The organism is Liquorilactobacillus ghanensis DSM 18630 (assembly GCF_001435235.1).
In the GTDB taxonomy this organism is placed as follows: domain Bacteria; phylum Bacillota; class Bacilli; order Lactobacillales; family Lactobacillaceae; genus Liquorilactobacillus; species Liquorilactobacillus ghanensis.
This window is the reverse complement of record NZ_AZGB01000018.1, coordinates 100038-157708: the sequence shown is the minus strand read 5'-3', so window position 1 is coordinate 157708 and position 57671 is coordinate 100038. Positions and strand designations below refer to the sequence as shown.

56 protein-coding genes (2 of these 56 cut by a window edge) are annotated in these 57671 nt (G+C 36.9%); 32 read left to right on the top strand and 24 right to left on the bottom strand.

Going from position 1 to position 57671, the window contains the following annotated elements:
- The 5 genes from FC89_RS08200 to FC89_RS08180 form a co-directional block, all read left to right on the top strand.
- Positions 1–975, top strand: partial view of an LLM class flavin-dependent oxidoreductase gene (locus tag FC89_RS08200; protein ID WP_057872075.1) — the 3' portion only. The gene continues 81 nt to the left of window position 1, outside the view; 975 of the gene's 1056 nt are visible here — the last part of the coding sequence; its start codon lies off the left edge, out of view; it ends in the stop codon at positions 973–975.
- Between the two features lies 1 nt (position 976).
- Positions 977–1639 carry an NADPH-dependent F420 reductase gene (locus FC89_RS08195; protein WP_057872074.1) on the top strand — a complete coding sequence of 221 codons (663 nt, stop codon included), beginning with the start codon at positions 977–979 and terminating at the stop codon, positions 1637–1639.
- A 259-nt stretch (positions 1640–1898) separates the two neighbouring features.
- Positions 1899–2579: a VIT1/CCC1 transporter family protein gene (locus FC89_RS08190; RefSeq protein ID WP_057872073.1), complete on the top strand. Its 681-nt coding sequence runs from the start codon at positions 1899–1901 to the stop codon at positions 2577–2579.
- Between the two features lie 41 nt (positions 2580–2620).
- Positions 2621–3301, top strand: coding sequence for a VIT1/CCC1 transporter family protein (locus FC89_RS08185; RefSeq protein ID WP_157060701.1), 681 nt, complete (start codon positions 2621–2623; stop codon positions 3299–3301).
- Between the two features lie 89 nt (positions 3302–3390).
- The gene (locus tag FC89_RS08180) at positions 3391–3996 is read left to right on the top strand and encodes a nitroreductase family protein (protein ID WP_157060691.1); all 606 of its coding nucleotides are present in this window, start codon (positions 3391–3393) and stop codon (positions 3994–3996) included.
- A gap of 167 nt (positions 3997–4163) precedes the next feature.
- Here the strand turns inward: FC89_RS08180 and FC89_RS08175 are convergent, their stop codons facing one another.
- Positions 4164–4922 carry a tyrosine-protein phosphatase gene (locus tag FC89_RS08175; RefSeq protein ID WP_057872070.1) on the bottom strand — a complete coding sequence of 253 codons (759 nt, stop codon included), beginning with the start codon at positions 4920–4922 and terminating at the stop codon, positions 4164–4166.
- Between the two features lie 123 nt (positions 4923–5045).
- On the opposite strand from FC89_RS08175, the gene FC89_RS08170 reads away from it, so the two are divergent.
- Positions 5046–5615 carry a TetR/AcrR family transcriptional regulator gene (locus FC89_RS08170; RefSeq protein WP_057872069.1) on the top strand — a complete coding sequence of 190 codons (570 nt, stop codon included), beginning with the start codon at positions 5046–5048 and terminating at the stop codon, positions 5613–5615.
- A 7-nt stretch (positions 5616–5622) separates the two neighbouring features.
- Here the strand turns inward: FC89_RS08170 and FC89_RS08165 are convergent, their stop codons facing one another.
- Entirely contained in the window at positions 5623–6312 is a 690-nt protein-coding gene (locus FC89_RS08165; RefSeq protein ID WP_057872068.1) for an aspartate/glutamate racemase family protein, read from the bottom strand.
- A 197-nt stretch (positions 6313–6509) separates the two neighbouring features.
- Here FC89_RS08165 and tpx point away from each other — a divergent pair, with 197 nt between their 5' ends.
- Positions 6510–7004 carry a thiol peroxidase gene (tpx, locus tag FC89_RS08160; RefSeq protein ID WP_083485449.1) on the top strand — a complete coding sequence of 165 codons (495 nt, stop codon included), beginning with the start codon at positions 6510–6512 and terminating at the stop codon, positions 7002–7004.
- A gap of 82 nt (positions 7005–7086) precedes the next feature.
- Here tpx and FC89_RS08155 read toward each other — a convergent pair whose 3' ends face one another.
- The gene (locus FC89_RS08155; RefSeq protein ID WP_057872067.1) at positions 7087–7980 is read right to left on the bottom strand and encodes a cation diffusion facilitator family transporter; all 894 of its coding nucleotides are present in this window, start codon (positions 7978–7980) and stop codon (positions 7087–7089) included.
- 183 nt (positions 7981–8163) lie between these two features.
- On the opposite strand from FC89_RS08155, the gene FC89_RS08150 reads away from it, so the two are divergent.
- The 5 genes from FC89_RS08150 (at position 8164) to FC89_RS08130 (ending at position 14956) form a co-directional block, all read left to right on the top strand.
- Entirely contained in the window at positions 8164–9828 is a 1665-nt protein-coding gene (locus FC89_RS08150) for an acetolactate synthase large subunit (protein WP_057872066.1), read from the top strand.
- A 317-nt stretch (positions 9829–10145) separates the two neighbouring features.
- A complete protein-coding gene (locus tag FC89_RS08145) occupies positions 10146–11531 on the top strand; it encodes an amino acid permease (RefSeq protein WP_057872065.1) in 1386 nt (461 codons plus the stop codon).
- A gap of 19 nt (positions 11532–11550) precedes the next feature.
- Positions 11551–12477: a homocysteine S-methyltransferase gene (gene mmuM / locus FC89_RS08140; RefSeq protein WP_057872064.1), complete on the top strand. Its 927-nt coding sequence runs from the start codon at positions 11551–11553 to the stop codon at positions 12475–12477.
- A gap of 266 nt (positions 12478–12743) precedes the next feature.
- Entirely contained in the window at positions 12744–14636 is a 1893-nt protein-coding gene (locus FC89_RS08135; protein ID WP_057872063.1) for a heavy metal translocating P-type ATPase, read from the top strand.
- A gap of 53 nt (positions 14637–14689) precedes the next feature.
- On the top strand, positions 14690–14956 hold the full coding sequence (locus tag FC89_RS08130) for a DUF3781 domain-containing protein (RefSeq protein ID WP_057872062.1): 267 nt from the start codon (positions 14690–14692) through the stop codon (positions 14954–14956).
- Positions 14957–15190: 234 nt separating this feature from the next.
- Here FC89_RS08130 and FC89_RS08125 read toward each other — a convergent pair whose 3' ends face one another.
- From FC89_RS08125 to FC89_RS08105, 5 genes are all read right to left on the bottom strand, one after another.
- Entirely contained in the window at positions 15191–15403 is a 213-nt protein-coding gene (locus FC89_RS08125; protein ID WP_057872061.1) for a hypothetical protein, read from the bottom strand.
- Positions 15400–15891: a hypothetical protein gene (locus FC89_RS08120; RefSeq protein WP_057872060.1), complete on the bottom strand. Its 492-nt coding sequence runs from the start codon at positions 15889–15891 to the stop codon at positions 15400–15402. The genes FC89_RS08125 and FC89_RS08120 overlap by 4 nt, the downstream gene beginning before the upstream one ends.
- Positions 15892–16414: 523 nt before the next feature.
- Positions 16415–16834, bottom strand: coding sequence for a hypothetical protein (locus FC89_RS08115; RefSeq protein WP_057872059.1), 420 nt, complete (start codon positions 16832–16834; stop codon positions 16415–16417).
- Between the two features lie 104 nt (positions 16835–16938).
- Positions 16939–17286: a type II toxin-antitoxin system PemK/MazF family toxin gene (locus FC89_RS08110; protein ID WP_057872058.1), complete on the bottom strand. Its 348-nt coding sequence runs from the start codon at positions 17284–17286 to the stop codon at positions 16939–16941.
- Entirely contained in the window at positions 17286–17549 is a 264-nt protein-coding gene (locus tag FC89_RS08105) for a type II toxin-antitoxin system PrlF family antitoxin (protein WP_057872057.1), read from the bottom strand. Before FC89_RS08105 ends, FC89_RS08110 begins: the two co-directional genes overlap by 1 nt.
- Positions 17550–18108: 559 nt before the next feature.
- On the opposite strand from FC89_RS08105, the gene FC89_RS08100 reads away from it, so the two are divergent.
- Positions 18109–19098 carry a LacI family DNA-binding transcriptional regulator gene (locus tag FC89_RS08100; RefSeq protein ID WP_057872056.1) on the top strand — a complete coding sequence of 330 codons (990 nt, stop codon included), beginning with the start codon at positions 18109–18111 and terminating at the stop codon, positions 19096–19098.
- Positions 19099–19200: 102 nt separating this feature from the next.
- Here the strand turns inward: FC89_RS08100 and FC89_RS08095 are convergent, their stop codons facing one another.
- Together FC89_RS08095 and FC89_RS08090 are read right to left on the bottom strand one after the other, a co-directional pair.
- Positions 19201–20496, bottom strand: a complete 1296-nt coding sequence (locus FC89_RS08095) for an oligosaccharide MFS transporter (RefSeq protein ID WP_057872055.1) — start codon at positions 20494–20496, stop codon at positions 19201–19203.
- A 59-nt stretch (positions 20497–20555) separates the two neighbouring features.
- Positions 20556–21974 carry a glycoside hydrolase family 32 protein gene (locus FC89_RS08090; protein ID WP_057872054.1) on the bottom strand — a complete coding sequence of 473 codons (1419 nt, stop codon included), beginning with the start codon at positions 21972–21974 and terminating at the stop codon, positions 20556–20558.
- Positions 21975–22812: 838 nt separating this feature from the next.
- On the opposite strand from FC89_RS08090, the gene scrK reads away from it, so the two are divergent.
- Entirely contained in the window at positions 22813–23685 is an 873-nt protein-coding gene (gene scrK, locus FC89_RS08085; protein ID WP_057872053.1) for a fructokinase ScrK, read from the top strand.
- A gap of 120 nt (positions 23686–23805) precedes the next feature.
- On the opposite strand, the gene FC89_RS08080 is transcribed toward scrK, so the two are convergent.
- The 5 genes from FC89_RS08080 to FC89_RS08060 form a co-directional block, all read right to left on the bottom strand.
- Positions 23806–24549, bottom strand: coding sequence for a sulfite exporter TauE/SafE family protein (locus FC89_RS08080; protein ID WP_057872052.1), 744 nt, complete (start codon positions 24547–24549; stop codon positions 23806–23808).
- 19 nt (positions 24550–24568) lie between these two features.
- A complete protein-coding gene (locus FC89_RS08075) occupies positions 24569–25222 on the bottom strand; it encodes an NAD(P)-dependent oxidoreductase (RefSeq protein WP_057872051.1) in 654 nt (217 codons plus the stop codon).
- 587 nt (positions 25223–25809) lie between these two features.
- Positions 25810–26736, bottom strand: a complete 927-nt coding sequence (locus tag FC89_RS08070; RefSeq protein WP_057872050.1) for an AEC family transporter — start codon at positions 26734–26736, stop codon at positions 25810–25812.
- A gap of 492 nt (positions 26737–27228) precedes the next feature.
- Entirely contained in the window at positions 27229–27672 is a 444-nt protein-coding gene (locus FC89_RS08065; protein ID WP_057872049.1) for a MarR family winged helix-turn-helix transcriptional regulator, read from the bottom strand.
- A gap of 377 nt (positions 27673–28049) precedes the next feature.
- Positions 28050–29051 (bottom strand): ketopantoate reductase family protein, encoded by a 1002-nt coding sequence (locus FC89_RS08060; protein ID WP_057872048.1) that lies wholly within the window; start codon positions 29049–29051, stop codon positions 28050–28052.
- 816 nt (positions 29052–29867) lie between these two features.
- Between FC89_RS08060 and FC89_RS08055 the strand changes: the two genes are divergently transcribed.
- Together FC89_RS08055 and FC89_RS08050 are read left to right on the top strand one after the other, a co-directional pair.
- The gene (locus FC89_RS08055; protein WP_057872047.1) at positions 29868–30824 is read left to right on the top strand and encodes a ketopantoate reductase family protein; all 957 of its coding nucleotides are present in this window, start codon (positions 29868–29870) and stop codon (positions 30822–30824) included.
- An 83-nt stretch (positions 30825–30907) separates the two neighbouring features.
- Positions 30908–31531 (top strand): NADPH-dependent F420 reductase, encoded by a 624-nt coding sequence (locus tag FC89_RS08050; RefSeq protein ID WP_057872046.1) that lies wholly within the window; start codon positions 30908–30910, stop codon positions 31529–31531.
- A 97-nt stretch (positions 31532–31628) separates the two neighbouring features.
- Here the strand turns inward: FC89_RS08050 and FC89_RS08045 are convergent, their stop codons facing one another.
- From FC89_RS08045 to FC89_RS08025, 5 genes are all read right to left on the bottom strand, one after another.
- Positions 31629–32408, bottom strand: a complete 780-nt coding sequence (locus tag FC89_RS08045) for an ABC transporter ATP-binding protein (protein WP_057872045.1) — start codon at positions 32406–32408, stop codon at positions 31629–31631.
- Positions 32395–33300 carry an ABC transporter permease gene (locus FC89_RS08040; protein WP_057872044.1) on the bottom strand — a complete coding sequence of 302 codons (906 nt, stop codon included), beginning with the start codon at positions 33298–33300 and terminating at the stop codon, positions 32395–32397. The genes FC89_RS08045 and FC89_RS08040 overlap by 14 nt, the downstream gene beginning before the upstream one ends.
- Positions 33297–34298, bottom strand: coding sequence for a tryptophan ABC transporter substrate-binding protein (gene trpX / locus FC89_RS08035; RefSeq protein WP_057872043.1), 1002 nt, complete (start codon positions 34296–34298; stop codon positions 33297–33299). The genes FC89_RS08040 and trpX overlap by 4 nt, the downstream gene beginning before the upstream one ends.
- A 344-nt stretch (positions 34299–34642) precedes the next feature.
- The gene (locus FC89_RS08030) at positions 34643–35086 is read right to left on the bottom strand and encodes an Rrf2 family transcriptional regulator (protein WP_057872042.1); all 444 of its coding nucleotides are present in this window, start codon (positions 35084–35086) and stop codon (positions 34643–34645) included.
- A 93-nt stretch (positions 35087–35179) separates the two neighbouring features.
- A complete protein-coding gene (locus FC89_RS08025; protein ID WP_057872041.1) occupies positions 35180–35875 on the bottom strand; it encodes a glycerophosphodiester phosphodiesterase in 696 nt (231 codons plus the stop codon).
- Positions 35876–36130: 255 nt separating this feature from the next.
- On the opposite strand from FC89_RS08025, the gene FC89_RS08020 reads away from it, so the two are divergent.
- Complete coding sequence (locus tag FC89_RS08020; protein ID WP_057872040.1) at positions 36131–37240, top strand: NADH-dependent flavin oxidoreductase; 1110 nt, start codon at positions 36131–36133, stop codon at positions 37238–37240.
- Here FC89_RS08020 and FC89_RS08015 read toward each other — a convergent pair.
- On the bottom strand, positions 37233–38675 hold the full coding sequence (locus tag FC89_RS08015) for an MFS transporter (RefSeq protein ID WP_057872039.1): 1443 nt from the start codon (positions 38673–38675) through the stop codon (positions 37233–37235). The two genes, FC89_RS08020 and FC89_RS08015, sit on opposite strands and share 8 nt — an antisense overlap.
- A 395-nt stretch (positions 38676–39070) precedes the next feature.
- Between FC89_RS08015 and FC89_RS08010 the strand changes: the two genes are divergently transcribed.
- Positions 39071–39319 (top strand): GlsB/YeaQ/YmgE family stress response membrane protein, encoded by a 249-nt coding sequence (locus FC89_RS08010; RefSeq protein WP_057872038.1) that lies wholly within the window; start codon positions 39071–39073, stop codon positions 39317–39319.
- Between the two features lie 55 nt (positions 39320–39374).
- Here FC89_RS08010 and FC89_RS08005 read toward each other — a convergent pair whose 3' ends face one another.
- A complete protein-coding gene (locus FC89_RS08005) occupies positions 39375–39827 on the bottom strand; it encodes a universal stress protein (protein ID WP_057872037.1) in 453 nt (150 codons plus the stop codon).
- 35 nt (positions 39828–39862) lie between these two features.
- Positions 39863–41431 carry an Nramp family divalent metal transporter gene (locus FC89_RS08000; protein ID WP_057872036.1) on the bottom strand — a complete coding sequence of 523 codons (1569 nt, stop codon included), beginning with the start codon at positions 41429–41431 and terminating at the stop codon, positions 39863–39865.
- A 291-nt stretch (positions 41432–41722) separates the two neighbouring features.
- Here FC89_RS08000 and FC89_RS07995 point away from each other — a divergent pair, with 291 nt between their 5' ends.
- The 4 genes from FC89_RS07995 to FC89_RS07980 all read left to right on the top strand — a co-directional run bounded on the left by FC89_RS07995 (position 41723) and on the right by FC89_RS07980 (position 44854).
- Positions 41723–42637 (top strand): aldo/keto reductase, encoded by a 915-nt coding sequence (locus tag FC89_RS07995; protein WP_057872035.1) that lies wholly within the window; start codon positions 41723–41725, stop codon positions 42635–42637.
- 327 nt (positions 42638–42964) lie between these two features.
- On the top strand, positions 42965–43282 hold the full coding sequence (locus FC89_RS07990) for a PadR family transcriptional regulator (protein WP_057872034.1): 318 nt from the start codon (positions 42965–42967) through the stop codon (positions 43280–43282).
- A complete protein-coding gene (locus tag FC89_RS07985; protein WP_057872033.1) occupies positions 43275–43913 on the top strand; it encodes a DUF1700 domain-containing protein in 639 nt (212 codons plus the stop codon). Before FC89_RS07990 ends, FC89_RS07985 begins: the two co-directional genes overlap by 8 nt.
- A gap of 2 nt (positions 43914–43915) precedes the next feature.
- Complete coding sequence (locus FC89_RS07980) at positions 43916–44854, top strand: DUF4097 family beta strand repeat-containing protein (protein WP_057872032.1); 939 nt, start codon at positions 43916–43918, stop codon at positions 44852–44854.
- Between the two features lie 345 nt (positions 44855–45199).
- On the opposite strand, the gene FC89_RS07975 is transcribed toward FC89_RS07980, so the two are convergent.
- Positions 45200–47857 (bottom strand): cation-translocating P-type ATPase, encoded by a 2658-nt coding sequence (locus tag FC89_RS07975; protein ID WP_057872031.1) that lies wholly within the window; start codon positions 47855–47857, stop codon positions 45200–45202.
- A gap of 171 nt (positions 47858–48028) precedes the next feature.
- On the opposite strand from FC89_RS07975, the gene mscL reads away from it, so the two are divergent.
- The 10 genes from mscL to proB form a co-directional block, all read left to right on the top strand.
- The gene (gene mscL / locus FC89_RS07970) at positions 48029–48406 is read left to right on the top strand and encodes a large-conductance mechanosensitive channel protein MscL (protein WP_057872030.1); all 378 of its coding nucleotides are present in this window, start codon (positions 48029–48031) and stop codon (positions 48404–48406) included.
- Positions 48407–48837: 431 nt separating this feature from the next.
- On the top strand, positions 48838–49737 hold the full coding sequence (locus tag FC89_RS07965; RefSeq protein WP_057872029.1) for a helix-turn-helix domain-containing protein: 900 nt from the start codon (positions 48838–48840) through the stop codon (positions 49735–49737).
- A 91-nt stretch (positions 49738–49828) separates the two neighbouring features.
- On the top strand, positions 49829–49969 hold the full coding sequence (locus FC89_RS12755; RefSeq protein ID WP_169790216.1) for a hypothetical protein: 141 nt from the start codon (positions 49829–49831) through the stop codon (positions 49967–49969).
- A gap of 121 nt (positions 49970–50090) precedes the next feature.
- Positions 50091–51638, top strand: coding sequence for an ABC-F family ATP-binding cassette domain-containing protein (locus tag FC89_RS07960; protein WP_057872028.1), 1548 nt, complete (start codon positions 50091–50093; stop codon positions 51636–51638).
- 14 nt (positions 51639–51652) lie between these two features.
- Positions 51653–52288, top strand: a complete 636-nt coding sequence (locus FC89_RS07955; protein ID WP_057872027.1) for a L,D-transpeptidase — start codon at positions 51653–51655, stop codon at positions 52286–52288.
- A gap of 315 nt (positions 52289–52603) precedes the next feature.
- Positions 52604–54340 carry a pyruvate oxidase gene (locus FC89_RS07950; protein WP_057872026.1) on the top strand — a complete coding sequence of 579 codons (1737 nt, stop codon included), beginning with the start codon at positions 52604–52606 and terminating at the stop codon, positions 54338–54340.
- A gap of 199 nt (positions 54341–54539) precedes the next feature.
- Complete coding sequence (locus FC89_RS07945; RefSeq protein ID WP_057872025.1) at positions 54540–55181, top strand: NAD(P)H-binding protein; 642 nt, start codon at positions 54540–54542, stop codon at positions 55179–55181.
- 139 nt (positions 55182–55320) lie between these two features.
- Positions 55321–55785 carry a hypothetical protein gene (locus FC89_RS07940; protein ID WP_057872024.1) on the top strand — a complete coding sequence of 155 codons (465 nt, stop codon included), beginning with the start codon at positions 55321–55323 and terminating at the stop codon, positions 55783–55785.
- A gap of 286 nt (positions 55786–56071) precedes the next feature.
- Complete coding sequence (locus tag FC89_RS07935) at positions 56072–57421, top strand: hemolysin family protein (RefSeq protein WP_057872023.1); 1350 nt, start codon at positions 56072–56074, stop codon at positions 57419–57421.
- Between the two features lie 78 nt (positions 57422–57499).
- Positions 57500–57671, top strand: the beginning of a protein-coding gene (gene proB, locus FC89_RS07930) for a glutamate 5-kinase (protein ID WP_057872022.1). It continues 620 nt past the right edge of the window; the window shows 172 of its 792 coding nt (coding positions 1–172); it begins with the start codon at positions 57500–57502; its stop codon lies beyond the right edge, outside the window.

Sequence of the window (57671 nt, the reverse complement as noted above, 5' to 3'; positions counted from 1 at the left end):
CAATTACTGTCACAAGCAGCTGCAATTCGACAAGTAGTTGCTGAAGGTGTTTTAGCTGATGAATTGGGATTAAAGGTAATCGCTTTAGGTGAGCATCATCGTGCGGATTATGCAATTTCCAGTCCGGATGTGGTTTTGGCGGCGTTAGCAGCGCGGACCAAACAGATTACTTTGGCTTCAGGGGTCACCGTTTTAAGTTCGGATGATCCGGTGCGAGTATATGAACGATTTGCTACGTTAGCAGCATTATCAAACAGCCGTGCGGAAGTAGTGCTAGGCCGTGGTTCATTTTTAGAATCTTTCCCGTTATATGGTTATGACTTGCGTGACTATGATTTATTATTTGAGGACAAATTAAGTTTATTCGCAGAGTTGCTGAAAGAACGACCAGTAACTTGGAGCGGCAAAACTCGTTCATCTCTGAAACAAATGGATGTTTTTCCTAAAACGGAACAAGCTCTGCCGGTGCGAATAGCAGTGGGTGGTACACCGGCATCAGTTGTGCGAACTGCCAAGTATGGGTTTCCGCTAACGTTGGCGATTATCGGTGGGCGCGCGGAACGCTTTTTGCCGTATGTTCAGCTTTATCAACGTGCTGCTGACCAGTATCAACAGCCAATTCAACCTTTAGCAGTCCATTCTCATGGTTTAATTGCTGCTACGGACGATGAGGCTAAAGAATTGGCTTGGAAATATTTGCGCGAAAGTTTTGTCAAGGTAGGTCAAGAACGCGGTTGGGCTCCGATGGGTCAAGAACAATTTAATTTTGAGATTAATGAAGGTTCATTTTATGTAGGTTCACCGGAAACAGTTGCTCAGCGTTTAGCACGGACGATTAAACAACTTGGTGTCAGCCGGTTTGAATTAGCATACGGAGCTGGCGGTTTACCAGCTGCTCAGCGGATGAAATTGATTGAATTATACGCTCAGCAAGTGGTACCAAGAGTTCGTGAACTATTGGCAGAGGAGGAATAAAATGAAAATTGGGATTATCGGTGCCGGTAAACTAGGAACAGTTTTAGGTCAATTAGCCCAAAAAGCAGGTTATCAAGTTTTGATTTCCGGTTCAGGAGCTCCCAGCAAAATTGAATTGATTATTTCGGTGCTATTGCCGCAAGCTAAAGCTTTAACAACAGCAGCAGTTGCTCAACAAGCAAATTTGATAATTTTAGCTTTGCCACTTCATCAGTATCAAACATTGCAACCGGCAGATTTTGCCGGCAAGATCGTCATTGATGCAACTAATTATTGGGAACCGACTGACGGCCCAGCGACTGAATTACTGCTGCCGGGTATTTCCAGTAGTGAAATGATTCAACAACAGCTAAAAGATAGCCAAGTAATCAAGGCACTTAATCATATTGGTTATCATGACCTTGCTGATCAGGCTTTGCCAGCGGGAAGTGATAATCGTAAGGCAGTTGCCCTTGCTGGTGATCACGTGGCGGCTAAACAACAGGTAGCAGAAATTGTTAATGATTTTGGCTTTGATCCGGTTGATATTGGTCAACTGGCAGCTGGCAGCTTGCTTGAACCCGGCAGTCCGGTGTTTGGTGCCAGTGTTGCCCGAGAACAGCTGCAACAACTAATCCAAGATTATGCGGCGCTTAAAAAAATTGATAACAGTAAAAATGCTTAAATTGAAAAATTGTTAGGTGATGATTTTTTTGAAGCTTGTTATTAGATTCGAACAGAATTTTATTTTGAACAATATATACTAACTAAAAATATGAATTTTGAATACAAACTTATCCATAGACAGAACAAGACTGGGCAAAATTAATTTTGTCACAGTCTTTTTTTTCTAATTTTTAATCGCTGCTTGGTTTACTTTTTCATTTTACAAGAATATAATAATTACTAAATTATAATTATTCTAAACTAAGAGGGGGACGAACATGCAGCAAAAAAAATCTTTGGCTCAAAAGGTCAACGTCATGCGTGCTGCAGTTATGGGTGCAAATGACGGCATCTTGTCAGTTGCAGGAATTGTTATTGGAGTTGCCGGAGCTAACGCTAGCAGTTATGGTGTTTTCATTTCTGGTCTTGCCGGTATGCTGGCTGGAACTGTTTCAATGGCAATGGGAGAATATGTTTCTGTTAATACACAAAAAGATGCTCAAAAAAAAGCAGTTATTGAACAAAAATCCGCATTAAGTTTGGATTATCAAGGTGAATTTAATTACGTTAAACAGCGTTATCTTAAACAAGGAATCAAAGAAGAATTGGCTGAAAAAGCTACTCGAGAAATGATGGAACATGACCCGCTGGTAACAACCGTTCGGGAACATTATGGATTTAATCCACAGGAATTTACTAACCCGTATGCGGCTGCTTTAGCCTCAATGATTGCTTTTCCTTTAGGATCGATTTTACCGTTAGTAGCAATTTTGGTTTTTTCTTCAGAAACTAGAATTGCAGCAACTTTTCTAGCTGTGGTCTTGGCCTTGGTGATTACCGGCTACGGAGCAGCGGTTTTAGGAGGCTCAAATCCTAAGCGTGGGATACTGCGCAATGTTTTGTCAGGAATGTTGACAATGCTGGTTACGTACGGCATTGGTACATTAATTGGAAGGTGATAGTTATGGAATCGATACAAAAGACAGTTATTCCATTTATAATGAAAAAAAGATCGAAAGCAACTATGGAAGAAAAACTGAACACTTTACGTGCCGGTGTACTAGGATCAAATGATGGGATTTTAACGGTTGTTGGGGTTTTATTCAGTGTAGCAGTTGCAACTCCGAATCAGTTTACAATTTTCATTGCTGGAGTGGCTGATTTGTTGGCATGTGCATTTTCAATGGCCTCTGGCGAATACGCGTCAGTCAGCACACAAAAGGATACCGAAAAAGCGGCTGTCGCAACTGAACGGCAGCTACTAAAAACCGACTTCGAGCAAGAATTAGCAACTGTAGCAGCTTATTATGAAGGTAAAGGAGTTACTAAGGAAACAGCTGCTGAAATTGCCGCTGATCTAATGAGTAAGAAGCCACTGGAAACGATAATTAATGTTAAATATGGTTTACGGCTGAATAAGTACATGAACCCATGGAGTGCCGCTTTTTCATCATTATTTTCAGCAGCGATCGGTGGAATCTTTCCTTTAGCAGCTATGACCTTGGCACCAGTTGCCTTTCAATGGCCAGCAACAATTTTGGCAGTTTGCTTGTCAGTAGCCTTGACGGGTTATCTGAGTGCCAGATTAGGTAATGGATTGATCAAAGTAGCAATTTGTCGCAATTTGCTTGTGGGAATTGTCACGATGATTATTCACTATAGCGTAGGGATTTTGCTGTAATTTTATTTAGCGTTAGTTGACATACTTACAAAATATCTGTAAAATAGCCGCTATATTGTATAATGCTATTTGAAGGAGTGTTTTGGAAAGTGAGTCAATCATTTTTAGATTTATTAAAAAAGCGTCGGTCGATTTATAGCTTAGGCCGGAATGTTACGCAAAAGAAAGCTGAATTGACAGCAGTTATTGAAGAAGCTGTTCGTCAATCACCAACTGCCTTTAATAATCAGTCAACTCGGGCAATTATTTTATACGGAACAGCTTCAGAAAAAGTTTGGGATATTGTGGCTGACCGTTTGAAAAGTGAAGTGCCAGATGAAGCAGCTTATGCTAAAACTAAAGCTAAGATTGCTACTTTTAAAGCCGGTTTTGGGACAGTTTTATTGTTTACTGATCACCCGACGGTCAAAGCACATGAAGATAAATTTACATTATATGCTGATAACTTCCAAGATTGGTCAGAACAAGGTATTGGTGGAGCTCAACAGAATATTTGGTTGGCTTTGACAGCAGCCGGTTTGGGAGCTAGCCTGCAGCATTATAATCCATTAATTGATGACCAAGTCCGCCAAGCATTCGATGTTCCAGCTGGCTGGATTTTGCGTGCTGAAATGCCATTTGGTTCAATTGAAGCTCCGGCTGGAGAAAAACAGTTTTTGGCAGATGATCAGCGCTTTAAGGTTTTTGGTGAATAAATATAACCAAAGTCAGTTAAATTACCAGCTTTTAGTTGCAATTAACTAACTTTTTAAAGTATAGTAATTTACAAATAAAAAACGGAACTGGACAAAACATTATTTTGCCGCGGTTCCGTTTTTTTATTTGGAAAAATTATTTGCTGGTTCAAGCAATAATACCGTTTTTACTCGATAAATTGTTGCCGAAATTTAGTTACGTAATCAGGTGATAATTGCAAACCGGTAGTTAGGTAATTGTTGAAGCTGCCGTAATGCTGTTCGATCTCGGAAAAAGCATGCTGCAGATATTCTGCGCGAACATTTAAAGAAACTTTCAGTGCTGATAATTTTTTTGGACTGAGCCGGTCGGCAAATTCATTCAAAATTTCTTGATTAGCTTGCCGGCGAGCTTGATTGGTCGCTAGATAGTCGTTAAAAATATCATCTTTATTGACGCCGGCAATTTTTAACAATAAGGCGGCAGCAAATCCTGTCCGATCTTTACCAGCAAAGCAATGGAAGATCAAAGGTTGTTTTAATGTTAAAAGCTCGTTTAAAAACAATTGATAGCCATTGCGAGCAGAATCACTCAAAGCCAATTCAGAATAAACGGAAAACATATAATGATCCATGTGCGGGTTAATGACCATATTCCGTAAGCTCGGATTAGCTTGAGCAGGAATAGCTAATAAATTAATATTTTGATAAGCAGCAGTTGGAATGGAACTGTCAGGACGATTCTTGATTTCTGCTGGTCGGCGAAAATCAAAAATTTTCTTGATAGCTAACTGTTGGTGTAAAGCGGTGGTAGTTTCGGTAGGGAGTTGGTATAATTCACCGCTCCTGAAAAATACTCCAGCTTTTAACCGTCCCTCGGCAGCGGGATAGCCACCGATGTCACGGAGATTGGTAATTCCTAATTGTGATAATTTTTGCGAATTCAATTGATCAGCTCCTAATTAATTAGATGAAGATATTATCATAGGGAGTATCTAATGTTAAAATATAGATTAGAGTAATAGATGCTCTGAAGATAAATTTGGTTCAGAAATCGGTTGGTGGTAAAAGTGGAAGCAAAGCAAGCTTACGAGATCGTGTTACACTTAATTGAAGAAAAGGACTTGAATTTTACAATGGATGAGCTGGCTGAAAAGCTAAAAGTCAGCAAACGAACAATTTATCAACAATTTTCCAGCAAAGCTAATCTTTTAAAGCAAACAATTGATTATGTTTTCGATGATTTGCTGGATAACAGTCAAAGCAGTCCGATTTGTCAATTAGATAATCCCCATCCATCATCACTAGAAATTTTGCAACAAAGATTACAAGCCTTTCCTGATATTTACGATTTGGACAAATTATTGAGAAGTTCTGCAGCTTTTAGCAGTAATTATCCTGAACAGTGGGAGTACGTTAATCAACGATTGGATGAGCTCGGCAGTCGCGTTTTCGAGATACTGTTGGATAACCCGCAAGTCAGAATTTTAACGGTTACTGAAAAGAAAGTCTTGCTGATAACTTTGCAGCAAGCAATTCGTAAATTAGTTCAAGGAAATTTCTTGGATCAGCGCAAACTGGACTTCCACGATGCTATTTTAGCATTGAATAAGATCTTATTGGAAGGAATTTTATATTGATTTCCGACTAGTTAAACATTTGTTTCAATAGCTGATTGATATGCAGTTCAACCGTATCATAGATTGTTAACTGGCAATCAGCTTGTTTTAGGATCAGCGGCAATTCTGTACAGCCTAGAATGACACCTTCAATGTTATATTCTTGTGTTAAATTGGCAATAATTTTTAAGAGAGTTTGCTTACTTTCGGGTTTGACGATTCCTCTTTCCAACTCGGTAGCAATGATCTGCTGAATGACAGTAATTTGTTCCGATTGTGGAATAACAGCTTCAATTCCGGCAGCTGCTAATTTTTGCGAATAAAAGGGCAATTCCATCGTCATTTTGGTTCCCAAGAGAGCCACTTTTTTTTGTCCTTTTTGGTGGATGGCTTGACAAACCGGATCTAAGATACTGATCAAAGGGATTGGAGAAACAGCTGCTAACTCTGAAAAAATCATATGCGGAGTATTGGCAGTTAGAGCAGCATACTGTGCTCCGGCAGCCGCTAAGTTTGTCAGACTAGCTTGAAGGATTTTAATTAATTGTGTGCGTTGATTTGCTTCTTCAAGTTTTAATAATTTAAAAACATCTAAACTGTCAATAATAATTGGCGGACAAGCTACTGGATATTTTTTTTGAAAGCCGGCAACCAATCTCTGATAATAGTCAATGGTTGATACTGGCCCCATGCCACCAACTAAACCAAGTTTTTTCATCGCAATCCCACCTTGTTTAAAAAAGATTATAGTCTTCATTATATACTTATGATCACCTGAATTAAATTGTGCGCGATTAATGATTGTTTGCTTTTTCAGAAACGATAGCGCTTAGGCATGTGGCACCTTGAATAAGGAAAACTATTGTATAATTAAAACAGTTCCGAAAAACTATTGATTATTAGGAGTGTGGTTCTGTGGAATTTACGATGCATGAAAAAACGGTTGTCACTAATGGTCAGCCGCCGGTTGTTGGAACGGATTTTCCAGACTTTAAGCTTGCAGCCGAACCGGATGGAACTGTCAGCTTGGCTGATGTCAAGGGAAAGTACACTTTGATTAGTGTGGTTCCGGATATTGATACACGAGTTTGCAGTCTGTCGACTAAAAAATTTAATCAGCAAGTCGATAATTTTCCGGCAATTAATTTTTTGACTGTTTCGACTAATACACCTGAACAACAAAAAAATTGGTGCGCAGCTGAGGGAGTCAGCAAGATTAAATTGTTATCTGATCAGGAGCATCAATTTGGTTTGGCATTAGGACTTTATATTGAAACGGCGGGGATCGATGCCCGCAGTATTTGGTTGTTGGATAAAAATGGTACGATCATTTATCGTGAACTAGTTAAAGAAATGACACATGAACCAGATTATGAGCAAGTCTTGGCTAAGATTAAAACAGTTTTGTAAAAAATTGGTTTAATCATAGAAACAGGGACTGTGATAAAACAACTGTCTTGTCACAATCCCTGTTTTTGTGTAGTTAAATAAATTATTGATGATCAGCCTGTCCAGTCAAAAACAATTTTTCACCTTTTCCGCGATCGCACTCTGCTTGAATGGTAACATGCGCGATCTGGTACTTAGTTTTTAAGATTTTTTCAACTTGAGCGTAGATTTTTTCAGTCTGGCTTAATGGCAAGTCTTCCAAGTTCAAGTGTAAAGAAACTACGATTTGGTTCTCGTCGATCTGCCAAGCATGACAATGATGAACCCCTTTAACATGAGGGATCTGCAGTAGATCGTGTTCAACTTGCTTAAAGTCGATTTCAGGAGCACCTTCCATTAAAATAACAAAAGTTTGCCGGACGATCGGCAGTGATTCGTAAATAATATATCCTGACACTAATAAAGTCATCAATGGATCAATCCAGTTGGCCTTGAAGAAAAAGATTAAACTGGCACTGATAATAACACCGATGGATGCCAGAGCATCACTTAATAAATGCAGATAGGTCGCACGAATATTTAAATTGTGTTTTGAATCCCGATTAAGCAGCAGTGTTGCTAAGGTATTTGCTAAGAAACTGATAATTGCGACCCAAAACATAATTCCTCCAGCCACATTTTGCGGATGAATCAAGCGACGAATTGCCTCTACTAATAAAAAGATAGAAACAGCAATCAATAAAACTGAATTTAATAAAGCCGTCAAAATTTCAATTCGGCGATAGCCGTATGTATTAGCAGCATTCGGCGAACGTTTTCCAATTCGATTGGCGACATAACTCAAAATAACCGAAAAAGCATCCCCAAAGTTATGAAATGCATCAGAAAGCAAAGCTAAACTACCTGATAGTAAGCCGCCAATCAATTCAAACAAAGTAATAATAATGTTTAGTAAAGTAACAGTGAAAAAACGGCCGCCGCTTGTTTGATGATCCATAAAAATCCCTTCTTTCAATTCTAACATGAGCATATGTTCATATTTAAATATAGCATAAGCCTTTTTTTAGAAAAAAACAAGAATCTCCTACTAAAAATCATTAATTTATTCAGTCAAAAATGATAAGATTAAAAGTAAAATGACTGAGTTTCATTTTAAATTTGATTAAGTGAGGAATTAAAAGTGACGGAAAAAGAAACGACTGCACGTTTGTTGGTTGAATGTTTGGAAAATGAGAATGTAAAGTATGTATTCGGAATTCCGGGCGAAGAAAATATTAACTTGGTTAACGAATTGAATAAGTCGGAAAAAATCCATTTTGTATTAACTCGGCACGAGCAGGGAGCTTCTTTTATGGCTAGCACTTATGGTCGCTTAATGGGAATGCCCGGTGTTTGTATTGCTACTTTGGGACCGGGAGCAATTAATTTAATGCTGGGGGTAGCCGATGCTGAGAGTAATTCGACACCGCTGGTAGCTATCAGTGCTCAAGGTGGTTTGACGCGGCTGCATAAGGAGTCGCATCAAGTAATCGATTTAGTCAGCATGTTTAAACCAATCACGCAGTATGCAGATATGGTGTTAACACCGCGGGCTGTACCAGAAATGGTTCGAAAGGCTTTCTCAACTGCTAAACGTGATCGTCCGGGTGCTTCTTACCTTGCCTTGCCACAAGATATTGAAACACAATCAGTTGCTGAGGGGATTCATCCTTTGGCAATTGATCCGTTATCAATTACCCAACCGACAATTAGCGACATTGAAAAGGCGGTTGAATTGGTCGCGGCAGCTAAGCACCCGATTATCTTAGCCGGGGATGGCGTTTTATGGAAACATGCTGAACAAGAAGTTCGCGAATTGAGTGAATTACTGAATATTCCTGTTGTGACGACCTTTATGAGCAAAGGGGTCATTTCTGATCGTCACAAAAATGCTTTGGGTGTAGTTGGTTTTATGCGCAAGGACTATGAAAACTTTGCTATTGATCAAGCTGACTTGATTCTTTCAATTGGCTTTTCAATTCAGCAGTTTGATCCCCAAAAGATTAATCCTAAACGGAATAAAAAAATTATCCATATTAATATGTTTCGTCAAGATGTCGATAGTCACTATCCGGTTACAGTTAATATTATTGCTAATATCCGGGCTAGCTTGCAGGCACTGATACAAGCTTTACGGTTGCAAGATATTCACTTTTCTCACCAAATTTCTGGAATTCGGCAATTAATTCATGACGAATTGGTTAATGGTGCTAACAGCCATCAAGTTCCGCTTAAACCACAAACGGTTGTTTATCAAACTCGTAAACAATTACCGGATGATGCTGTTGTTTTAGTTGATACCGGAGCAGTCAAAATGTGGATGGCACGATTGTATCAGACATACTTATCTAACACTTGTTTAATTGATAATGGACTGTCAACAATGGCATGGACGTTGCCAGGAGCAATTGGTGCCAAATTAGCACGACCGGATAAAGTTGTTGTTGCAGTAATGGGGGATGGCAGTTTCTTGATGAATTCGCAAGAAATTGAAACAGCTGTCCGTGAAAAATTACATTTGATTATTGTAATTTGGGAAGATCATTCTTATGGTTTGATCAAATGGAAAATGGATATGGAAATTCAGCATCATAATGGAGTTGATTTTGATAATCCAGATTTTGTCAAATATGCTGAGAGTTTCGGGGCCCACGGATATCAAGTAACTCAGCCAGGAGAATATGCTAAGTTCTTGCAAGAAGCCGTTGCGGCTAAGACTGGTGTTCATGTAATTGCTGTACCAGTTGATTATCGGGAGAATATGAAATTAATTGCCAAACTGGGAAATACCACTGTGCGGATTTAACAGAATTAGGTTGACATTAGTTGCTTTATAATCTATGATTTTTGATAACTTAATATAAAAAATAGCTGAGAAGAGTAGCTTGATAATTTCAGATAAGCGAACGTTGATAGTGTAAGAACGGTTGAAAATATCAAGTGAAGATGAACTCAAATTTTTTTCTGGTAGTGCAAGCTGACAGAACGTAGGCCCGTTATCGCTAAGTATGTTAGTCTTTACAGTGAGGTCGCAGTATGCGATAAAACCGGGTGGTACCACGATAAATCGTCCCAAATTGGGGCGATTTTTTATTTAGCGAGAAAAACAAGGGATGATGAATAATGAAAGTTGAACATGAAACATTAAAACGTAAAATGGAAGCACGGCATTTATTAATGATCTCTTTAGGAGGAGTAATCGGAACTGGTCTTTTCTTAAGCTCAGGTTATACGATACATCAAGCTGGACCGGTTGGTACAATTTTAGCGTATGCAATTGGGGCGGTGATCGTTTATTTAGTGATGCTCTGTTTAGGGGAACTTTCAGTTGCTTTGCCGCAAACAGGATCTTTTCATGTTTATGCTGACCGATTTATTGGGCCAAGTACGGGATTTACAGTAGCAATTCTTTATTGGTTTACTTGGACGGTAGCTTTAGGCTCAGAATTTACCGCCGCGGGTTTGATTATGCGAAATTGGTTTCCCCATTCACCAACGTGGATCTGGAGTTTATTATTTATGATTGTAATTTTTGTTTCAAATGCTTTTTCTGTTAGGTTTTTTGCAGAAACAGAATTTTGGTTTGCCAGTATTAAAGTTTTAGCAATTGTTCTTTTTATTGGAATTGGTTTGCTGGCTATTTTTGGAGTCTTTCCAGTAACAGGATATACGCCACGACCGTTATTTCATAATTTGTATGCCGATGGATTATTCCCAACTGGTTTTAAAGGTGTTTTTACGACGATGTTGACAGTTAATTTTGCTTTTTCTGGAACAGAGCTGATTGGAGTCACTGCAGGAGAAGTAAAAGATCCAGCGACTACAATTCCTAAAGCAATTCGCACCACTCTTTGGAGACTAATTATTTTCTTTATTGGCAGTATTACAGTGATGGCAACTTTGATTCCTTGGAAGCAAGCAGGGGTTGTCCAAAGCCCATTTGTATTAGTATTTAAAAGTATTGGTTTGCCATTTGCTGGTGATCTAATGAATTTTGTAATTTTAACAGCTATTTTATCAGCAGCAAATTCTGGACTGTACGCATCAACTCGGATGCTTTGGTCATTAGCTCATGAAAAGATGATTAGTTCATTTTTTGGTCGGACAACTGCTAGCGGGGTCCCGCTATTTGCTTTGATAGCTAGTATGTTGGGAGGTCTTTTAGCACTTTTATCCAGCGTTATAGCTGCTTCAACAGTATATTTGGTGCTGGTTTCGATTTCAGGCTTAGCGGTGGTGTTAGTTTGGATGGCAATCGCACTAAGTGAAATCAATTTTCGTAAATTTTGGATTAGGAGTGGTCATTCAGTAAATGAATTGAAATTTAGAACTCCGTGGTATCCCATAGTTCCTTGGGCAGCTTTTTTAACGAGCTTGTTATCTTGCGTTTTAATTATCTTTGATCCAACACAACGGCCGGCACTATTTTATATGATACCTTTTGTACTTGGCTGTTATATTCTTTATTATATCAAAATTGCAATTCGCAAACATTCAAACCAAAAATAAGGATGGAGGAATATCGTAAATGAAATCGCCACTTGATACAGCTTTAAGTCAACAAAAACTATTAGTTTTAGATGGGGCAATGGCAACTGAATTAGAGAAAGCTGGTGTTGATACAGCAAATGAGTTATGGTCAGCAACTGCTTTATTAGCAGAACCAGAAAAAATTACGGCAGTTCATCAAGCATATTTTGCTGCCGGCGCTCAAATTGCAACTACCAACACTTACCAAGCTAATTTGCCGGCGTTTATCAAGCAGGGGATGAGTTCAGCTGATGCGCAGCAATTATTTAAACAAGCAGTGCAATGTGCTCAACTAGCTGCTGCTAATTTTGAAAATGATTTGTTAATTGCTGGTAGTGTTGGACCTTACGGGGCATATTTAGCTGACGGCAGTGAATATACCGGAGCATACCGGCAGACTCAGACGGCTTATCAAAGTTTTCATTATCCACGTATGGCAGCATTGGCAACAGCTGGGGTTGATTTATTTGCTTTTGAAACTCAACCCAACTTTGCGGAGGTAAAGGCATTGATTGACCTGTTAGCTGTTAAGTTTCCACAAATGACAGCTTGGGTGTCATTCAGTATTAAAGATGAGAAACACTTATGTGATGGAACTTCTTTAGTAAAAGCTGCCCAATATGCTGCTCAATTTTCACAGATTACGGCTATCGGGATCAATTGTACAGCCTTGGAAAATGTTGAGCCGGCTTTGCTTCGGTTGCAGGCAGCTACGAATAAACCGTTAATAGTTTATCCCAATAATGGTGATCGTTATGATCCACAAACCAAAAAATGGCAGTCAAATCCGCAAGCTGCTTCTTTTAGCGATTTAGTTCCTAAGTGGATAGCGGCTGGGGCTAAAATCATTGGGGGTTGTTGTCGGACTAATCCGGATGATATTCACGAGATTGCGACAGTTGTTGATGCAAACCGCAAAAAATAAAATGTTTCACGAGAAACATTTTTAATAATAAATGTGATAAAACATGCAGGTTTTGTTTGTTGCTATGAACATGGCAAGGAGCAGGCGATAAATAATTTGTATAGAATAAAAAAATAAATTTTCAAAATAATAGAGATTTAGCGAAATGCTATTTTTGTTGAATCTCTTTTTTGGTGCAAACTAAGTAATCAAGCTTGTTTAAGCAAACATAATTTGCTATATTATAAATGAACATATGCTCATACATTCAAAAAGGAGTGAGGCACATGATTACTACCAAGCAACGGGGAAGATTTCAATTGTTAGTTAAATTTGCAACGGCTAATAAAGTAGCTGTTGGGACTTTAATAATTGCGATTTTGTTAATGTCACTGTCTTTTTTAGTAGTGATTGATGAAATTCAAATAGCAATTTACTTAATGGCTTATTTTTTAGCGAGTTATCCGGTTTTATTTCAAGCAGGCCAAAACATTATTCGTGGACGCATTTTTGATGAAAACTTCTTAATGACGATTGCCACAGTGGGTGCAATTGTCATTGGTGAGTATCCAGAAGCAATTGCAGTAATGGTGTTTTATCGAATCGGTGAATTTTTGGAAGATTATGCAATTGAACGTTCAAAACATTCATTATCTCAGCTGCTCCAGCTGCAACCACAGCAAGCATGGATAAAAGCTGGTCATAATTGGACAGCTGTTGATCCGGCGGAAGTCAGCAAGAGTAGCCGTTTGTTGATTAAACCCGGAGAAAAGGTTCCCCTAGATGGGATAGTGGTTGCTGGCAATTCATTTTTGAATACAGCTGCTTTGACGGGGGAAGCGCAGCTGCAGTCAGTTAGTGTTGGAGATCAGGTATTAAGTGGGACGCTTAATCAAGAAAATGCTTTTGAAATTGAAACAACGCAAGATTACGCTGATTCCACGTTAACCAAAATTCTAAAATTGGTTACTGAAGCGAGCCACAAAAAAACCGTGACCGAGAAGTTTATTACCCGCTTTGCTAGCAAATATACTCCGCTAGTTGTTTTAGGAGCGGTAATAATTGCTTTAGTACCGTTATTTTCAAATGCAGCTGAACCACAGGAATGGTTTCGGCGGGCGTTGGTTTTCTTAGTAATTGCTTGTCCGTGTGCACTGGTTTTATCAGTTCCTTTAAGTTATTTCAGTGCTTTAGGGGCGGCCGCTAAGCAAAAAATATTGATTCGCGGCAGCAACTCATTAGATAAATTATTACAGCTGCAAACGGTGGCTTTTGATAAAACTGGGACGTTGACACAAGGAAAATTTAAAGTAACCAAAATTGAACCAGCGAATGGATTTACAGCCGCAGAAATTTTAAAATTTACTGCTGCTTTGGAACAACAATCGAATCATCCACTAGCTCGTTCAATTATGGCTGCTAATCAAGCAGCTAAACAAACGTTGCTGCCGGTTTCAGATTTAAGTGAAACTGCTGGCGGTGGAATTAGTGGAGTCGTTACCGGTAAAATAATACGTGCTGGTAAGAAAAATTGGTTAACTTGTAATTTGCCGACAGAGCTTGCTGCAACGGGAATGACTGAAATTTATGTACAAATTGCTACTAAATATGCTGGGCGGATTTTATTAGCAGATTGTTTAAAACCAGCCGCTAGTTCATTAATAAGCTTTTTACGGCAACGACAGGTTAAAAATATAGTTTTATTGACCGGTGATAATCTTAAAAACGCTCAGCAAGCGACTGCTTCATTGCAATTTGATGAAATTCAAGCTGACTTGTTGCCGGCTGATAAACTAAAATTTATGGAACATTATCGTCAATCAGCACATAATCAACGACGACAAGTGATGTTTGTCGGTGATGGAGTTAATGATGCTCCAGTATTGGCCAGTGCTGATGTCAGTGTTGCAATGGGAAAAAATGGAGCAGCGGCAGCAATTGAATTAGCCGATGTTGTTTTATTGACGGATCAACTGGAGCAAATACAGCAAGTATTTCTTTTAGCTGATAAAACAAGGCGAATCGTTTGGGAAAATATTGGTTTGGCCCTAGTAATCAAATTTATCCTGCTTTTACTAGGTGCTTTTGGTTTGGCTACTTTATGGGAAGCAGTTTTTGCCGATGTTGGAGTAACCTTGCTGGCAGTTTTTAATGCGTTACGCCTGCAATGGCAAAAATAAGTATTCAAAAAATAGCCAATTGACTCATGAATTAAAGATACTGGAGTGGAAAAATGAATACATTAAAAACGACGATTATTAATCAAATTTGTTATACAGCTTTGGTGTATAAACGAATAAATAAAAAATTGAACATCAACTTATCAAATAATGAAATTGAAGTTTTGGTAAAAGAAACTATATCAAATGCGACTAACATTGAACATATTGGGAAAAATTACTATGTTTGTAATTATGTAACCAACACTAGGATTACAATTAATGCAAACAATTTTCGGGTTATCACAGCAGATAGGTTAAAACATCCAAGTAAAAAATAAAAGTCAGATTTATTCTTAAATCAAATAAGCAATTCCTAATGTATAAATTATCCTTATTAGGAATTGCTTTATTAATTTTTTTGAAGGTCTAATGGAAGCTATAAGCTCGGATTTTTACATTGTCTCATAATTAAAATATATTTTGGGGAATCTTATGGTTACTAACGCGGTTGTGATAATCATAAACCAATCTTCAGCATTGTTATGGTCACCAAGAATCCCACTGGTAAAACTTTATTCACTTTTTTTATTTTCTTCATTTTTCATAATTTTTTCTCTTTGCCGTTCCAATTTTTTCTGTGCCCGTTCTTGTTTACGTTGTTCTTTAATGGCTTTATCGATATCTTTTTTGGCAAAGTAAACTCGATAAGGGTTATTAAGGAACACAATTACTGCAAAAGCCAGTACGCAACAAGTCATTAGTATTGGCAGATAGATAACTGTCATCTTAAGACCACCACCACTTCATCAATAGCAGCAAAAAGAATTGCTATTGCCGAGCCACCTGTCATTAAAAACATAATTGGCACAAAAATAAATAAGTCTTTCCAACCTGCATGACTACAAGGATGAGTGTTAATGACTGCCCGAGCCTGCTTTAAGGTGGTTTCGGTATATTTAGCGTGTCGCCGGTAAAAGAATCGGTTCATTAAATAAATTGCAATTGCAGAATAAATGAGTGTTAACATAGCCGTCCAGAAGTCATTTGAGTCTGATGATCGAATGTGAAAACCGGATAATTTCAGTATACCGATTAGTCCAGTAAGCACTACAATGATTATTCCGGCGTATAAACCGTTATTTTTGCTCTTTTTCACTGAAATAAGTTTACTTGATTCACCAATATATGCTTTTTTTTCTTTAGTGTCCCAATAAACTGATTGCCCCAGCTTATCTCCATTGCCCAGCCATACTTTTCGATGCCAAAATAACATAGAATTGCTCCTTTCCTTTAGCGAGATCAACCGTGAATTTAAGTGCTTTTCCCCAGACTTGTCTTTGCTACACTTTTTTTTGAGTAGCCCATGCTCCAAGTATTTAACCTGTTCTTATAAATGAAGACGGTAATAATCATTTAACAAATCACTGATAATTAGTTTATAAAACGGCACATATTTAACTACAATATAAATTATATACCATTTATTACGTTTTTGAGATTAATTTAATAACCTTTTTTGCCAAAAATGAACTTGCAACGTATTTTGAAGTTGCTAAATCTGTTAAAAATCTAGCGACTGATCTGAATCATGATCAATTATGCTTTAATTAATGACTATTATGGCAATAAACAGCTGCATTACTGTAAGTTTAGCTGAATTTTAAAAAAGGGGAGCAGACATCTCAATTTTAGGGTAAGAAAAAAGGAGTGGAATTTTACCACTCCTTAAAAGTCCGATTTGGGGGAATCACAACTAAACGGGCTTCTTTATTTTAAAAATTTTCTATATGCTATTTTTAATCGACTCTGATTACGGCATAATCGGCTTTAGTGAAACTTAATTCGTCATGCAATAATTTGCTAAATGAATTGCTGCTGAATGGTACTTCAATGTGTTCTTTGTTGTAACCGAGTGCCGTCCATTTTTCAAAAAGTTGTTGGATAGCCTTTCTTCGGTTTTTAGTTAGTCCGCTGACACTTCTTAACTGATGAGCATATGCAAGCGGCCAAATTTTCACTGCAACTTGCTTTCCATCTTGATCAGTCAACATTTGCGCATTGCCAATTGCTACTTTCTTTAAAAGAATATCTAGTAAGTTTATCTTTTTTGATTCACCTCGTTTAAGCAAGGCAATCCCTAGATCATTTTGTTTTAAGTCATTTAAAATTGATTCAATAGTTGCTTGTGCGGCAGGTCGTATGTTTTCTTCTGTCATAGTTAATATCCATTCCTTTTTCAATTCTTTGATTGATTATGATATTTTTTAACATGATATTGTGCATTTGGAACAGTTTTGAACATGTTAATATTTTTTCTACCCTAATAGAATTGCTGGATTCTATCACTAATTATACTGATTTCTTGTTGAGACAAGGTTGTTTCAGGCTGTTCACCGGAATACTTCATGGAATTTATGGTTCGGATATGTTGTAATAAAGCCGTTCCATGAATATTTTCTTTTTTTATTTCTATAAATAATGGTGATTTAATATATTTTTTCATGGTAAGATACTTGTCTGCCGTGCTGATTGGGACAACTAGGACAGTATTAAAATACTGATTGTACTGGTTGTTGCTAACAACCAAGTATAGCCGCCTTTCCCTAGCATTTGTACCTGTGATCAGATTTAAGCCGGCGCGTAAAATGTTTCCCTGTTTCAGTTTCATTAATCAAAATCTTCACTTTCTAAATCCTTTTCCCAATCAACCCCGGCTGTGCTGAGGTTACCAAACTCTTTTTCTTGTTCATTAATAATTTGCCACAAGTCAGCTTTGCTTTTTGCGATTACCACCTTTCCGTTTGGTTCAATCTTCCACTCAATCGTATCAGCAGATTTTACTTCTAAAAATTCACGCACGATTTTGGGAATTGTAATCTGATTTTTGCTTGTGATTTTTGAACAAACTTTAATGACGTTAATTTCATTCATCAAGTCGCCCCTTACTTTTTCCTTACACTATAATAACATGATTTTGTTGTAAAGCAAATAAAAAAAGGTTAAATCATGTAAGAAATGATTTTTACCTGCATTTTAATATTTGTTATTTATATTTAGGAAAGAATTGTATTCTTTCAGAATTTGTTTTCAATTAATATTGAAATAGGTGATGCTAACCATAACCTTATTATATTAAGAACAAGTAATTTATACTTTTAGATAATTTAATTGAATACTATATTGACATAAATTTGCTGCTAAAGAAGGTTGGTGGTTTTTATTATTGAATAAAAAGTATTCGTGGGGTAAAGTCAATGTATGGTCAACTCCTGTTCTGTGCATGTTTTTAAGTTTACGTTAGCGCAGGATGTGCTTTTTTTATACAGTCAAAAAAATTAATTATAGTCTGAACGATTAAAAATTGATACGTTAAGTATTTAAGTAATTAGCTAACTTTATGAATTATTTGAATATGATAAGATTAAGTAGGTTACGTTTGTTTAATACTAAGTAATCATGTAACTATGTGGATCAAAAGGAGTATATCTTAATGAGCACAAGACGTCCTAAAATTGATGATGTTGCCAAACTGGCTCAAGTTTCCAAAAGTACAGTTTCACGGGTTTTGAATAATCGGGGCTATCTAAGCCAAAATACTATTGAAAAAGTTTATCAAGCCATTGAAGAATTAAATTATCGTCCCAATACTATAGCTCGCCAACTATATAGTAATAAAACCAATATCATTGGTCTGATTTTTCCAACTGTTAATAATCCATTTTATGCTGAAATGGTAGAAGCTTTAGAAAAAAAATTGTTTAATCGCGGTTTTAAAGTAATCCTTGGGAACTCAATGAATGATCCTCACAAAGAAGAAACATATTTATTGCAATTACTTTCCCATCAGGTAGATGGTTTAATCGTAGGTGCTCATAATCAAGATTTGAAAGAGTATCAAAAAAAGAATTTACCACCGATCGTTGCTATTGATATGAATTTAAATCCAGAAATTCCTGTAGTTTCTTCGGATAACTACCAAGGAGGGAAAATTGCTACTCAATTGCTTTTAAAAAGTGGGGCAAAAGAAATTATCCATATTAACGGTCCTGCATCAGTAAAATCACCGGCACAAAAGCGAAGACAAGCGTATGAGGATGTTTTGAAAGAAAATAACTTAATTCCTCATACATATACTGTTTCCCTTAAAGATTCTAAAAGTAAAAAAATCCAAATTTTTCGTGAAATTTTTCGTGAGCATCCTTTAGTGGATGGAATTTTTGCTTCGAGTGATATTAATGCCGCATTAATAATTCAGATTGCTAAACAATTAGGAATTAAAGTACCCGATGATCTAAAAGTGATAGGTTATGATGGGGCTAACATTACTAGGTTATTGATGCCTGATCTGACATCAATCATTCAGCCAGTTGAAACAATGTCACAAAAAGCAGTTGATATTTTACAAAAAATGATTAATGATGAGCCTTATCCTAGAAATATCATTTTGCCAGTTGAATTGTGGAAAGGAACAACAGCTTAATTTTTTACTGGAAATTAAATTGTCAAGTTTAACCCAACAAAGACTTCCTGTTTAAGATGAAATTATTTTGAGTTTCATCTTAAATAGAAGCCTTTTTAATGTTTATTTTTTAATAGCCTTGTTAAATGCTTCTCCGTTGACTTCTTGATCATCTTTTCTAATGATGAAGAATCCATAAACACCAGCGCATAAAACAATTCCAGCTATTACTAAGAAAGTTGATCGATAACCAATGCTATCACGTAAAATTCCCAAAGGCGTTGATAGTAATATTTGACCTACCGAGCCAGCTAACCCGGTTACGATATTGATAGTTGCTGATACTCGTGGATCATAATGAAGAGTATAGTACCGAAACATAACAACTACGAAGATTGCCGTTTCTGGAGCATGCAATAATTTAATGAGTGAAACTCCGAGTGGATTATTTATGATCCCACATCCACCAATTCTTATGAACATAAAAGTAACTCCAAGTAGTATAGTACGTCTAACACCTATTCTTTTCATTAATAGAGGAATGAGTCCCATTAAAATTGATTCTAAGAAGACTTCGACCGAATTCAAGATACCATACATATGATCACCGGCACTTTGAGTTGCAAAGAATTTAGTGAAGAATTGCGGAAACATTTGCTGATCAAAGATAGTATAGAAAGTCCCACTGAAAACTAAGAAAATAGCAATTTCCCACAGGCTTCGTACTTTGAAAATATTCAAAAATTCTTTAGTAGTCGGTGAAACAGCTTCACGATTTCTAACTTGTTTATTTTCAAATTTTTCAACATTTTTTTTACTATTAATCGGGTTCCACACAATGAGTACAATTAAAAGACAAATTCCAAATGCTGATCCGAGCCAGAATAAGAGGGCTGGATTGATAGTAAATAAGAAACCAGCTGCTAGAGCTGATATAGCATAACCAAAAGATCCCCATGCTCGAGCAGAACCATATTGATAATTGAAGCGACGACTAATTCTTTCGGTTAATGCTTCAAACATTGGAGAAGCTGATAAATAAGCAAGAGTTAAATAACAAGAACCGACAACTGCACCAATTAAAAAGTTACTTTCAAGCATTGGAACAAAAAGAAATGTAAAGAACGGTCCAAGGAAGATTTGAAGTATGGCACAGAAGATTAATAAATGTCGTCTAATACCTAATCGATCTTGAATGTTACTATAGACAAGATTCATTATTAAAGAAAAAGCAGAATTAAATGAATAGATAGTTCCTACTTGGGCTCCAGAAAACCCCTCTTTAGTGGTTAACCAAATTTGGAAGAATGACCACCAAATACCCCAACCAGCAAAGAACAACAAGATATTAACTGAGTAGTCAATATAAAATGGATTTTTCCATTGACTAACTTTTTTAGTTTCAATAGGTTGATTCATTTTTTATTCATCTCCAGAGACAGTCAATGTATATAATTATTCACTGTCATATTTTTATTCTATTTTTTTAAATTAAAAGCAATTACGTTAACATTCAAAGTACCGTTAGTACTAAATTGAGTTAGCAGCTTTTTTTGTGTGTAATAGCGTTCGGTGAAAACGGCTTCACCATCGTTGACAAAAATTTCGACTGAACTGGTATCAATGAAAATATGCAATTTTAGTTGATTGGTTTTCTTAATCTGAGCATAGCGAAAACTGTCTTTTCCTTTTCGATATAAGGTTAATTCACTATTTTTTTGATCGTAATTTAAACTAAGAATTTCTTCTTCATTTTCCAAAAGTGACCATTTTAATTGATCATTTGTATTTAGTTCAGACTCAATTAGTAGTTCACTATGCTGGATATCCGGCAAATCCAATTTTTTCCTTTTCGCCAGCTGCAAATTAGTATCATAAATTTTCTTGGTTCTTAATTGTTGGTATTCTTTAAGCGGAAGCATCCTTAAATGATCTCCGTCAAGTTTTAGTTCACGTGGAATAGTCAAACTTCCAGCCCAACCATCTGGCTTTTCCAGCATTTCTTCATCAAAGGGACTCATCCAGCCAAATAAGATACGTCTTCCTGTGGGATCAACAAAAGTTTGCGTTGCATAAAAGTTATGACCATAATCTAACTCACTAAAATTATTTCGTTTAAATTTAGGTTGTTTATAATCTAGTTGTCCAACGAAATATCCTGTTTGTGACACATTTAAATATTTCTTTTCAGTTGGCTTGATTCCCATTGGTGAACAGATCAGAACATCTTGACCATTTAATCTGAAAAAGTCAGGGCATTCCCACATACTTCCTTCAGTTTCTTGCCCGTGTGATTTTGCAATTGGTCCTAAATATTCCCAATTTAAAAGATCTTTTGATTTGTACATCAATATTCGACCAAGTTTTTCTTTATCTTGACTACCAATTACCAAGTAATACTGACCATCTAATTCCCAAACTTTTGGATCTCGGAAATGTTGAGTATTGTCTTTAGGGACGCTTATTATTGGATTGTCAGTATATTTAGTAAAATGGATACCATCATCACTATATGCAACATTTTGATTTTCCCAAAAATGATCAAGATTTCCGTCGTCGTAATAATGATGTCCGGTATAAATTAAATATAAACGGTTTCCTTTAACGATTGCTGAACCGGAAAAACAGCCACCTTTGTCTTCTGGGTCACCAGGTACTAAGGCTACAGGCAACTGTTCCCAATTTACTAGATCCTTACTGCGAACATGTCCCCAATGCATTGGACCCCATTCAGCAGAATATGGATGAAATTGATAAAAAACATGGTAATATCCTTGGAAATAGCAGAGCCCATTAGGATCATTTAGCCAGCCTTCAGGTGTGATAATATGAAAATTTTGCCGATAACGTTTATTAGTTACTCGAATTAACTTTGCTTTATCGATAAGTTGTGTCATTGTAATTCACCTCACTATAGATTTTAAAAACTATTACTTAGTTTGTATAAACACCTTAGTAATCGTTTTCAATGCTTATTATAGCGTTTCCAAAAAGTATGTCAACCGGTTGTTATAAAATAAAGCAACCGGTTGACATAAAAATCCAAAAAGTTTATACTTCGTTTTGTTAATTAAGAAATCGTTTTCTACAATATTTTGATTCTTTAGAATTTCTGATGTAGTTTTTGTAAGAAAAAGGGTTCAAAAAAATATTTGATTCAAACTCAATAAAATGCTTTTTAAGTATTCGTGATTCGCTGAAAAATAATTAAAAAGCAAATAACCATTTTTCGGATTAGCTCAGTTATTTTCTGGTACACTGTTTATAAGTAAAAGCCTTAAATTTAATTGAGGTCTGATAATTATTCTTGAATACAAATAGTTTTAGATTTCTTAATAGACAATATTTGAAAGATTAAGTACAATTTTAATAATTTTATTCGGATATGCTTTCTAAATATGTTTGTTTAGGGAGGTGAATAATATTTATCTAAAATATATGTAAAAATATATAATTGTGATACATTAATTACAGAAAGAAGTTAAATGTGGAAGTATGGTATTACTGGATAAATAATCCAAAAGTCAATATGAGGATCTATAAGTTGCTAGTTAAGAAAATAGCCTTGAAATCTAAGCAGATTATATTTTATATATTATAAGTTTGCGAAACTCTAAAAAGTTCCAGTGATAACAAGTATCAGTAAATTAAGAAAGGAGAGGTATGTGTTTTTCTTTCTGAGTGTGCAGGCTTAAGTGCATGCATGCTTTCCCACATTTTGCATACAAATAAAAAATGTTATTAGGTAGTATCGAAGCAGGTGGAACTAAATTTATTTGCGCAGTTGGAAACGAAGATTATCGAATCAAAGATAAAGTGCAAATTCCCACGACGACCCCCGAAGAAACTTTGACGGCTGTTGTTGATTACTTTAAACAATTTAAATTAGATGCCCTTGGAATTGCTTCTTTTGGTCCAATTGAAATAAGAAAAACATCACCTAAATACGGTTATATTACAACAACTCCTAAAAAGGGTTGGGCTAATACCGATTTCCTAGGATTTATTAAAAAAAGTATCAATGTTCCGATTTCGTGGACTACTGATGTTAATGGCTCAGCTTTTGGCGAATATACAATGTCTACGCTATTTAATGAAAAAATTGAATCTTTAGTTTATTATACTATTGGAACCGGAGTTGGAGCTGGGGCAGTAATTGATGGTCATTTAGTGGGGAGTGCTGGTCATCCCGAAATGGGACATGTTCTTTTGAAACGACATCCTGATGATTTGAATTTTAAGGGAATTTGCCCATATCATCATGATTGTTTAGAAGGACTAGTTGCTGGTCCAACGTTTGAAGCTCGGACCGGGAAAAAAGGTCAAGATGTTCCGTTAACGGATAAAACTTGGGATATTTTAGCTTATTATATTGCACAAGCGGCTATTCAAGTAACGTTAATTTTACGCCCTAATAAAATAGTCTTTGGCGGTGGGGTAACCAATAAAGTATTGCTTGAAAAGGTTCGCAGTGAATTCAAAAACATCTTAAACGATTATGTTAAAGTTCCACCTCTGGATCAATACATTACGATGCCACAAGTTGCCAATAATGGCTCTGCTAATATTGGAAATTTTGCTTTAGCTGAAAATTTATTATTGAAATAAATTTAAAATGGAGAAATATACTGACTAAAAAGGTCAAGACTTATCATAGATTGGATGATAAGTCTTGACCTTTTTTAGTTTTTCAATTTTTATTTTATCAAGTATTTTTTATACTAATGATCAAATAATGGTTTTGATTCCCATAACGATCAATAATACTGCCATGATTGGTGGTAACCAAGTTGAACTGTGCTTGAATTTGGTCATTAGATAAGGAGCAATAAAAGCTCCAATTAAAGCTCCAATCATTAAACCAATTCCGGCAGTCCAGTCAACCTGACCGTTGGAAACATGCAGCAGTGCTCCAACTATTGAAGTACCAATCAACACATAAGCCGATGTCGCAGCAGCATTAATCATATCTAATCCCATTAATAATAAACCAGCCACAATTGGGCCGCCACCGCTGAGACCGGCAATCCCGACCATTAAGCCACTTAAGAAGCCATAACCAATTGCTTTAAAATTATTATTATGAGTAGCATCATCTTTAGAAGAATTAGACTGCCGCGTTTTTAAAAAGATTTGAATTCCTAAAACTATAAGTATTAAACCGATAATAATGGTGTAAACCATTTTAGGAATTAAAGGGGCCAATAAAGAACCAATAACTACAGCTGGTAACGCTGCAATTAACATCTTATTTCCAATTTTGAAATCAATTTTACCTTGGCGATAATAAGCATATGCTCCTAACAATAAGGAGGGAATAGCCGTAATCAAAGAAGTTGTTGCAGCCGTTGCAGCCGGTAAATGAAAGAGTGCTGTCAAAATACCGAGATAAATTGCACCGCCGCCACCTCCCATTGAGATAACGAAGATTCCGACTAAAATGCCAATTAAAATTAGTATTACTATTTCCATTAGTTAAGCCCCAATTTTTTTAGCGATCAGCAACTGTGAATCGTTCTTTTTGATGTTGTGGTTTTTCAATTTCGTTAAGAATAGCAACAGCCATTGTGCCTGCAGAAGTTTCAGAAACGCCTTTATCATTAAATAAAAGCTCATCTTTACCCAAAAGCAGTTCAGTTGCAGCACCTGGATGGAAGTTGATTGAAGGTGAAACACCAACCCAGTCAACATTCTTAACAGTTCTTAGGAATGTTAATTCAGCAAATTGATTACGAGGTACTTCAATAATTGCTTGAACTTTAGGATTCTTTTCCATATCATGAACAAACAAGTGATGATCTTCTCCAGTTTTTAAACTTCCAGCTCCTAAAATGAAGACCAAACGCTGCTTAGCACCACGAAACATAGCAATTAATTTGGTAGCTAAATCAACATGCAAATATGCTTGGTCAGGACTTGAAGCAAAAGCATCAACAATAACATCACTGTCTGCTAAATCTGCTTTAGTCAATGCAAAAGCGTCTTTAGCAACTGTTTTTAATTGTTGACTGTCCTTGCCAGCCGCTAATTTAGCTAATTTTTCTGAAGAACGTCCAATCGCTGTTACGCTATGTCCACGCTTCAAAGCTTCACTTGTTAATTCTTTTCCTGCCATTCCTGTTGCACCAATTATTGTAATTTTCACTATTAGTTCCTCCTTGTATTGTTAATCTGTAGTTTGCCAAAAATCTATTAACTATAACTGGTTATTTTACCTTATGGATTTGATAGTGTCCTCTTAACGTCGTTTAGCTAATACGTGTAAGAGTATCAGATATCTGTACCAACAATTTTAACATGTTTGCCCACAAATGTTAACCTATTTAAAATTTGTTTATCGGTAATTAATAACATTACAGCTAATTGAAATTTGCTAGACAATTTATTCAATTGAATATACTGTTAATTTTAATGTCACACCAGCCATATGTCAACTAAAAAGTTATTTTAATAACAATTAATTAGAGACCAGCAATTTTAATTAGATTTTCTTATAGCTAATAAAGGCTATATTTTATGCTTGCAAGTATGTTTATTAGGTTATTACTTATTAATAGTACTTAATTTTGTGAAAAAAATAGCCTTTAAAGGGCTATTGGGAAGAATACTTTTATTTTGATCTAAAATTGCAAATTTTGTTTGGCTGTCATTAAAAGTCAAAAAATAAACAGCAACTTATCAATGGTTGTATTGACAGGCCCGTTAGTAATAAGTGAAGTAAATTACCTTAAATTAAAACAATGAAGCTATACTGAAAACGAGTGGAATCGTTAGTAAGCTGAAAATTGTTGATAAGCTCATTAAGCTAACTGCCGGGCTCGCATCTTGATGAATTTGCAAAGTAAACAAAACGCCCAAACTTGCGGCAGGACAAGCAGCTAATAATAAACTGACTGAAAAAGCTGTTCCATTAATATTCATTAACAGCAGAATAACTAGTGTAATTAATGGATAAATAATATTTCGTAAGGCCAAAGATGTAATAATCGGTCTGGAAAATGATTCTTTATTAAGTTTACTGTTGGCTAAACTACTTCCGACTACAATCATTGACATCGGCGTATTAGCGTTACTAATATAAGTAATTGCTTGATTTAAGATAGTTGGTACATGTAGTGAGAAAAAGAAAATCAGCAGACCAATAATAATAGCTATAATATTCGGATTCATAACTATTTGTCTCAAAACGATCCAAAAGTTTTGTGACTTTTTATGAAAAATTGAAACACCATGTGACCAGTTGAAAATATTAAAAACAGCCATTGATACAACTGCAAAGAATACCCCGTTATTACCAAACAAAGAGCTGGCTAAAGGGATGCCTAAGAAACCAACATTTGGATAAACACTGCTGTAACGAGCAATGTTTTTAATATTTTGGTTGGCAGTTTTTCTGAAAATTAGTTGGGATAATAAGATTTGAATGAAATATGAAATTACAACAGCCAATCCTACTAATAGAAATAACTGCGCTCGATCTGCAGAATAGGGTTGTTCAAAGGCCTTAACAATTAAGCAGGGGCCAATGATTGTTAAAAGTATATTGGTTAAATCATCTGAAGTTTGTGCATGTAAAAAATTAATTTTATTTGCTAAAAAACCAACAGCCATCAAAATGAACATTAAAAAGATTTGACCGGTTAATCCTACAATAGACACTTCATCGCTTTCTTTCCTAAAATAATAATAGTAGACAAGTCTATTAATGACAATAATAATTGTATACTATTTATATAAGCTTGTCTACCTTATGTCTTTATTAATATACATATAATTTAGAAATTATATGTATAAATTACATTTTGTACTGAAATTTAAGAATAGTCGCCGAAGGGAAAAAGTGTGAAGTAATCCTTGAAAAACGCAGCTGGTGTTTGAAAAAGCTTGAAATAAATAATGAAATAAGCCATGAAAATATAATAGGCAGATGTTAAAAAAGCAAAGCTGTAGCCAGTAGATAGTGATCAGGTTGGAAATTGCAGATGGGATAGTTGAGTTTTTAACGAAAATGGAGTTGGTACGTTCTTTAATAATTTGAGTTTTTAACTGATTTGAAAACAAGGGGATATTACAAGGATTCAACAGCTTTGTTTTACGTAAGAGAGGTAGATTCGATTAATCAATAGCGTGCTGATTTAGTTATAATAACTTTTAATGTTTATCAAGCGAATCTGTTGAATCGGAAATTAGTGAAAAATACAGTGGCTGCAGTTGATTTATTAGTTGATTTAAATCAACTTCTGGGTTTTTACGAAAAAACTTTTGCCACCAGTTGGTAACGATCTTTTGTAATTTATTGGTAAGCAACTGGCCTTTTTGCGTTAAAAAGATTTGGTAGATGCGGGCGTCATTTGGTGTATTGCAGCGACGAATGAAGCCGGCGTCTAATAGGAGTTTTAAATCCCGACCAACTAAGCTAGGATCTAAAATCATGAGTGAAGCAATTTTCTTTTGCGACAATCCCGGATTATCATTGATAAATAATAATAAATCACCTTGAGTTGCACGAATGCCAACACTTTGAAACTCTTGATTTATTTCTTTTTTTGATTGACGATAAAGTCCGGCAATGTATTTGCTCAAATATGCGATCATGATGATTAAGCATCTCCAGTTTATATAATTTTTCCTGTAATAAATTCGAATGAAAAGAACGAGGATTTTCGAATATACTAAAAAATAAGGAAAATTAAGTATCCTTATGCTTAAAAGTGTATCAAAAATTGACAAATCTTTAAAGCAAATTTGTGCAGATAATTTGAGTGCTTTTTCAGCAAATGCTTATTAAAGACAATGTTATCTGCTTATGCGGTCTACTTGGTTAGTTGGGGAGCTGTTACTGAAGGCAGCGGATAAGACAGCTATTGTTTAATATAATTTTTGACAAAAAAACGGTCCATCTCCAGATGCGAGACAAAACCGTTACGGCTAAAATATATTTATATGTGCCGGAATTTTTAATTTTTTAAAACTTAAGCTTCAGCTTCAACAACTGGTGAACTTTCCGTTTTAGCAGCTGCTTGCTGTAAATTTTGTTGCCGAGTATGCTCAGCTAAATGAACCAAATGTGTTAAAAAGGCATGTGTTTTAGCTTCATAGTGATATTTACGACCCAATTCAACTAAGTAGCCATTGATATAATCTACTTCAGTGGGCCGGTCGTGTGACATATCCTGATACATTGATGGGTAGTGTAATGGATTGGCAACTTTGGATACATAATTGACACTATCAAGTTCTTGTTGGCGGGTATTCAGCATTTGGATACCTGCACGTTCACAAACATCGTAAGCTTCATCAATTAACTGCCGACTAAGTTGATCAGCACCGGGATAACCGGCAAATTCACCCATCGTAATTTCAAACAAAGTGCACAAAGTATTGACAACTGAATTAAAGACGACCTTTGCCAAGAGAGTTCCGCGATAATTGGTAGTCAGGTTGGGATTAAATTGCGCTTTTTTTAATTCAGCAACAATTTTATGTGTCGTCTCATCCGGCTTTTCAGTGTAGTTAGCCAAATTCATGGTACCAGCTCCGCGTGCACCAATAAAATCAACATTCCCAGGACCATTCAATACTGTAGCAACAAGCGCGGTGCCGGCTAATAATTTTTCTGGTTTGAAATGCTGCAGCAGTTTCTCAACATGACCCATCCCATTCATACAAGTCAAAACATATTGTTGTTCATTAAAACAGTGAGCGGTTCGTTTCAGGAAATCAGCCAATTGCATTTGCTTAGTGAAAACGACCCAAACATCAGGATTTCCTTGGTATTCTTCAGGATAGAACATTTTAACTGGGACCAGACGAGTATTTTGGTGATCACGGGAAACAAGTACACCGCCTTGTTGGCGAACTTTTTCCACATTTGGTTTCCAAGTATCGACAAACTCAACTTCATTGCCTGCTTCTTGAAGTAAAACTCCATAACGATAACCCATTGCACCTGCACCTAAGACTGTAAACTTCATTATTATTTCCCCCTATGATTTGAAACAATTTATCAAGTAAACAAAAAACGTCCCTTAAACAGTTAAAACTGTTTAAAGGACGCTCACGCGCGGTACCACCTTTTTTTGTTTGCTAATGCAAACCTTTATTCGGACCAAGAAACGATCCGTCAGCATGTTAATGGATGCCGCCACCGTGATTTACTGGCAATTAATTGTGTTGATCACAGCGCTCGAAGATGATTGACTAATTTGCCTTTGATCCCTGCTCTCATCTAACCAGGTTCGCTTGCTCAAAATGCTAGTAGCCGTTTCTTGTCAACGCGTTTGTTTTATGATTTTTTTGTTCTCATTTAATTTTAATTACATGGGATATTTTAATTTATATTTTTTTGAATGTCAACCGATATTTTTGCTTTTTTTTAGTTTTAGACAGTTTTAAGAGCTTTAAACTATGATAAATTAAAATGAAATGATATATTTTCTTGACTTTTTAATGATGTTCAGGTTAAAATCTTATTAATAATTATCGAACTGATTTGGATAAAGAGAGTATTGTTCCAGCTGATTGCAGAAAATGCCAAACTTGCTGAAATGGCATATTAACTGAAATAAAAAAGCTTTGTTCAAGGTGACGATCAGCTTTTTGAGGCTGAGTGGTTCCGACCATTATCACGGACAGCTTGTTGAGCTGAATGAGTAGTTATGGTTGTAGCAGCGGCCTAAACAAAAAGGTGGTACCGTGCCGAAGAGGCGCCCTTTAACCGGTTGAAAAGCGGGTTGAAGGGCGTTTTTTGTTCAGTTTTGAAAATTTAATCTTGTCAGGAGGAGATTTAAATGAAGTATGGAGTTATTGGAGCCGGAGCAATGGGATATCGTTATGGTGTAATGCTGCAGGAAAATGCTAAAGTCGAAGTTGACTTTATCGATACTTGGAAACCAAATGTGGAAAAAGTTCGCCAACAGGGCGGTGTTTCAGTAGCACGTGATCATCAAAACCGAAGAATTGTTCCAATTAAAATTTATTATCCTGAAGAATACCAGGGACATCCAGATGTTTGGATCGTTTTTAAAAAACAGATGCAATTGGAAGAAGAACTGCAACGGGATGCAGCAGCAGGTTTATTTCATTCAGATCAATATGTTTTTTCAGCAATGAATGGGATGGGGCATTTTGAGAAACTTGCCCAGTATTTTTCAGCAGAAAAAATTCTTTGTGGGACGGCAATGATTGCAACTCGCTTAGATGGTCCAGCCGATGTTGATTTTATGGGGGCTAAAGGTGCTGAAGAAATGCATATTGCGCAATATGGTGGAGGTGAACCGGCAGCTGTAACCAAACAATTTATTACAGACTTGAAGCAGGCGTCGTTGAATCCAGTTTTAACGGAAGATTATTTGGGAATGTGTATGTCAAAAGTTGTCTTTAACGCAGTGGTTAATACTTTGTGTACAATGTTTGAAGTACAAATGGGCCAATTTATTGAATATGAAGGCGTTCCAGCGATGGCAGCCCAATTACTTAATGAAGCTTACGATGCATGTGGACGGGCAGGAATTCGGCTGCTTCAAACTCGCCAAGAAATGATTGACTCGGTAACCGTTGAAAGCCATGCATTGAAATATCATTATCCTTCAATGTACCAAGATTTTTCTAAAGGCCGACCAACTGAAGTAGATTATATTAATGGCTATATTGCTAAATTAGGTCGCCAGCATGATTATATTTGCCGAACACATGAATTCGTGACTCATGAAGTACATTTAGCAGAAAAGATGCGGAAATTTCATTAGTTTTGGGAGTCTGGAGTTGTCAGCTAGTCAGTTGATAGGGTAAAATAACAGTGAAACATTAAATTTTTTATGGAGGTGTTAGAATGAAAATCGGTTTTATTGGTGCTGGTCATGTTGCTCAAGTTTTAAGCGAGTTGTTTATTAAAGTGGGACACTCAGTGGTTTTAACTAATCGTCATGGATTAACGCGTTTGCGGCCGATTGTTGAAAAGTTGGGTCCACACGCAATGGCTGGAAATTTAGAACAGGCTGCACAACAAGAACTGGTAATCTTAGCACTTCCATTTAAAGCTATTTTTGACCTTGATCCACAGCCGTTTGCTGACAGCGCAATTATTGATGCAACTAATTATTTTCCGCATCGTGATGGCGAATTATCTGCAGTTCAAACACATCAGACGGCCAGCACAGAACTAGTTGCCCAACATTTCCCGGGAGCACGAGTAGTCAAGGCTTTTAATACCCTGCCGGTGGCTAATTTGGCCAATCTAGCACAGCAAAGCCGTTCGGCAGCCGCAGCTAAAAAAATTGCTTTACCGCTTGCTGGCGATGCTGGGGTCAAACTGCAGGCTGCTGATTTAATGCAGGCACTAGGCTTTTTGCCATATGATGTTGGCAGTTTAGCTGATAGTCAAAAATTTCAAGCTGATACCAATTTGTTTTTATTTGCGGGTAATCATGCAGAGTTGGCTCAAAAACTAACTTGATATTTAAAATAAGGCTGTTAGCGAAATAAATATCGACAATAAAAAAATCGAGGCAAGTTTTTATACTTACTTCGATTTTTGTTTGGGAGTAAATAAATTATTCAATATCCCCAAAAAATTCTAATAACTTTTGTTTGGTCAATTGTTGTTTTTGTTGGTCACGGACATCGAAAACTATTTTGCCGTCATCAAGAACCAGCAAACGATTGCCATAGCGCAAAGCATCATCCAAATGGTGTGTGATCATTAAACAGGTTAGTTTTTCTTGAAGAATCCGTTCATTTGTCTGCTGCATCAACTGAGCACTGGTCTTAGGGTCAAGTGCTGCTGTATGCTCATCCAGTAATAATAATTCTGGTTGTTGGATAGTTGCCATCAAAAAGCTAAGTGCTTGTCGCTGCCCTCCTGACAGGTTTTCAGTTGCGGTTTGCATCCGATCAACTAGGCCATTATTCATTGAAGCAGCTAAAGAATGCAATCGAGGTAACTGTGCTTTTAAACCACGCAGCTTCAAGCCACGAATCTGTCCGCGTTTAGTTGCTAATAATAAATTTTCGGCAACTGTCATCCGCGGAGCTGTTCCCATTTTCGGGTCTTGGAAAACCCGGCTGATGAATTTAGCTCGCTTTTCAACTGACAGATGGGTAATATTTTTACCTTGCAGCAGAATTTGTCCGCTTTTGATTGGAAGAGTCCCAGCGATCGAGTTGAAGAAAGTTGATTTACCTGCACCGTTAGGACCCAACACGGTAATAAAGTCGCCAGCATAAATTTTTAAATTCAATTGTTTTAAAATTGCTTTAGCGGCCGGTGTATGGTCATTAACAACAGTAGTAACATTTTTTAATTCTAAGAGCGGTTGCTTAGCTGAGGTCATTTTTAGCAGCTCCTCTCCGTAAAATGTGATCAAGATTAAGTGATTTGCTTAGATTTGGCAGCATCAAACAAATTGCTAGGATAATTGCTGATAATAGATTTAAATCATTGGTGCTAAAGCCTAATTGTAAAACGATCAATAGTACGAAACGATATAAAATGCTACCAAGGGTCACAGCGACTAGCCGTTGATTCAAGGTCAATTCCCCGAATACAACCTCACCAATAATAATTGAAGCCAAAGCAATAACAATAATTCCGATCCCCATGTTAACATCTGCGTAGCCATTGCTTTGGGCGATAAGTGCACCGCCTAATCCAATCATTCCGTTTGAAAGGGCAAGTCCCATCATAATCATCCGATCGGGGTTAATTCCCATTGATTGCGCCATAAATGGATTATCGCCAGTTACAATAAATGCTTGACCAAGATCAGTTTGTAAGAAGATCATCAATAAGACGGTAACAATAGCGATAACTATCAATCCTAGAAAAACACTATCAAAGTATTTTGGTAGGCTGGTTAAAAAATGACTGCTGAAAACTGTTTTTTTACCCAATAAAGAGATATTGGATCCGCCCATAATTCTTAAATTAATTGATAAGCAGGCGGTCATAACTAAAATACCTGCTAATAAAATCGGAATTTTCCCTTTAGTATAGAGTAACCCGGTAATTAATCCGGCAATTGCTCCGGCAGCAAATCCGAGGAAAGTTGCTAGCCAAGGACTAACACCATGGCTTAAAGCGGCAACCGCGGCAGCAGCTCCTAATGGGAAAGTACCTTCAACTGTCATATCAGCAAAATTAAGAATTCGGAAAGTTAAAAATAATGCAACTCCCAAAATAGCCCAGAGCAACCCTTGACCGATACTTGAGACAATCATACTCATTTGAACACTTCTCCCTTCGTTTTTGCCTGTTGAACGATTTTATCCGGTAGATGAATACCTAAGATTTGTGCTTCTTTAGTATTGATAACATATTCTCCTTTGGTTACATAAGCGATTGGAAAATTAGCTGTTTTTCGGCCACGTAAGACTTGAGCTGCCATTTCACCAGCAACTTTACCCAGATCATATTGGCTGATGGCATATGAAGCCAAGCCGCCGTCTTTGACCATTGTGTCAGCTGAAGGGAAGACTGGTACTTTTGCTTGATTAGCAACATTTGTTAAAGTTTTCATAGCCGAAGCGACACCGTTATCTTGCGGGGCGTAGACAGCATCAACTTGAGAAACCATTTGTTCAGCAACTTGCTGCATATCATTGGTACTGGAGATGGTATATAACTTATAGTTAATGCCTTCTTGTTTGCAAATTTTTGCAAACTTCTTTGCATTATAAGCACCACCATGATCGGAAGAAGTATAAATAATACCGATTGTTTTAGCGGTTGGAACAACTTCACGCAAGAGTTTTAATTGCTTTTTCAATGGTGATTCACCAGAAGTTCCAGTGACATTATTTCCCGGATGACGATCGGACTTAATTAAACCACCGCCTGCTGGATCAGTAATTCCGGCCAGAATAACCGGTGTTTTTTTGCCAGCCGCATTAGCTAAAGCTTGAGCTGCAGGAGTTGCAATTCCAGCCATTAAGCTGACATTTTCATTAGCAAACTTGGTACTCATGGTTTTTAAATTACTTTGGTCACCTTGAGCATTTTGAAAATCAATTTTAATATTTTTTCCAGGAACATAACCATATTCTTTTAAACCAGCCACGAAACCATGATGAATCTGATTAAGTGCCGGATGAGTCATCAACTGCAAGATCCCAACGGTTGGAATCTTTTTTTTGTTAGCAGATGAAGAATTGTTTTTAGTCATAAAGAAAGCAAAACCTAGAAAAACAGCTAATGCTGCAATTAATGCTGACATTCTTTTCATAATTAATTCCCCCAAAAAATAATTTTAAAAATTGGGCTGAGACAAACAAAAAAGGCAAACCAGCATGCTCTGGTTTGCCCTTAACCAAGCCTGCTGTTTTGTCCATGCAGGCTTTTTTATAAACTACGAAAAATCAGCCGGCACGGATACAAACTGTTTGCCAGATTGCATCCGTGAACCCCGAATTACAATCTGCTTAGCCGGCTTTGCCAAGCGGTATACAAATTGTTTAAACTGATTTTTAACATAGCTTTTCGTCCCTTCGTGATTAATTGCTTTTTAGTATAGAAAAGAAAAAAGTGTTTGTCAACCTTTCAAAAGAAAAAAGTTTATTATTATAACAATTATTGCTCAGCAACCATCAAATGATGGCGAATGCTCATTTCAACATCATTGATTAAATCTTGAATTGTGACATGCCGCATCTTGGCTTCAGCTGCACTTTGAATATCTAAATAGTATTTGTTTAAGACACCGGGAATTGCATTGCCGACTTGACATTCCTTAGAAGTGTTGTGATCGACTTTGAGCAAAGGTGAGTCTGGACAAGTTGCCAAATAAACATCAAAAACGGTGATATCTTTTGGATCTTTAGTTAACTTAGGTGTTGCAGACCCTTGGGTAGTTTCAAGTAGATCGGCTTTGCGTAATTGTCCCATCATGCGACGAGCTAAACTTGGATTAGTATTCAAGCTACTGGCAATCAGATCGCTAGTCAGCTTTTGGTTTTGATGCATCTGAATGTAGACTAAAATATGCAGTAGATCACTTAAACGATTATTGGCCATTGAATGTTTCTCCTTTCTGCTGTTACTTTTAATGTTATAATAACACAAAAGTTGTGCAAAACAAAAGCTAAAGAAACAAACAATTATTTTCAACTAACTAGCTGCCGTGATTGTTTGCCGTAATTGGCGAATTTTTTCAAAATCATTGGTAATAATACCGGCAACATGGTTCTTCAACAATCGGCGTGCGACGAACGAGTTATCAATTGTCCAAATTCGTTGACAGGCTATGTCAGCTTGGTAGTGGTGTAGGTGCAAGCCGGCCAGATGTTCTTGCTGAATAAATTTTTGCGGATCAGCGACGCGGTGTTTAGTCAGCCAGCAATATTGTTCATGCGGAGCTAATTGCTGACAAATTTTTAAAGTTGGTAAATTAAAAGATGAAAAGATCACCGGTTTAACTAATGGAGCTTGAGTAACCATTTTAAGGACGATTTGTTCAATTTCGGGATAGTGGATTTGATCAGTTTTTAATTCCAAATTAAGTTGAACTGGATTTTCAGCAACAACGTGCAAAAATTCGTTGAGAGTGGGAATCTTCTCACCATTACTGAGATGATATTGTTGTAACTCGGCTAAAGTTAATTGACTAATCTGACCATGACCATTACTGGTTCGATCAATTTTTTCATCGTGCATAACAACTGGGACCTGATCTTTGGTTAAATGAACATCGAATTCTAGTCCGTCAATTCGTTGCTGAATGGCATAACGAAAGCCGGCCAGTGAATTTTCTGGGAATTTTTTAGGGTAACCACGGTGACCGAAAATGAGTGTTTGTGATAACATGATTGATCTCCTTTATAGCTTAGCTAATTATTAATTGTTACTGCTGAGTATAATTGCCCAAGCAAAAAAACAATGAAGTTTTAAGCAATTATTATTCTATACTCAATATATATCAGGCAAGTAATTTTTCAATGATTAATCGGTAAAGATCTGGTAAATATTGATTAAGTTGGTAATGAAGTGCAATTGCAGTTGCCAGCATAATTAACTATAATAAATTAAATGACAGCGCTTTATAAAAGGAGACAGAACAACATGGATAATTTTTTAAAACCATATCGTTTTTCAAATGGTTTACAGATTAATAACCGAATCGTAATGGCACCAATGACTACGCAATCAAGTTTTTTTGATGGTAATGTAACTTCTGATGAATTGCGCTTTTATCGGCGCCGCTCAGGTGTGGGGATGATCATTACAGCTGTAGCCAATGTTAATTCCCGTGGTAAGGGATTTGAAGGCGAATTATCTGCAGCAGAAGATCGATTGTTACCAAGCTTGACTGAATTAGCAGGAACAATTAAACTCCGCGGCAGTAAGGCGATTCTACAAATTTTCAGTGCCGGTCGGATGACAAACTCAAAAATTTTACGCGGGCAGCAACCACAGAGTGCTAGTGCGGTTGCCGCTGTTCGCCCGCAAGCTGAGGTGCCGGCGGCTATGACAACAGATGAGATTAGAAAACTAATTACTGATTTTGGCAAGGCAACGCGCCGCGCGATTTTGGCTGGCTTTGATGGAGTGGAACTACATGGTGCCAACACATATTTATTACAGCAGTTTTTCTCGCCACACAGTAATCGGCGCCATGACCAGTGGGGCGGTAGTTTACAGAATCGATTGAAACTACCATTAGCTGTTATTGAAGAAGTGCATCAAGTAATTCAACGCTACGCTCGTCAGCCTTTTTTGCTGGGTTATCGTTTTTCTCCAGAAGAAATTGAAACTCCAGGAATCAGATTGGCTGATACCCTGGAGTTGGTTGATGCTTTAGCTCAAAGTCCGGTTGATTATTTGCATACTTCGCTAGGGCAAGCTTGGCGACCGGCAATCAAGTCAGCTCCAAGTGCTTCACCAATCAATCAGCAGATTTTAACTGTTTTACAGCAGCGCAAACCATTGATAGTGGTCGGTAATTTAGCTTCTCCCACAGAAGTTAGTGAAACTTTAGCCCAAGGAGCTACATTTGCTGCCATGGGTCGTGAGTTGCTGCGTGAACCAGAATGGCTGACTAAAGTTCAAGCCGGTCATCCAGAACGTTTACGTTATCAACTTAATTCACACGAGATGGATGAACTCGATATTCCACGGGGAATGCAATCATTTTTAACAACTAACTTTGCTGAAACAATGAATTTTAACTAATAATTTTCCGATTAGGATCAAACCAATTACAAAGTAAAACTACAATGAATAAACCGATCACTACTAGAAAAACTAAATGTAAGCTGCTTAAAAGTGCTGTTTTAACTAATACTAATTCTTTAACCGGTAAGGCAGCACTCTTACCAGTAATTACTTGATTAACTTTTCCTTGCAGGTTTTGTGGTAAATGAAAATTCAGCGTTAAGTTAAAAACTGAGCCGTAAATTCCGGTTAATAATGTTTGTCCAAGTGAACGGCCTAAGGTAACCACAGAACTAGCTGAAGCAATTAGTTCAGTTGGAACTAATTGCTGACTTAACATAATATTCATAGTGATAACGATCCCCATACCGCCACCGCTGACAGCTGCTACAAAGTAAAATAACCCATAAGGAAAATGGCTGCCGGCCAGCAGCAGTCCAGCATAAGCTGCTGCTTGAATAGCAATTACAACTAAAGCAATTTGTCGCGGTGCAAAGTTGCTTAATAATCGTCCAATAGTAAAGGAAGCCAACAACCAACAGATGGAGCTTGAGGTGACGACTAAACCAGCTTCTGTTGCATGAATATGGTAAAGTGATTGCAGCCAAATTGGAAAGTAGATCTGATAACCGATCAAAATGCCGCTTAAAATAGTTGCAGTAATAATTTGAACATTAAAAGTTCGATTTTTAAAAATCATCAGTGGCAATAAAGGATGATCAGTTTGGGATTCATGGAAGATAAAAATTCCCAAGAAAATCAGAGCAGCAATTACCAGCAACCAACCTTTTAATGGAGTCTGTTGCAAAAGCTGAATACCAATTAATAAAGCAGTTAACCCAATTGCCAGCCAGCAACATCCCCAGCCATCAATTGCGATTCGTGTAACATCGCGCTTAGGTTCTGCGTAACGAAATTGCATGATCAGCCAAACTAAGATCCCTAAGGGGACATTAACAAAGAAAACCCAGTGCCAAGAAAGATTTTCTACTAAAAAGCCACCTAGAAGCGGACCAATCAAGGCAGACAGCCCCCAAGCTGTATTAGTGAAAGCCATAATTCGTGCCCGTTCCTTGAATGAGTAAACATCCGCAATAATGGTAAAAGTCAATGGAATTACTGCACCGGCACCGCAACCTTGTAAGGCTCGTGCCGCAATCATCCAAAAAATATTACCAGCGACTCCGCTGAGAAAAGAGCCGATTGTAAATAAGATCACGCCTAATTGAAACAATTTTTTTCGACCGTAAGTATCAGCCAATTTACCATAGATTAAAGTTGAAACGGCTGTTGTTAACAAATAAGAGCTCATAATCCAACTTTGAAACCGCAGACCGTGCAAGGCACTGATGATTTCTGGTAAAGCTGTCGTAACGATCGTAACTTCAACTGAGGTCATAAAAGTTGCAATAAAAATTGCCGTCATGATCCATGTACGGCTGTTTTTTTTCATATAAATAATCTCCCCGTATTTTATAGTCGATGCTTTAAAGTGTGTCTGTATAAGGCCGACTTTTTCGCGTTAGTTCTTAATTAATTCTATCATAGTTTGGCAAAGCTGCTAAGCAGATAACGAGTTATCACGATTTGTTTAAAGACCAATAGACATTGAGTCATAAAATTTGAATAATATTTTACACTGTGATAAGTTAGCCGTGAAGTTAGTTGATGCTATTAATATTTTTAATTACTATAATAGACTTCGCTGGGATGGATGAATTCAGTTAGAAACCAGCTTTAAAGGTGGTTGAGTGAAATCACGAATGCGGTGGCTATTAAAGTAAAAAAATTGATTAATAGGAGCGTTAAACTAACCAAAGTTCTAAGATTGAAAGGAGAGGATGAGATATGCTTCATTGGCTATGGGTTTTAATTGTTGGAGCAATAATAGGAGCGATTGCAGGTGCAGTTACCAGTCAGAGCAGTTCGATGGGCTGGATTAGTAACATTATTGCTGGTTTAGTTGGTTCAGCGATTGGTGAAGCGATTTTGGGTTCTTGGGGACCGCAGTTGGCTGGGATGGCAATTGTTCCTTCAATTATCGGAGCAGTCATCTTGGTTTGGATAGTTTCTTGGCTTTTATCTAAACGGCAATAAATTTAAAATGGCAAAAAAAAAGAAGTGAATTTTAAATTCACTTCTTTTTTTGCGATTACCGAATTACAAGGACAGAAATCGGTGAATACTTTGCCATGTAAGCAGCTTGGCTTCCAAAATGACGGGCTAATCCTTTTTTAGAATAAGAACCGACAATTAGCAAGTCAGGTTCAACATGAGGAATAACATCTTTAACAATTGCTTCCCCAGGGTTACCTTCTGCTACGATTGAACGTACCTTTTTAACACCGGCATCTTGAGCTTGTTTTTGGTACTTGAGAATATGTTGTTCCAATTCTTTACGCTCACCATGAACATAATCCTTGTTTAAAGCTTGATAAACGCTCATTTCATCACTTTCAAGAACGGAAACAATGACTAATTCAGCATCGCTGATTTTAGCACGTCTAATAGCGTAATTAAAAGCTAACAAGGCATCTTCAGAGTCATCAACACCAACTAGAATTCTGTGAAAATCAGTTTTTTCATCATCATTATAATTTGTCATTCTTAACTTTTCCCCCCGTTGAATTGAAGCTGAGATTAATCTTCGGCCCGTTTAAGTATTTCATGACTTGTCTTACGCATATCAACAATTGTCCAAACGATCAGAGCAATTATTCCAACAATAATGACATAAGCAATGTTGTTTGCGAGAGCTATTTGGGAAGCGGTTGGATTATCACCAAAGAATCCGGCAATTGAATCTGGCAAACCTTTCATATTCAGAACAGTTAGAGCGATTACTGATACCCATCCTAATATTTTTACCCAAAGAGCATTTGCAAATCTTTCGCCACGCATATCAACTTTACTGTCAGTCATTAATAGTAATGGCAGCATAGAAAATGGTAACGCAAAGGCCAAGAAGACCTGAGAATTATTCATCAGTGTATTCAACGCCTCATGCTGTTGGATATCTGATTCATTACTTGTCATGGCAACACAGATAAGAACAGGGATAACTGAAATTAAACGAGTTACTAAACGACGCAACCAAAGTGGCATCTTCATATGAACGAAGCCTTCCATGATAACCTGACCAGTTAAAGTTCCGGTAATAGTTGAATTTTGACCGGAAGCTAATAGGGCAACGGCAAACAGTACCGATAAGGCTCCTGATTTAGCAACAGCGATTAAAATTCCATTACTTAACATAGAAGAATTAGACAAAGCTTGGAATAAACCGAAGAATGAAGGATCTTTTACAGCACCAGTCTTAAAGACCGCAACACCCATGATCAATAAAAGAGAGTTAACGATAAAGGCACATGATAACTGAATATTAGAATCCCATGTTGCAAAACGAACTGTACGTGCAACATCTTCTTCATCTTTATGATTGACCTCACGAGTTTGAGAAATAGCAGAATGCAAATACAAATTATGAGGCATAACAGTTGCACCGATGATTCCTAAAGCACCATTTAAAGGATTAGATCCACCAACTTTAGGAGAACTTGCAAAGGTTTCACCAGTTGGAATCAAACCTTTGAAAACAGCACCCCAACTTGGATCAGAAAGAGCAACTTCGTAAACGAAAACAAATAAAATAACTAAAATTAAACAAACAACAATTGCCTCAATTTTACGAAACCCAACTTTCGTCAGTAATAATAAAAGCAAAACATCAAATACAGTGATAAACACAGCATATACAAGCGGTATATGGAATAATAAATAAAGGGCAATCGCTGCACCGATAACTTCAGCGATATCAGTCGCCATAATTGCAAGTTCGGTTAAAATCCATAAAACAATTCCTAGAGCTTTTCCGGTTCTGGCACGAATTGCCTGTGCAAGGTCCATTTGGCTCACAATTCCAAGTTTGGCTGCCATGTACTGTAAAAGCATCGCAATCAAGCTTGACATTAAGATGACGGACATTAAAAGATATTGAAAATTTTGTCCACCTGTAATGGAAGTTGACCAGTTGCCGGGATCCATATAACCAACTGCAACTAACGCACCAGGTCCAGAGTAAGCAAATAAGGTTTTCCAAAAACCTTTTCCATGAGGTACCTTTACCGTTCCATTGATTTCTTCTAATGAAGGACCATTGGCATATTCAATGAGTTTATGCCGTTGATTCTTAGATTTATCTTCGCTCAAAATAATAACCACCTTTCTACATTCCTGAGCTGAATTAATTGTACACCAAATTTACCACGATGAAAACTATTTTTAGGCAGGCCTTATAAAAAAATCAGTCTAACCGTTAAAAAGCTGATTAAGTAAAGCTTTGTTGGCTAATCAAGTTAGATGAAAGTTGTTGAAAATAATGAAAGAAGGTGAGAAAACAGCGCAAAAAAATTTAATTCTTTCCAAAAGTAAGCAAAAAGAGTGCTGTTTGTTTAAGAATGCTTTTATAATAAAACTACACTGAAGGAAAGAGGTTTTTGTATGACAAAAATTAATATTGGCAGTAGTTCAGTTACTTCTACTAAGTTAGGTCTAGGAACTAATAAGGTCGGTGGACATAACTTATTCCAGAATTTACAAGATCAAGACGGGTACGATGTTGTTAAAACAGCGCTAGACGCTGGGGTTCAATTACTGGATACAGCCTATATGTATGGTTTAGGGCGTTCCGAAGAAATTATCGGTGATGTTATTCAGGACTATAACCGTGAGAAAATAGTTATTGCGACTAAAGCTGCTCAAGATTCACAGCAGGATATGAAACCCAATAATCAACCAGCTTTTTTGAAAAAAGCTGTGGACGAAGCTCTAAAACGCTTGAAGACTGATTATATTGATATTTTTTATATTCATTTTCCAGATGCTAAAACTCCCAAAGCAGAAGCCATTGCGGCTTTGACCGATTTAAAAAAAGCTGGGAAAATTAGAGCTGTTGGGGTTTCGAATTTTAGTTTAGAGCAAATCAAGGAAGCGAACCAAGACGGCGGAGTAGACATCGTTGAAGATAATTACAGTTTGGTGCATCGACAGGCTGAAAAGAAATTGTTCCCTTATTTAAAAGAGAACAAGATTACTTTCGTACCTTATTTTCCGTTAGCTGCAGGACTTTTAACCGGCAAGTATCAATTAAGTGATGCTGCTAAATTTGATAAATTTACGTCAGCTCAGTTCAAGCAGATTATTGAAAATATTGAAAAAGTAAAAGAAATTGCAGTTAAACATGAAGCAACTGTCGCACAAACAATTTTGGCTTGGTACTTAGCAGATCCGGCAATTGGTATTGTCATTCCGGGTGCACGCAAACCAGCTCAAGTTCGCAGTAATGTTCAAGCATTAAGTGTTAAACTAACATCAGCTGAGTATCAGCAAATAGATCAGTTATTTAAAGATTTCTAATTTAAAAAAGTAACTTGTTCGAAAATAGACAGATTTGGTGGTAATTTTAAAAAATTAGATTTTTATGGAAGTGGTGAAAGCCACTTCTTTTTTTGTCTAAAATTTAGGATCAAGAAACTGTTTGCACAATTTTTAACGCATTGAAATTGGATAAACTTCGCTGAGAAAGTTTGCTTGTTTTAATAGTTTAAAAAGAATTCATGAGTTAGCTAGCTAGACGGTTATTTTTCATCTGAATTGAGGATAGTGATTGACAAATTGATTGAAGTTCGGTAACATACTTATAAAATTATATTATATACTAAATAGTATTATAGAGGTGACAATATGGCGATTCAGATAAGTTCTGAGCTCCTTGATGGATGTGTGTTGGGGCTGTTGATGAATAATGACTACTATGGTTATTCATTAACTCAGAAAATTCAGGAATCAGTAGCAGTTTCAGAATCGACAATGTACCCAGTTCTGCGCCGGTTGAAAAAAAATGGGCTGCTAACAACGTATGATCAGCCCTATCAAGGGCGAAATCGGCGATATTATCAAATTACTGCAGCGGGCAAACAACAATTCAAGCTTGTTCAACAAGATTGGCAGCAATTTAAAGACGGAGTGGATAACATGTTGGGGGATGAATTTAATGAATGATTATATTGCCGATTTTTCCGCGTTACTAAAGCAACTTGATGCTGAAGAACAGAAAGAAGTAGTTGATTTTTACCGAGAATATTTACAGGATGGGCACTTTACCGCTTATGATGACTGCATTCGTGAGTTGGGGACACCTCGTCAATTAGCCCGAAAAGTTTTGGCGGATTATTCAATTAAAAATTTGGAAATGGACGATACCGACCAAGCCGGTACTAAAGTGCGGTCCACCAAACCAAAGGACGATGTTAGAACTGTTTGGCTAATTATTTTGGCGGTACTATCAACACCAATCACTATTCCGCTGGCATTCGGACTTGCTTGCTTATCAGTTGCAATATTTGCAGCAGCTTTTGGAGTTATTATCGCTTTGCTGGGATTGGTTGTTGCAGTGGTTGTTGGCGGCTTTAGCAGCTTAATTATTGGGATTGGAATTTTATCGTCTGATATCTGGCTAGGGTTACTTTATGCTGGAATTGGTATCACGGTTATTGGTGTACTAGTGATGATGGTTCCCTTATTTTCAAAGGTAATTAATGGTGTAATTCACGGTGTAACCAATTTTTTCAGATGGGCTTATCAAAAAGCAGTTCCTAAAAATCGAGCCGAAAAACACGGAAGGGGGCAGTAAAAATGAAAAAATCGACAATCATTGGATTTACTATGATCATTGTTGGAATTATTTTGACGGCTGTCGCTGGAGGTCATACCGGTTTTAAAACGATTGTTTGGGACAACGGTTTGCGGGTGGTTGATGAACAAGGGCAAAAAATGAAGATGGTTACCAAACAATTAAACTCTTTTGATCAGCTTAATTTTAAAACTGGAAGCAAGGTTGTTCTTCAAGTTGGAAATGTTGATCGTCCCACAATTTCTTATCCGAAATTTAACCGGGTATCTCAGGTCAACAAAACTATTACGGTAAAAGGAACTCCAAAACATCGAGTTCGAGTGAGTGGTTTTAGTATCACCTCTGATAATACTGACGACGGAAAAATCACGATCACGTTGCCGAAAAATAACCAATTAACCAGGGTTAACGTTCGAACCGATAACAGCATCTCAGTAAAAGGATTAGTGGTCGATAACTTTAAACTGACAGGAAATGCTGATGTTGATATGACAGACGTCAAGGTTCATTCAGCACTTGATTTAGTGGATACTGATGATACCACGCTGAAAAATGTGACGGCAGCAGAGATTAATCAGAGTAGTGATGATGGTGATTTAAACTATCAAAATGCTGATTTTTCTGGCGGCATCAATAAAATTTCAACGGATGGTGGTGACGTGACAATTACTGCAACCAAGCTTAAAGATAGTAGAATTAGTACTAACGGCGATAATATTGACCTGATGAATAACCAAGTGATAGGTTCATTAACTGCCAAGTCAAACGGTGGTGATATTAATGTGCAAATTCCAAATCGGCGGCATGTTCAAGTAAGTACTGATGCAGATGGAGGAGACGTTTCGATATTTAACCATGGGCGACATTCATGGCAGACAAATCAGTCCATGTTGCCAGCTTATCATTTAGTAACGGATGGCGGTGATATTAGCGTTCGTTAGCTTAAAAATCAAAGGAGATGTTCTTAGCTAATGTAAAAAAATGGCTAAGGATGGTCAGGCTTTGAGAAAAAATTAGCGATTAATCCACGAAATCCAATTGGTTTTATTATTTGGATTTCGTTGTTGGTTATTTATATGTAGCAATATTTTTTCGACTAAGTTAGCTATTTTTCTTAAACAGTAAAACCTACCTAAAGGAAAATGATTTGTTATAGTAAGAAAAATCTAAATAGAAAAAGCAAGCCAGTTTGTATCCCGAAACTGGCTTGCTTTTTTAAGTTATTTTGTTATTCATTTGCCTGAAATTACACGTCATGTCAGGCACACATGCTTATTTCTTAAAACTTATTTATTTTTAGCTGCAGCTCGATAACCGAATTTCACCAATTCAACAATTACTAGCATTAAGGCGCCACCGATCAATACCACCAACCATTGTTGCCAAACTAGTGTTGTAACTTTAAAAGTGGCATTAAAAGCTGGAACTAAAATTGTTGCAAACATCAAAATACTTGCTAAAACGATCGACCAATTGAAGGTTCGATTATTAAACAATGTTTTGGTAAAAATTGTTCCATGCAAAGATTTTGAATTAAATGCATGCAATAGCTGAATTAATCCTAGGGTTGCAAAGGCCATTGTAAGCGCGTCAGCATGAATTAACGCAGTTGAATGGTGGAATGGAAAGAGAATCGCGATCCAGTAGACTCCAAGTGTTAGTCCACCTTCGAGTAGTCCCTGATAGAGAATACTTGACATCACACCATCGGAAAAGAAAGTAGCTTTGGATTCACGCGGAGCCCGTTTCATAATATCACCCTCAGCTTTTTCAACTCCTAAAGCAATTGCCGGGAAAGTATCGGTAACCAGATTGATCCATAGAATTTGCGCAGGTGCAAAAATATCCCAGCCTAACATTGTCATTAGAAAAAGTGTCAGGACTTCGCCTAGATTGGCTGACAGCAAATATTGGATTGATTTTTGAATATTGGCAAATACGCGCCGGCCCTCACGTACAGCAGCAATAATAGTAGCAAAATTATCATCGGATAGAATCATATCGCTGGCATTTTTGGCAACTTCAGTTCCGGTAATTCCCATCCCTACGCCGATATCGGCTGTTTTTAAGGCGGGAGCATCGTTAACTCCATCACCAGTCATGGCAACTACTTTCCCTTTTTTCTGCCAAGCTTTGACAATTTTTACTTTATGTTCTGGAGCTACCCGGGCATAGACGGACCATTGTTCAATTCGTTTGTCTAATTCGGCTGCTGGCAACTGATCTAATTCATGACCAGTAATGACGCCATCTTTATCTGCCGGATCAATGATTTCCAATCTTTGTGCAATAGCTGTTGCCGTATCTCGATGGTCTCCCGTGATCATTAAGGTTCTGATCCCAGCACTTTTGGCTTCAGCAATGGCCTGTTTGACTTCTGGTCGTTGCGGATCGATCATTCCAACCATCCCGACAAAAATTAATTCTTGTTCAGCAGTGGCTGATGACAACGGTTGAACTTTTTTTAAGTTAAATGGCGTATAAGCAAACGCTAATACCCGCAAAGCTTGGGTGGCTAGTTGATGATTAGCGGCTAGAATTTTTTGCTGGTCAGCTGCTGTTAGTGATCGGATTTGACCATCATCTAGAATTTGTGTGGAACGTTGCAGTAATTCATCAAGTGCACCTTTGGTAAATAATAGTTGCTCGGTAGCTTGCGGATCTTGAGTAACGACTGACATTAATTTTCTTTCAGAATCAAATGGAATTGATGCTTGGCGACGGAAAGTTTTCTTTAAGTCACTTACTGCAAAGTTTTGCTCAAGATTAAACTGAATAAGTGCTGTTTCAGTCGGATCACCACTTAAGCCTTGTTCCGTTTGTTGGCTGTCATTAGCTAAGATCATGGCTTGAATCAAGGGATCATTAGCTTGAACAGTATAATCTTTAGCAGATACCAATTGCTGGTTTCGATAAATTTTTTCAACTGACATTTTATTTTGCGTCAGAGTACCGGTCTTGTCAGAAGCAATAATTTGAGTTGCGCCTAAGGATTCAACTGCGGGTAACTTGCGGATCAACGCTTTTTTCTTAGCCATAACTTGTGTTCCTAAAGCTAAAGTAATGGTCACGATTGCTGGCAGTCCTTCGGGAATAGCCGCTACTGCCAAAGAAATTGAAGTCAGCAGCATATTTAAGATAGTTGAACGGTTCAACGCGATTCCGATAATGAAAACCAGAGCGGCAATTGACAAGACCAAGATACTTAGTAACTTACTTAGATGGGTAATGTTTTTTTGCAGTGGAGTAACAGCCGATTTTGTTTGGTTAAGCATTGCTGCAATTTTTCCAACTTCGGTTTGCATTCCAGTTGCAATGACAATTCCTTCAGCAGTTCCATAAGTGATATTGGTATTCATATAGGCTAAATTATACCGGTCACCTAACGGCAATTCAGCTTCAGTCAAGGCAGCTGCAGATTTATCAACTGGAACGGATTCACCAGTTAGAGCTGCTTCTTCAATTTTTAAATTGCTGGTTTCCAGCAGGCGTAAGTCGGCTGGAACGATTTCACCGGCTTCTAGTAGGACAATGTCGCCAGGAACCAATTCGGAACTTTTGACGATCATGATTTTTCCATTGCGTTTAACACGTGAGGAAGGTGTTGTCATTTTTTTGAGTGCATTAATGGCATTTTCTGCTTTAGCTTCTTGGAAAACACCAAAAACGGCATTTAAAACAACTACCAAAAAAATAATGATCGCATCAGATAAATCGCCGGCAAATAAAGCAATGACGGCTGCGACTAGTAAAATAATAATCATCAAGTTCTTGAATTGATTGAAGAATTTTTCAATTAAAGAAGCATTTTTTTGAGCTGCCAAGACATTTTTGCCGAATTGTGCTAATCTTTTTTCAACCTCGGTTGCTGGTAGTCCCGCTGATGTAGCGTTCAAAGTTTTGAGCGTTTCATTAATTGAAAGTTGGTGATATTTTTTTTTCATCGTAGAGTTGATTCCTTTCTGTTATTTATTTTAAGTTATCATATCTGCCATAATAACGAAAAGTTTTTGACTCACTTATCAGATAAAAGTATATTTTTCAGTGTTAATACTTGAAAATGTTTTTTGGGCTTGCTAAAGTGGTTTTATTATATAAAAGGGGAAGTGCAGTTTTTGATAAAAGAATTCAAAGAGTTTATTTCACGTGGCAATGTAATTGATTTGGCAGTCGGGGTAATTATTGGGAGTGCTTTTACAGCAATCGTTAAATCTTTAGTAGATTATTTAATTAATCCATTTATCGGATTATTTATCGGTGGTATTGATTTTTCTGATTGGGTTTTTAAAGTTGGAGATGCTACTTTTAAGTTTGGCAGTTTCTTAAATGCAGTTATTAACTTTTTGATTATTTCTTTTGTTGTCTTCTTAATTGTAAAACTAGTTAATAAGCTTACACCACATCATGAAGAGGAAGAAGCCCCAGAACCCGTAACTCCTGAGGTTAAGCTGTTAGAAGAGATTCGGGATACATTGAAAGAAAAAAATAAATAGGTAACAATATTTTTACAAATAGCGAATAAACAATTAATATTTTGCCGACAGCAGAGTCAAATTTTTGCTGTTGGTTTTTTATTTAAAAACAGAATTACTAGTATTTTTAGCATCGAACTAATTAGTTACTAATAAAGACATTCTAAATATTTTTGCAGATTATTGAAATAATTGGTTACTTTTGTGTTCTTATTTGGTACTATATTTAAGTAAGAACTTGGTACTTAATAAAAGTAATAGTTTTCGAAGAAAAGGTTACAGTGAAAAAAACATTAACAAGCTTAGAAAAATATATAATTTAAGTGGCTTAAGATTAGGATTTTGTAGTGCTTTAAAAAAAATTCAATTTTAAGGCATGTAGGTATTCAAAAAAATATTTTTTAGACGATTGTATATTTTATAACACTAAGAGTGGAGGAAAGTTTAATATAATGAAAACGGGAGAATTAATTAGAAGTATTCGCACATCTAAGGGAATCAAAGCTAAAACGATCTATGATGGATTGTTGTCACGATCGATGTACTACAAGTACGAAAGCGGGTTAGTTGAAACAACAGCAGACACATTTCTTCACATTCTTGATCGCTTGAATGTCGATTCAACCGAATTTATTGCGCTTTTTGAAAAGCAAAACAATGAAAGAACACATTATGAAGAATATCGTGAATCTTTGCGGGAGGCTTTCAAACAAAAAAATCTTAATGAAGTCCGTTTATTGGAGAAAAAAATCGACCGAGATTATCAAAATAACCAGTTGATGCGTTTTTATAATTTAAAAATTGTTGCTCAAGCAATGAAAAAATATTTTGGACATCACGAAAGTCTGTTGCCGGAGCGAAGAGAAGTAGTTCATTATTTTTCACGCAGTAAATACTGGAGCCACTATGAATATGAATTCTTAGCGGATGCAATTTTTATGTTTGACGGATCATCACTTGATAAATTATTGAGTGACCATGAGTGGTTTAATGATGATGATATTCAAGACACTCATATGGAAAATTTGAAGATTAAAGTTCTTTGTGAGGCAATTTTGTTGTTTGTTAAAACTCGCCATGAAACGCAAGCTTCACTTTATTTCAGCGTATTGGATCATATTGAAGTAGCAGCAGATAATGTTTATGCTAACGGCTGCAAGGATTTCTTTAAGGGACTTAAAGTTATTCAAGAAGGAGACTACGAACAAGGAATTAAAATGGTGTCAGCGGCCTTTGCACTTTATCAGAAATTAGGGATGGACGAGTTGTACCGCGAACAAGTTGATATTTTGCAAAACTTGCTTAAACTCAGTTTACAAGAAAGTGGCAGTCGTCGTCAGCGCAAGGTTTGATATCAGTAGATTGATAACATAACTTGAAAAAAAGGGTAATTCAGTATAGAATTGAAAAATGCGTAAGTTAATTTGAAAGGAGGGGCGTTAGATGTCACAAAATACTCATGTAGGTGTTGCTAATGATCGTCGCCCGGTCAATCAAAAGAACATTAAAAAACGTCGTGCACAGCATCAGGCGGTTTTAAAATTCTTAAAAAGTCGTGCCGAATTAGAAGAAAAAGCCAATTAAGGTTTTTAAAGTTAACTTGCCAGCATGAGACGTTTTAACGTTTTATGATGGTTTTTTTTTGCACAGAATTAAGAGCCGCAATTGAAAGTATGATATACTTTCAATTTGAGAGGAAGAAAAAATGAGTATATTAGAAGTTGAAAATTTGTCGCAGTCGTTTGCAGATAAGCAACTGTATCATCAGGCAAGTTTTCGCGTAAATAAAGAAGATCACATGGGTGTAATCGGTCAAAACGGTGCGGGTAAAAGTACCTTGATCAAGATTATTACCGGTCAGCAACTACCCGATGATGGGCAGATTAAATGGCAGCCGGGAATAAAAATCGGCTATTTAGATCAGTATGCCCAAACGGCGCATGATTTGACGATTTTTGATTTTTTAAAATCAGCTTTTGCCCGGCTTTATAAAATTAGTGAAGCCCAAACAGCTTGTTATGAGAAGTACGCTCAAACAGCTGATGAGGAGTTGCTGACTAAAGCGGGACGCTACCAAGAGCAACTTGAAGCTGGCGACTTTTACGAACTGGAAACCAAAATTGAGCAGGTAATGACTGGATTAGGGATTGATGCCTTAGGCAAAGATCGGCAAGTAGCTGAGTGCAGTGGTGGCCAGCGCTCTAAAATTATTTTAGCGAAGTTGTTATTAGAACAACCGGATATGCTGTTATTAGATGAACCTACTAATTATTTGGATGTGCAGCATATTGAATGGTTGATCAACTATTTGAATGCTTTTAGGGGCAGCTTTATGGTAGTTTCGCATGATTATAATTTTTTAGAGCAAATTACGAATACCATAATTGATGTTTCATTAGGTAAGATCACGAAATATACTGGTAGTTTTCAGTCGGCATTGAAACAAAAAAAGCAGAAATTAGAAACGCAGCAAAAAGCGTATGCTAAACAGCAACGTCAAATTGAAAAAGATGAAGCTTACATTAGAAAAAATAAAGCTGGTTCACGCTCAACTCTGGCTAAATCACGGCAAAAAAGACTTGATAAGCTGGAGTTGGTTGATCCACCAGAAACAGCCAAACAGGCAAATTTCAAGTTTCCTTACCTTGAGCTGTTATCAGCGGAAACTTTAGTTGTTAAAAACCTGTCAGTCGGCTATCAGCGACCATTGCTACAGCCAGTGACCTTTACTTTAAGTCATGGAGAAAAGATGGTTTTACAAGGATTTAATGGTGTTGGTAAATCAACTTTGATTAAATCAATTTTAGGGAAGATTCCGGTTTTTAATGGACAAGCGAGTTTTACAGATGCAGTTGTAGTTAATTATTTTAGTCAGGATTTGAGTTGGTCGCATCCTGATCAAACACCGTTAAAAATTGTTCATGATCAGTATCCTAAGCTGGAAGCTAAATTGATTCGCCAGCGATTGGCTCGTGTCGGATTAACGGCAGGGAACATTATGAAACCAATCAAATTATTAAGTGGTGGAGAACAGACTAAAGTTAAATTATGTTTATTGGAATTAAAACCAAGCAATTTTTTAATTATGGATGAACCAACAAACCATTTAGATGATGAAACCAAGGCGGCTTTGAAAAAAGCGTTGATGGGGTTTGCCGGTAATGTTTTATTAGTTACGCATGAGGCAGATTTCTATCAAGGATGGGTTGATCATGTTTTAAATGTTGAAAATATTCGTTTAAATCAAAAGTAGGAGCGTGGATTTTAATGAAAAAGGGGAGAATTTTAGCCTGGATAGTAGCTGTTATTTTTGTGATTTTGGCAGGCTGGAGTTACATCTATGTTAAACACTCAGAACAGCGAAATGCAGTTCGGATAGAAAAAGCTGCTCAAAAAAGTAAACAGAAAAAGGTTGATTATCATAGTCAGCATCTGCGCTATCCGATAAGTTGGCGGAAATCTTCACAAACGACTCAATATCCTAAAGCGGCAGCAATTGTGAAACTTTCAGTAAAAGTTTCATTGTCGGCACAACGAGTATACATAATGTCAGGCAAAAAGATTATTTATACAATGTATGCAGCAACAACGCGTAAGACAAAAGAAAAAGCTGCTCGCGTTCCAAAGGGCACTTATAAAATAGAAGCCAAGCAAGGCGAATTCTTTTTTAACCCGCAAACAGGACAAGGCGGCAAATATTGGGTTTCTTGGAAAGGTGAAGGCAAGCATTTGTTTCAAACAGTTCCAACTGATGCTCAGAAACACTATTTAACCAGTGAGGCTCGTTTGCTAGGAAAGAAGGCTGCAGTTAATACGCATGGCAATATTTGGCTGTCAGTTAAAGATGCCAAGTGGTTCTATAATAATATCCCTAGAGGCACTAAAGTGGTTGTTGGCCGCTAATTTTTAGAAATTAAAATTTAAAGTATTCTTCTAAATTATAATGATGAGTGAAGAATACTTTTTTTGTGATCAAAATTGCTAGTGAATTATCAAACTAACTATGGCTAGTTGGTTAATCTTTGTGAATTTATTGCTGATTGTTTTTGCTATTTTAGTCACATAAGGACTTCATTTAGTGAAAATTACTGTTTCTTAGGTGATGAACAAAATTTTTTTTGTGAAAAATGGGCAAAAAATTATTGTGCAAAACCTTTTTAGCGTTAGAATAGATAAAGAACCAATTTTCGGAACCAATTATTGAGGGAGTGTTGCATAATGGCAAATATAAAGGGTTCGGATCTGTTAGTTAAAGTATTGGTCGATTGGGGCGTAAAAAATGTTTATGGTTTACCCGGCGATTCAATTGACACAACTATTGATGCTTTACGGCGCCAAAAAGAAAAAATCAAGTTTATTCAAGTCAGACATGAAGAAGTTGCGGCTTTAGCAGCAGCAGCGGATGCAAAGTATACTGATAAACTAGGGGTTTGTTTGTCAATTGGTGGACCCGGAGCAATTCACATGCTTAATGGTCTGTATGATGCCAAGATGGATCATGTACCGGTTTTAGCTTTACTAGGTCAGGTAACTTCCAAATCCTTAAACGAAGGTTATTTTCAAGAAGTCAACACACCTAAACTATTTGATGATGTAGCTGTCTTTAATCGTACAATTACCTCAGTTGATAATTTGGCAGAAGTTGTTGATCAAGCGGTTCGTAGTGCTTATGAGAATAAGGGCGTGGCAGTCTTGACCATTCCAGATGATATTCCAGATCAGACCTTGAAAACACCTTATAATTCTTCAGCTAAAGCTTTTTCTTTGGCAAAACCGTCATTGGATCAAACGCAATTGAAACAAGCCGCAGATTTGATTCAGCAGGCTGATAAACCAGTCGTTTTATTAGGCGTTGGTGCTAAGGATGCTGGAGCGGAAATTAAAAAATTTGTCGAAACAAATAAAATCCCCTTTATTGAAACTTTGCCGGCAAAGGGGATAATTGCTGATGACCATCCTAATTCTTTGGGAAATGTGGGCAAGTTAGGGACCAAACCAGCTTATGAAGCAATGAAAAGTGCCGATTTACTATTGCTTTTGGGAACCAATTATCCTTATCGACCATACTTGCCGAATAAGGGTCAGGCCAAATGCATACAGGTTGATGTCAAAGCTGAAAACTTAGGTAAACGCTATGCAGTTGATGTGGCAATTCAAGGGGATGTCGCTAAAACTATTGCTGCGCTCAATCAGCAAGGAAAATTGCGTGAAAGCAATAACTTTTTAGCTGCTTGTCAAAAAAATATGGCTAACTGGAATAAATGGATGGCTGCTAAACGTAAGTTAGCAACTACACCTGCTTCACCGGAAAGCATGGTTGCCTATATCGATGAAACGGCACCAGATGATTTAATGTATTCAATTGATGTTGGTACCTCAACTTCTTGGAGCGCTCGTTTCCTGCATGTTAAAGAAACCCAGAAGTTTGCGATTTCTGCTTGGTTGGGAACTATGGGGTGTGGCTTGCCAGGAGCAATTGCCGCCCAAGTTGCCTATCCCGATCGGCGAGCCCTAACTTTGAATGGTGATGGTGCTTTCGCAATGGTTATGCAGGATTTCGTAACAGCAGTTAAATATAAACTACCGATTATTTGTGTGGTGATTAATAATCAGAAGCTGGCATTTATCGAGTATGAACAGCAGTCAGCTGGTCAATTAAATTATCAAATTGATTTAGCAGATATGGATTATGCTAAGTTTGCTGAAGCTTGTGGTGGCGTTGGAATCACGGTTAAGAGTAACGAAGAATTCAAGCAGGCATTGGATAAAGCTTATCAGATTACCGACAAACCGATTTTGATCAATGCCTATGTTAAAGACAATGCACCATTACCTGGGAAGATTGTAATGGACGAAGCAAAGGGCTATATGAAATTTGGTCAAGAGTATCTAGAAAACTATTGGAAGATTCCTGAATTGCCACCGTTCAAAGATATTTTGCGGCAGTTCTTTTAAACTGAATGCGCTTGAAGTTGCTTATCGACCAACTAAATTTTAAATTTTGAAGAATAAATTCCGAATAATGAGACAAACAGCAGTTTTTTTGTTTAACTGATAAAGAGAGTAGCTTAATCGCTATTTTCTTTCAGTGTTTAAAAAAATAAAAGTTTGTCTTATTTTTTTAACATTGGCAAATAAAGGATGGGTGAAAGAAATGGCTTCAACAATCAAAGTAGTTATTTTGGGTGGTTCAGGATTTGTTGGTCGTGGTCTGCTGGCCGAACTGGCTAATGATCAGCGTTTTGCAATTACTAGTTTGTCACGTTCTGGTGGTAATGCTGAATTGCGACATAAGTTTCCGCAAGTTACTTGGCTGCAGGCTAATCTGCAGGAGCCGACTGTCGATTGGATTTCACAGGTAGTTCAAGCCGACTGGATTATTGATTTAATCGGCTTTTTATTTGCAAAAAATCGTAAAACTTATCGTCAATTGACTATTACACCATTGCAGCCGTTGATCCAGCAGCTGCAGGCAACTGGTCAAACACGATTCATTTTTGTTTCCGCGAACAAAGCTCCCTTTTTTTTAAAAAACTATGTAACTGTCAAAAAAGAAATGGAACAAATTTTGCGAGAAAAACTTGGTCAACGAACAGTCTTACTTTATCCGGGATTGATTTATGATAAGGATCGTTATAGTAATTGGTTATTGGCGCAAGTCTTATTAAAATTGGGAAAAATTCCCGGTTTACAACAACCAATTAATACTTGGCGGATAATTTCGCGGCAAATGTTTAGTCGGCAGATTAGACAGGTTTTGCTTGGCAAATCAAGTTATTTAGAAAAACGAATTTGAATTATTTGAATAAAAGGGTTGTTGCCAGTTAGTAATTAAATGTCATCAAGTTTGACATTATCCGAACTAGCTTTTAATATGAATAAGAATCTTTAATCAAGATAAAGTGCTTTACCTTGATTAGTTTGGATGTGAATTTATGAAAATGAAAGTTGCTGATTTTATTCAGCAAATTGATGCAGCAGATTATCAGGTTCAGACTTTGACTACTGCTGATGCCAACGAAAAAGTTACCGAAAAAGAACTTGTCAAGATATTGCAGCCGTTGTTTGATCACTTTTCTAAACTGATTGCTTCGGAAGCTTTGGGGCGAATTGAACAGCCATTGAACTTTGCCGACCAAACGGTGATTATTGCGTTAGAGACCGGTGTAATTAATTTGCCATTTGCAAATAATAATCGGGTTGATAATTTTTTCGAGAATGATGCAGAAACGGAAATCTTAGCCAATCTGATTTTAACATCACCAGAATTAAATGCTTCTGGTCTCCGAATCGATACCTTGGGGGAAGTGTCTCAGTGGTCTGAAAAAAACTTGCCACAGCAGGCAGTAACATTGGTTGCTCAGAATCTAAAACAGTTAGCTGAAAATTTGGCTAAATAATGTTGATATCATATTTAATGGTATTGAATCACAAATGGATGAGATGGTTTTTGTAATCAAATAAGGACTATCTTGAATTGCTGGGTAAACGTAATTTTTGCCCAATGTTATCTTGATATAAAACGATAAGGTAGAGGACCATTATATTGGCCTCTGCCTTTCTTATTTATTGAACTGTAAATTCAGTTTCAACGATTGCAAATTTTGCAAGAAGTTAGAGTATAATGGCCTTTAGGAAAATGTTATGATACTTAATGTAGATTTTGATTGAAATGGGGAATGAATTTTGACGGATGGTCAGCTGGTAGTTAATCTGGTTATTATCCTAATTGTTTTTTTTATGGCCGCTTTTTTTGTAGCCGCCGAGTTTGCGCTGGTTCAAACGCGCAAAAGTGCTTTAGAGAGTGTACTAGAATCTGGCAGTGGTAATCGCAAAAAATTATTACGCTCTTTAAAAATGGTCCAAAATTTAAACGAATATTTATCAACAACGCAAGTCGGAGTTACCTTGGCCGGCATTATCATGGGCTGGATCGGTGAAGAAACGATTGAATTACTGATTGTTGATGCGTTGAAAATTACGCCGATTGCCAGCAGTTCACTGCATATAGCAGGAGCGGTACTGGGCATCTTACTTTTGACTTACTTGGAAGTTGTTTTGACGGAAATTGTCCCCAAAAACTTAAGTATTGATAAACCGATGAAAATGATGATGGCAGTGGTTACGCCACTACACTATTTTCATATTATTTTTTATCCTTTTGTTTGGCTACTAAATGTTTCAGCGGGAGCAATCATCCATTTAATGGGGTTGCGACCAGCTGATGAAAGCGATGATGTTTTATCGCAAGCAGAAATCTTGCGACTGTCGCGTAATGCTGTCAGCGGTGGAGAACTGGATAAGAATGACCTGCTTTATATGCAACGGGCATTTGATTTCAATGATAAAATTGCTAAGGATATTATGGTCGATCGTACCAGCCTTGAAGTTGTTGACATTACAGATACAGTTAAAACAGTTATCAATAACTATCTACGGAAGGGGTTTAGCCGTTTTCCAGTGGTTGCTAATAATGATAAAGACAAAATCCTTGGTTATGTTTATGTCTATGATTTAATTCGGCAGGCGCAGGTAGATGATACAATTCGCGTCAGCAAGTTGTTGCGAACAATTATTACGGTGCCTGAAGTTACGCCAATTCAAGGATTACTGCAGCAGATGATTAACAAAAAGACCCCGATTGTAGTCGCTTTGGATGAATATGGTGGTACCAGCGGAATTGTGACCGATAAAGATATTTATGAAGAACTTTTCGGAGTTGTTAAAGACGAAATTGATGATGTCTCCAGTGAGTATATTATTAAAGCGGATGATGGTTCTTATCGTGTTTCGGGGAAAACGACGCTATATGATTTTGAACGCTTTTTCCGAACAAGAAATCGTGACTTTGATGAATCTGACAGCGTCACGATTGCTGGGTATTTGTTGGAAAACTATAAAGTTAAACTTAATGATGTAATCACAATTGGTCAGTTTAATTTGCAAATTGTCGAATTCAATCGAAATTATATTGACTGGTTGAAAGTCACCCGGCATTCAGAAGAAAAGACCGTTCAGCAGCCACCGAAAGTTTAAGAACAAATCATTGAGCTTTAACAATTGGACTGCTAAAATCTATTTAATTAATTCATTATAGAAAGAGTGAAAAGATTTATGCGTAAGCTGGCAGCAACCAGAATTGTAATTAAAATTGGGACCAGCACTTTGATTCATCAAAATGGCAAACTTAATTTATTGGCAATCGATCAGCTGTGCTATACCTTAAGCGGACTGGTTAATGAGGGCAAACAGGTGATTTTAGTATCATCAGGAGCTATTGGAGCTG

Coding starts and splice junctions, on each gene's coding strand:
- FC89_RS08195 (WP_057872074.1), top strand. CDS start 977: ATGAAAATTGGGATTATCGGTGCCGGTAAACTAGGAACAGTTTTAGGT.
- FC89_RS08190 (WP_057872073.1), top strand. CDS start 1,899: ATGCAGCAAAAAAAATCTTTGGCTCAAAAGGTCAACGTCATGCGTGCT.
- FC89_RS08185 (WP_157060701.1), top strand. CDS start 2,621: ATGAAAAAAAGATCGAAAGCAACTATGGAAGAAAAACTGAACACTTTA.
- FC89_RS08165 (WP_057872068.1), bottom strand. CDS start 6,312: ATGAAAAAACTTGGTTTAGTTGGTGGCATGGGGCCAGTATCAACCATT.
- FC89_RS08155 (WP_057872067.1), bottom strand. CDS start 7,980: ATGGATCATCAAACAAGCGGCGGCCGTTTTTTCACTGTTACTTTACTA.
- FC89_RS08145 (WP_057872065.1), top strand. CDS start 10,146: ATGAAAGTTGAACATGAAACATTAAAACGTAAAATGGAAGCACGGCAT.
- mmuM (WP_057872064.1), top strand. CDS start 11,551: ATGAAATCGCCACTTGATACAGCTTTAAGTCAACAAAAACTATTAGTT.
- FC89_RS08135 (WP_057872063.1), top strand. CDS start 12,744: ATGATTACTACCAAGCAACGGGGAAGATTTCAATTGTTAGTTAAATTT.
- FC89_RS08130 (WP_057872062.1), top strand. CDS start 14,690: ATGAATACATTAAAAACGACGATTATTAATCAAATTTGTTATACAGCT.
- FC89_RS08125 (WP_057872061.1), bottom strand. CDS start 15,403: ATGACAGTTATCTATCTGCCAATACTAATGACTTGTTGCGTACTGGCT.
- FC89_RS08120 (WP_057872060.1), bottom strand. CDS start 15,891: ATGTTATTTTGGCATCGAAAAGTATGGCTGGGCAATGGAGATAAGCTG.
- FC89_RS08115 (WP_057872059.1), bottom strand. CDS start 16,834: ATGACAGAAGAAAACATACGACCTGCCGCACAAGCAACTATTGAATCA.
- FC89_RS08110 (WP_057872058.1), bottom strand. CDS start 17,286: ATGAAACTGAAACAGGGAAACATTTTACGCGCCGGCTTAAATCTGATC.
- FC89_RS08105 (WP_057872057.1), bottom strand. CDS start 17,549: ATGAATGAAATTAACGTCATTAAAGTTTGTTCAAAAATCACAAGCAAA.
- FC89_RS08100 (WP_057872056.1), top strand. CDS start 18,109: ATGAGCACAAGACGTCCTAAAATTGATGATGTTGCCAAACTGGCTCAA.
- FC89_RS08095 (WP_057872055.1), bottom strand. CDS start 20,496: ATGAATCAACCTATTGAAACTAAAAAAGTTAGTCAATGGAAAAATCCA.
- FC89_RS08090 (WP_057872054.1), bottom strand. CDS start 21,974: ATGACACAACTTATCGATAAAGCAAAGTTAATTCGAGTAACTAATAAA.
- scrK (WP_057872053.1), top strand. CDS start 22,813: ATGTTATTAGGTAGTATCGAAGCAGGTGGAACTAAATTTATTTGCGCA.
- FC89_RS08080 (WP_057872052.1), bottom strand. CDS start 24,549: ATGGAAATAGTAATACTAATTTTAATTGGCATTTTAGTCGGAATCTTC.
- FC89_RS08065 (WP_057872049.1), bottom strand. CDS start 27,672: ATGATCGCATATTTGAGCAAATACATTGCCGGACTTTATCGTCAATCA.
- FC89_RS08060 (WP_057872048.1), bottom strand. CDS start 29,051: ATGAAGTTTACAGTCTTAGGTGCAGGTGCAATGGGTTATCGTTATGGA.
- FC89_RS08055 (WP_057872047.1), top strand. CDS start 29,868: ATGAAGTATGGAGTTATTGGAGCCGGAGCAATGGGATATCGTTATGGT.
- FC89_RS08050 (WP_057872046.1), top strand. CDS start 30,908: ATGAAAATCGGTTTTATTGGTGCTGGTCATGTTGCTCAAGTTTTAAGC.
- FC89_RS08045 (WP_057872045.1), bottom strand. CDS start 32,408: ATGACCTCAGCTAAGCAACCGCTCTTAGAATTAAAAAATGTTACTACT.
- FC89_RS08040 (WP_057872044.1), bottom strand. CDS start 33,300: ATGAGTATGATTGTCTCAAGTATCGGTCAAGGGTTGCTCTGGGCTATT.
- trpX (WP_057872043.1), bottom strand. CDS start 34,298: ATGAAAAGAATGTCAGCATTAATTGCAGCATTAGCTGTTTTTCTAGGT.
- FC89_RS08030 (WP_057872042.1), bottom strand. CDS start 35,086: ATGGCCAATAATCGTTTAAGTGATCTACTGCATATTTTAGTCTACATT.
- FC89_RS08025 (WP_057872041.1), bottom strand. CDS start 35,875: ATGTTATCACAAACACTCATTTTCGGTCACCGTGGTTACCCTAAAAAA.
- FC89_RS08020 (WP_057872040.1), top strand. CDS start 36,131: ATGGATAATTTTTTAAAACCATATCGTTTTTCAAATGGTTTACAGATT.
- FC89_RS08015 (WP_057872039.1), bottom strand. CDS start 38,675: ATGAAAAAAAACAGCCGTACATGGATCATGACGGCAATTTTTATTGCA.
- FC89_RS08010 (WP_057872038.1), top strand. CDS start 39,071: ATGCTTCATTGGCTATGGGTTTTAATTGTTGGAGCAATAATAGGAGCG.
- FC89_RS08005 (WP_057872037.1), bottom strand. CDS start 39,827: ATGACAAATTATAATGATGATGAAAAAACTGATTTTCACAGAATTCTA.
- FC89_RS07995 (WP_057872035.1), top strand. CDS start 41,723: ATGACAAAAATTAATATTGGCAGTAGTTCAGTTACTTCTACTAAGTTA.
- FC89_RS07990 (WP_057872034.1), top strand. CDS start 42,965: ATGGCGATTCAGATAAGTTCTGAGCTCCTTGATGGATGTGTGTTGGGG.
- FC89_RS07985 (WP_057872033.1), top strand. CDS start 43,275: ATGAATGATTATATTGCCGATTTTTCCGCGTTACTAAAGCAACTTGAT.
- FC89_RS07980 (WP_057872032.1), top strand. CDS start 43,916: ATGAAAAAATCGACAATCATTGGATTTACTATGATCATTGTTGGAATT.
- FC89_RS07975 (WP_057872031.1), bottom strand. CDS start 47,857: ATGAAAAAAAAATATCACCAACTTTCAATTAATGAAACGCTCAAAACT.
- FC89_RS07965 (WP_057872029.1), top strand. CDS start 48,838: ATGAAAACGGGAGAATTAATTAGAAGTATTCGCACATCTAAGGGAATC.
- FC89_RS12755 (WP_169790216.1), top strand. CDS start 49,829: ATGTCACAAAATACTCATGTAGGTGTTGCTAATGATCGTCGCCCGGTC.
- FC89_RS07960 (WP_057872028.1), top strand. CDS start 50,091: ATGAGTATATTAGAAGTTGAAAATTTGTCGCAGTCGTTTGCAGATAAG.
- FC89_RS07955 (WP_057872027.1), top strand. CDS start 51,653: ATGAAAAAGGGGAGAATTTTAGCCTGGATAGTAGCTGTTATTTTTGTG.
- FC89_RS07950 (WP_057872026.1), top strand. CDS start 52,604: ATGGCAAATATAAAGGGTTCGGATCTGTTAGTTAAAGTATTGGTCGAT.
- FC89_RS07945 (WP_057872025.1), top strand. CDS start 54,540: ATGGCTTCAACAATCAAAGTAGTTATTTTGGGTGGTTCAGGATTTGTT.
- FC89_RS07940 (WP_057872024.1), top strand. CDS start 55,321: ATGAAAATGAAAGTTGCTGATTTTATTCAGCAAATTGATGCAGCAGAT.